This window comes from Acidovorax sp. (genome assembly GCF_034519795.1).
Taxonomy (GTDB): Bacteria; Pseudomonadota; Gammaproteobacteria; order Burkholderiales; family Burkholderiaceae_C; genus Acidovorax.
Window position 1 is genome coordinate 166,439 of the sequence record NZ_JAXHOB010000012.1, and the last position, 57,671, is coordinate 224,109.

Consider the following 57,671-nt stretch of genomic DNA (forward strand, 5'->3'; position numbering starts at 1 on the left):
TGCAAACCGGCCCCCTCAAGTGCATCACGACTTTTTGCATCACCTTTGAAGTCACCAACCCGGATCGAGCCTTGATAACCCAACGCGGCGATGGACGCCAGCATTTGGTCGTGACTCACGGCGCGTTCAGCGCTGATCTGCGCGCGGCTTTCCGGATAAGACACCACTGCGGTATTCACGCTAGGTATCTTTTCCAGGGCGTCCTTAACATGGCTGGCGCAGGATGTGCAGGTCCTGCCAGTCACGGTGATTGCGGTCATTTTTTGTCTCCATTTATTTTCGGGGTGCAGCAGGCGTCGGCTTGGCGTTTTCGCTGGCTAGCGTAGATGGTCAAATCTATAAAAACACCAGCGCAGGCAGCAACGCATAGCCCAGATAGCCGGTGAGAGCGGACAAGCCGACTACCCCGAGCAGAATGACCCGTGCGGGGGTGAAGCAACACAACGCCACGAGAACCGTGCCGACGATGCTGGCCCTCAGCAGGGTTCTTGGGTCTTTCATGATCAGTTCTTGACGGATGACGGATAGCCCGCGTCTTCGGTCGCTTTGGTCAGCTTCTGCAGGCTTGTGTTGGCATCGTCAAAGGTGACGACGGCTGTCAATTTCTCGTAGCTGACCTTGACATCTCGCACGCCATCGACTTTGGTGAGGGCCTTCTTGACGGTGATCGGGCAAGCCGCGCAAGTCATGCCAGGTACCGCCAGCGTGACGGTCTGAGTGGCAGCCCACACAGGAGCGATGATGGTGGCGAGAGCGAGGGAGACAAACAGCTTTTTCATAGTGATCTCTGGTTAGTACAACAAAGGAAGGACATAGGGGAATGCGAGCGCAACCAGCACCATCGCGGCCACGACCCAAAAAATGAGCTTGTAGGTGCCACGCACTTGAGGAATCGCACAGACCTCGTCCGGCTTGCAGGCTTGTGCGGGTCGGTAGATGCGTCTCCCAGCGAAGAACAGCGCCACCAGCGCCGCACCGATGAAGAGCGGCCGATACGGTTCCAGCACCGTCAGGTTACCGATCCACGCGCCGCTGAAGCCCAGCGTGACAAGAACCAACGGCCCCAGGCAGCAGGTTGAGGCAAGAATGGCGGCCAGCCCGCCAGCGAAGAGCGCACCGCGCCCGTTTTGTGGTTCAGACATGTGTTTGCGCTATCGAAAAAGGAAGGAACAGCGTAACCTTACTTCCGTAGTCATGTACGGAGTCAAACGTTGTGCCAACTATTTTTGAAAATCTGACCATTGGCGTTTTTGCCAAGGCGGCCGGGGTCAATGTGGAGACCATCCGGTTCTATCAGCGCAAAGGCTTATTGCCCGAGCCGGACAAGCCCTATGGCAGCATTCGTCGGTATGGCGACGCGGACGTGACGCGAGTGCGGTTTGTGAAATCGGCCCAGCGGCTGGGCTTTAGCCTGGACGAAATTGCCGAACTGCTCAGATTGGACGATGGCACGCACTGCGATGAAGCCAGCAGCCTGGCCGAACGCAAGCTCAAGGATGTTCGCGAAAAACTGAAGGACTTGGTGCGCATGGAGGCCGCGCTTTCCGGATTGGTGTGCGCCTGCCACGCGGCGAAAGGAGACGTGTCTTGCCCGCTGATCGCATCGTTACAACGAGAGATACGAAACCCGGCTGGCGTCGACTGTTAGCCAGCGCTCAAGCGGCCCGTAAGAGTGTTTGTATGTCACTCTTTCCGAGAGGACAAGCCGCGCAGCGAAAGCTTTGATGAACTCAAGGTCGCCTCGCGTCATAAGAAAAGTTGGACAGCCATTCGCTGGGCGAGCATCCGAGCTTGCGGACAAATGCCCGTGCCAAAGCACTGGTGCTGCCGTAACCCACATCTGTAGCGATCCGCTTGAGCTGAAGTCCCTTCTTCAGCAAGCGCTGCGCGCTCATCACGCGCCAGGAAGCAAGGTACTCGGCAGGTGTTTCCCCCGTCACCTCCCTAAATCGAGATGCGAAACGCGCGCGCGACATCCCAGCCTGAGCCGCCATCGACTCTAGGCTCCAGTCGCGCCCTGGAGCTTCGTGGATCGCTTCAAGCACTCGGCGCAATCGCGGGTCGGCCAAACCAGCCAGTGTCCCGCCCTGTGTTTGGCCCTGTGCAATCGCGTAGCGCAACAGCCGGATAATCAGGATTTCGCACAGGCGGTCCATCACTGCTTGTCTTCCGCAGTGGTCGGCGAAAGCCTCTTCGAACATCATGTCCAGCAGCGCATCGACGCCGGGTAGGTGTCTGAGTTCGATCAAGACCACATCTGGCAACGAGTCCGAGATTGGATTGCTTCCACCCCCTCCAAATTGCACGGTGCCGCACACGACATCTGCCCCCGCTTGTTCATCTGCCAGCAGCCTGTGGTTGTCTGGTCTGGGAAGAAAAAGGAGCGTAGGTTCTGAGATGGCGAAATCAACAGTGCGAACTCCGATCACTTGGAGATGGCCACTTCTGATCAGGTGCAGATGTCCTCGCTGCTCATCCTGCGGAAAGTCATGGAGGCCGCAAATGTTGCCGGTGTAGAACACCCCCGCACTTAACGCGAAATGACTCAGGAGATGGGTGACGCTATCCATACGCAATAGGGTATTCGGGGTGTGGATGGTTCATCGCGCATACCGCAATTCATACCCATAGGGCCAAGAACTTTGTCTTTAGCATGGCACTCGGTGGCGAAGGGCTGACCTACGTTGCCCTGAACAGAAAAGCCTCGAAAGGCTTTTGCTTTGGGCATGGCGGCTATTTAGTGGACTTCTCATTTTCCCCCTGCGCGAATGCCCGCATGGCCTGGCGAAGAAATGGAATCTGGTGACTGAAATTCCGGCAACCTGAACACATCATCAGGTGCACATTCAGTCCCATTTTTTCCGGCACCGATAGGCGGCGTTCCTGCGCTTCCGACACCAGTCGGGTGGCCGATTGGCAGTTCAGCATGGTTGCCCCTTGGTTTGATGCCAGTTGTTTTCCAAACACTCCCGCAGCCGAAGCCGGGCCCGATGCATGATGACGTTCAGGTTTGATGTCGAAATACCGACCGAAGCGCAGATTTCGTCTGACTCCAGCTCTATATATTCCCGCATCATGAACACGCGGGCCTGCTGTCCTGGCAGGGCCTCCAGGCAGAGTTCGAAAACCTTCCAGAACTGGCTTTGATGCAAGGCTTCCTGCGGATTTCCCCAGGCTGCGGGCCGTTCATCCGGCTCCCAGAATCCCCTCGCGTTGAAAAGCTCGTGGAGGTCTTCCTGCTCCTCGCGTTCCTGCATCAGTGCGCTGGCTTCGCCAAGCCGCTTCTTTTGCCTCAGCGAATCGGCAATCTTGTTCTTGAGAATCGCAAACACCCAGGTTTTCAACGCCGCATGGCCACGAAAGGCCGCAGCGTTCTTCAGCGCACCGATCAATGCCTCCTGCACGGCATCCTCGGCTACCTGTTCGTCCCCCAGCTGCAAATGCGCAAATTTCAGCATCTGACTGCGCAGGGACTTCAGCAATTCCGGGTCGGTGATTGAGGGTGCTCCAACGGCTGCCTCCACTCCCTCCGCCTTCAATTTGTCAAACGTCATGTCGGTCCTGTTCGCTCAATGCATTCTTGGCAGCGCTGTAGCTGGCGACGCAGTAGGGTACAAGGTAGTTGAGCAACACATGCCCCCAGGAAATCCCGGACCAACTGAGAATCGCCGCGCCCTGGTTGATCAGATTCAGAACGGTGCCCACGACAAGCGATATCCGCAGTGCGTTGCCCGCGATCTTTCGTGAGCACGCCAACGACCAAATGCTTGGCTTCATGTGTACCCCGACGATGTTTCCATCAGCGCCTGAATCGGCAGGTTCGCCACCGCTGCCGAGACGGTAGTCCGTATCAGCTCAAAATCCGCTTCAGGTTCAAGATCTGAGGCCGAGCCCTGGCGGCCGGTGGGCTTGGCCAACAACCCTCTTTCGGAGGCGTTCAGTTCAAACTCCCCCGAGCAGTTGCGACAGTAGATGCGTTGCCCGGCAACAAGCCCGCGCCGCAGCACCAGTGTGGGTCCGCACATAGGGCAAGACTGCAGCGGAATCCCTTCGTCGCTGTGCGCGAGCACATGGTCGAGCCGACCCGCTTCGCCCAAGCCGACGAATCTGGTTGCAAGGGGTTCGTCAAACTGCGCGCCCTTCTCGCGCCTCAAGATATCGAGTGCTTTCTCAATGGGCATGCCGGCTCTGTAGGGGCGATGGCTGGTCATGGCATCAAAGGCATCGCAGATGCCGACGATGCGTGCCGTGACTGGCAAGGCTTCGCCTTTAAGTCCACGGGGGTAACCCCGCCCATCCGGACGCTCGTGATGCAGGTGAACAGCGTCTCGAACCAGACCCGCGAGAGGATGCCCAGCGAGCATCCTGAGTCCGACGTCAGGATGCGTTTTGATGACGGCGTATTCCTCATCGGTCAAACGATCAGCTTTCCGCAAGATCGCGTCTGGAACACCGACTTTGCCCAGGTCATGCAGAAAGCCGCCTAGTTCGATCCGTGCCACTTCATCAGGGGATAGGCCCGCGTCTTGGGCTAACAAGCGCGCGTAGCGCGAGACGCGCCAGAGGTGCCCGCCTGTGTAGGGGTCCCTCGCCTCGACAAACCAGGCCATGGTCATCAGACTGGCCAGCAACTGGGCGCCATGGGTGGTGCCGGCTGTCGGACCGCGCAACCATGTGCTGAGCAGTTTCGATCCGATCATGTGGACTTCTCCATCGCTGTTCCAGTGTGAGCAAAGTCGGACGAGGCAAAGCGACGTATGAAGCGCCGGTCGATCCAATCTTTCCAGCGCCAAACCCAGCGACCTTCTGCAGACCAGGCACCCCACGATGCAATCGCATAGCGCGGCCCGCACGCGAGCAGGTAGAGAGAGCTGGATTTTGGTGCATATGTCCGCAGTGGACCGCCCTCCAGAACCGCGAGCAAGTTGCTGGCAAGTACAGGGCCTGCGCGGACTGCATGCACGCCCGAACGAGACAGGTGCGTGTCTGGCCGCGCGCACACGTCTCCGGCCGCGAAGACGTTGGGGTGGGAGACACTGCGGTGGTGTCGATCCACCAGAATGTATCCCCCTGGATCCAGCGCTAGCTGGGACAACTGCAGCCACACAGGCGCACGCGCCCCGGTAGCGGCAATCACCAAATCAGCATCCATAGCCTGACCGTCCGCCAGCAAAACACCTTTTTCTGTGCCGACAGCCCGCTGGAAATGCACATTCAAACCAGCACGTTGAGCGTAGGCAATAACACGATCTTGCACGCGTCGATGGTGCCCTTGCAAGATTCCGTTTTCGGAAGCTACCAGATCCACTGTGGCGTTGACCCCGGATTGCTGCAACGCATATTGCGCAGCCAGAGCGATTTCTACCCCGGCGGCGCCGCCGCCCACAACCAGCAGGTGAAATGCGCCTTTCGTTTGCGCCTCGGTCAGTTTTTGAGGCCACTGGGAGTAGAACTGATCCAAGGGCTTGACCGGCAGCAGTTTGTCCCCCAGTGCTTCCAGCCAGGAAGTTGCCGTTTCGCTGCCCACATCAATGGACAGCCAGTCATAGTGCACATGTCGGCCATCGGTGAGGCCAACGCAGCGTCGCGCAGCGTCCATGCCCACCACACTGTCCACAATAAGCTGCCCTTTCGCAGCCGCCACCAATGGCCTCACGTCGATCTGACAAGCCGCCTTCGAATGGTGGCCTGAGATCCAGCCAGGCAGCATCCCTGAATAGTTCTGTTGAGGCGCCGGAGTGATCAGCGTCACTTCGACCCCCTGAGGGCGTCTGGCAGCCAGGGCTTCCAGAACCGACAGATGCGCGTGGCCTCCGCCGACCAAAACAAGCCTTTTCATGGAGGAGCCGATCTACTGGGTGAAATGACGTTTGAGAATCCGGGCCGCAATGGCTCGACGAGCAGGAATGGCCAAATCATCCTTGCTGAAATACAGAAAGGTATCAGGACGTCCCCATTGTGAGACGGTACCTTCGTTATCGATGCCCGCGATGCTCGCATTAACGCGGCAGAGCGCAGCCATACGCTCCAGACCAGGCCGCGCCATGTCCAAGGAAAGCATTGATGCGAAAACCACGGGGACGGCCGGTGCGGATTGGCGCAGCTGCTGAAACACCTCTTCTGCGGATTCGGGGATGGAAGATGAGAGTGCCATGGAAATGACGGCGCCGCCCGCTTTGGGCGCGAGAGTAGCCATGTTGGAAATAACCTCCAGCTTGGCAAGCGTGTAGCCGTTTTCTTCCAAAAAAGGCTTCATTTCAGCGACGATGAAGGGATGGGGTCTAGCCAAGAGGATATTTTTCGACATATGGGACTCCGTCATGCGGTGGTGGATGTCGATTAGTCGCTCCACGCTCCGTGGCTCTTACACCGCCGGACCCATCAAGCTGTAATAGATGCGTCCGGTGAAGCGACTAACCAACGTCGTCAGCACTACAACCACCTGGAGTTTCAATATGACACGTGCCCTGATTGGGATCATTGGCGGGAGTGGCCTCTACCACATGGATGCTTTGCAGGATGCCAAGGAACATGATCTGGAGACACCCTACGGCAGGCCCTCCGATGTCTTGGTAACCGGCAAAGTAGATGGCATTTCCGTGGCCTTTTTGGCCAGACACGGTCGGGGCCACCGTCTGATTCCATCCGAGGTTCCCTACAGGGCCAACGTCCATGCCATGCGCCAACTGGGCGTGCGGTACCTGGTTTCTTTCTCCGCAGTGGGGTCGCTGCGCGAGGAGTTGCGCCCGCTCGACATGGTTCTACCGGATCAGTTCATCGACTTGACCAAACGCAGAGACAGCACGTTTTTCGGCGCTGGCGCGGTGGCGCATGTATCCCTGGCGCAGCCCATCTGCGCCAATCTCTCAGACGTATTGGCGCGTTCGGTAGACGGTGCTGGACTGAGCGACAAGGTGCGCCTGCACAAGGGCGGGACATATGTATGCATCGAAGGCCCACAGTTTTCCACCATGGCCGAATCGCACTGGTATCGAAGCATGGGTGCCAGCGTGATCGGCATGACCAATATGCCGGAGGCGAAGTTGGCGCGGGAAGCACAGATGGCTTATGCCACTTTAGCGATGGTGACCGACTATGACTGCTGGCACCCGCGGGAGGCTCATGTCACGGCCGATGCCGCGATTGCCAACCTGATGCGGAACGCAGGCCACGCTCAGGCGATAGCGGCAGAGGCCATCAAGATTCTTGGCCGAGAACTACCGGCTTCTGCGGCCCATGCCGCGCTAGATTCGGCTCTTGTAACGACACGTGAGTCTATGGAGACCGAAGTCAGAGGCCGCCTGGAAACGCTATGGAGTTAGCTATGTGGGTCGGCATTGGTCTACAGTTGCAGAACTGCACCAGGATCCGCTCCTGTCGTCGCCCCCCGTCAGGCATGCTCAGGCCTTCTGGCCCGCATCAACCAAGACGTTCGGCCTCCCGCTCAGGCCTGTCAGACGATTTGACGCAACTGCGTATTCCTCGTCTGGACAATCAGCTTCAACGTTTGCAGCCTTGCTCAGTTGCTGGTTTATTGGCAGCGGGCCGCAATGCAGTGCGCTCGGGCCGAGAACTTCATTGAGGCAAAGTAGTCCACTACACTCATCCTTATGACTCGCGACCGCCGCACCCGCCTGAGAACAGTATTTCTTGCACTGGTCAGCCTGCTATTCATGCAGCTGGCGGTGGCAAGTTACGCCTGCCCGGGTGCGCAGTCTTCGCGGGTTGCCGAGGTCGCGGCCATGGCCGAAGCCGGAATTCCATGCGCCGAGACCATGTCGCTGCGCATGGACGGCGAGCAGCCCCACCTGTGCCAGGCCCATTGCCAGGCCAGCCAGCAAACTGCGGACAAGTACGAGTTGCCCGCGCTGGAATCCGCTGCCCTGGCGGATATCGCTTACACGCCCTTCATCGCGCCGGCCATTCCGGAGGGGGCGCCCGCACAGGCGCCGCTCCTGAAGCGCACAACGGCGCCGCCCTTGGCCGTGCAGCACTGCTGCTTTCGCATTTGACGTCCCAGACCGTCTGAGCGTTGCCCGAGGCACTTCAAGTGCCCCGGCAGCTTGTTCTTCGTTCTCTGGAGATGACATGTCTAGTTTGATTTCGGCCCGCTGGTGGGCCACTGCTGCTGTGGCGGCAGCCTTGGGCCTGCCCGCCTGGGCTGGTGCGACCGATGAACCACTGACTCTGCGCGAAGCGCTGGCGCTGGCTACCGCGCGCTCGCAACAACTGGTGGCCAGCCACGCCTCTACGGCCGCTCTGCGGAACATGGCCGTCGCTGCGGGCCAATTGCCGGACCCCGTGCTCAAGTTCGGTGTGGACAACCTGCCGCTGAACGGGCCGGACCGGCTAAGCCTGTCGCGCGATTTCATGACCATGCGGCGCATCGGCGTGATGCAGGAGTTGCCCGGTGCGCAAAAGCGCCAGTTGCGCATCGAGCGCTTCGAGCGCGAAGCCGAAGTCTCCGTCGCGCAAGGCCAGATGAGCCTGGCCAACCTGCAGCGGGATACCGCCCTGGCGTGGATTGAGAGCTACTACACCCAGCAGACGCGGCAACTGGTCCTTCGCCAAATCGAGGAAATTAGGCTCTAGGTCCAGGCGGCCGAGTCCGGCTTCGGCATTGGGCGAAGCAGCCAGGCCGACGTGTTTGCAGCGCGGTCGGCCCTCGTCCTGTTGGAAGACCGACTGAGCACGGTGGACAGGCAGCAACGAAACGCAGCCCTGGTCCTAGCCCGGTGGGTCGGCCCGGACGCCGAGCGGCCAGCCACAGAGGCACCGGCTTGGCAGTCTAGCCGGCTTGAAGATGGCAGGCTGCAAGAGTACATCCCGCTCCACCCCGATCTGATGGTGCTCAAGGCGCGGGTGGATGCCGCACAGACCGACTCGCGGCTGGCCGAGGCCAACCGGCGATCTGACTGGAGCGTCGAGGTGATGTACAGCCAGCGTGGCTCTGCCTACTCAAACATGCTCTCCGTGGGCGTCTCGATTCCCTTGCAGTGGGACCGAGCGAATCGGCAGGACCGTGAACTCGCGGCCAAGCTGTCCATGGTCGACGAAGCGCGCGCCAAGTACGAGGACATGCTGCGCAGCCACGAGGCCGAGGTGCGCGGCCTGCTCAACGACTGGCAAACCGGCAAAAGCCGCGTCGTTCGCCATCGGGACCAGCTCATCCCCCTGGCCGAACAGCGCACCCAGGCGGCTCTGACGGGGTATCGCACAGGCAAGGTGGATTTGGCTGCAGCCCTGTCTGCACGTCGCGATGAGATCGACGCCCGCATGCAGGCGCTCACCGTCGAGATGGAAACCGCCAAGAGCTGGGCCCAGTTGAACTTCCTGTCCCCCAGCGACAGCCTTGCCACATCACGCCAGGAAAAGCCATGAAGAATTTCCACATCCTCCTGGCCTCCGCCCTGGTGCTGGCCTTCGCCGCCGGTGGCTATGCCGCTTTTGAAGTGGGAATGCGCCGCGGCGCCAGCATGGCCGCCCCCGGCACGAGCGCACCCACGCCAAGCGATGCAACCAAGGAGGCCGCTGCGCCCGCGCCACCAGGTGCTGTGCCCCAGAGCATCGGTGAAGGCGAGGAAGCCACCCGACGCCATATTGCTACAGGCATTCAGGCCGGACAGACAGATCCGGCGAATGGCCGCAGGATCCTTTACTATCACGACCCCATGGTGCCGGGCAACAAGTTCGACAAGCCCGCGAAATCCCCCTTCATGGACATGATGCTGGTGCCCGTCTACGCGGACGGCGATGCGGACCAGGGCAAGGTCACCGTGAGCTCTCGTGTCCAGCAGAACCTGGGCGTGCGAACGGCGGTCGTTTCCGAGGGCCAACTGGCGCCACAGGTGAGTGCCGTCGGCAGCATTGCCTTCAATGAGCGCGACCATGCCACCGTGCAGGCCCGCGCCACCGGCTACGTGGAACGGCTACATGTGCGCGCCACGCTGGACAGGGTCGCCAAGGGCCAGCCCCTGGTCGAGCTCTTCGTGCCCGAATGGGTTGCGGCGCAGGAAGAGTTCCTGTCCCTCCACCGCATGCCGGGCAAGGATCTCGCAGGGCTCGTGGATGGTGCGCGTCAGCGCATGCGGCTGGTCGGCATGAACGACGCGCAGATCGCCCTGGTGGAGCGCACCGGCAAGACGCAAGCGCGCACGACGCTCTTCTCGCCCATTGCCGGAGTGGTGACGGAACTGTCGGCCCGCGAGGGTATGACCGTCATGGCCGGGGCGCCGCTGTTCCGCATCAATGGTCTGTCCACCGTATGGGCCAACGCCGAGGTTCCAGAAAGCCAGGCGGCGCTGGTGCGCCCGGGGGCGATGGCGCGGGCCCAAAGCCCTGCGGTGCCGGGCGTCACGTTCGAAGGCCGAATTCAGACCATCCTGCCTGACGTCAATGCCAGCACGCGCACCCTCAAAGCACGCCTGGAGCTGGCCAACCCCGGCCAGCGGCTGGTGCCCGGCATGTTCGTCTCGATGCAGTTCATGGACGTGCTGGGAGAACGCGCACTGTTGATCCCCACTGAAGCTGTGATACAGACCGGCAAGCGCACGGTGGTGTTAGTGGCCGAAGACAACGGCAGGTTCATCCCGCAGGAGATCCAGCCCGGCATCGAGTTCGGCGGCCAGACCGAGGTCAAGAGCGGCCTGCAGGCCGGCCAGCGTGTCGTGGTGTCCTCACAGTTCCTCATCGACTCCGAGGCCAGCCTCAAGGGGGTCGAAGCCCGCCTGAACGAAGCGCCTGCACCGGGGGCCAGCTCCGCCGCTCCGCGCCATGAAGGCGAGGCCCAGATCGTGGCCGTCGACAAGGACTCCATCCTGCTATCGCACGGACCCATTCCCTCCATCCAGTGGGGACCGATGACTATGGAGTTCAAGCCGCCGCCACCCAACGCGCTGCCGCGCCATCTGGAAAAAGGCGACCACGTCACGATCGAATTCTTCATGGACAAGGACGGGATGCCCCAGCTGACGCGGATATCACCAATGCCGGCGCTGGCCACTGCACCAGGGGCCAAGAAATGATCGCCCGGCTGATCCGTTGGTCCATCGCCAATCGCTTTCTCGTGCTGCTGGCCACGCTGATCCTCGGCGCCTGGGGTGTCCATGCCTTACTCAGGACGCCGCTGGACGCGTTGCCCGATCTATCGGACGTGCAGGTCATCATCCGCACCACCTATCCGGGCCAGGCGCCGCGCATTGTCGAGAACCAGGTCACCTATCCGCTGACCACGACGATGCTGTCGGTACCGGGGGCGAAGACCGTGCGCGGCTATTCGTTCTTTGGGGACTCGTTCGTCTACGTGCTGTTCGAGGACGGCACGGACCCCTATTGGGCACGCTCGCGCGTGCTGGAGTACCTCAACCAAGTGCAGTCCAGGCTACCGACGGCGGCCAAGGCCTCGCTCGGTCCTGATGCCACCGGCGTGGGCTGGATCTACCAATACGCCCTGATCGACCGCAGCGGCACCATGGACTCGGGCCAACTGAGGGCCTTGCAGGACTGGTTCCTGAAGTACGAGCTCAAGACCGTGCCCAACGTTGCGGAAGTCGCCTCCGTCGGCGGCATGGTTCGCCAGTACCAGATCGTGCTGGATCCCGACAAGCTGGCCGCTTACGCGATCCCCCACACGCGTATCACTGAAGCCGTGCAAAGAGCGAACCAGGAAGCGGGCGGCTCGGTGCTGGAACTCGGCGAAGCGGAATACATGGTGCGCGCTACGGGCTATCTGCAGTCGCTGGACGATTTCCGGCAGATACCGCTCATGACCACGCCGGCGGGCGTCTCTGTGCGCCTGGGCGACGTGGCGCGCATCCAGTTGGGCCCGGAGATGCGCCGCGGCATCGGGGAGCTGGATGGGGAAGGCGAAGCCACGGGCGGCATCATCGTCATGCGATCGGGCAAGAACGCGCTGGAAACCATCGAGGCGGTAAAGGCCAAACTTCAATCCCTGCAGGCCAGCTTGCCCAAAGGCGTGGAGATCGTCCCGGTATACGACCGCTCCAGCCTGATCGAGCGCGCCGTGAACAACCTTTCGTTCAAGTTGCTTGAAGAGTTCCTGGTGGTGGCTGCCGTGTGCTGGGTCTTCTTGTTCCACCTGCGCTCAGCCTTCGTGGCCATCATCTCGCTGCCCCTGGGGATCCTGGCCGCCTTCATCGTCATGAACTACCAGGGGGTCAACGCCAACATCATGTCGCTGGGCGGTATCGCCATCGCCATCGGCGCCATGGTCGATGCCGCCGTGGTCATGATCGAAAACGCCCACAAGCACCTGGAAAACTGGGCACACGCGCATCCTGACGAAAAACTCGAAGGCGAGGAGCGCTGGCGCGTGATCGGGGACTCGGCGGCCGAAGTGGGCCCCGCCTTGTTCTTCTCCCTATTGATCATCACGCTCTCCTTCATCCCGGTCTTCACGCTGGAGGCCCAGGAAGGGAAGCTGTTCGCGCCCCTGGCGTTCACCAAGACCTACGCCATGGCGGCCGCGGCGGGCCTGTCGGTGACGCTGATCCCGGTGCTGATGGGCTACCTTATCCGAGGGCGCATACCCGACGAAAAGGCCAACCCGCTCAATCGGCTTTTGATCGCGGTCTACCAGCCCTTGCTCAACGGCGTGCTGCAAGCGCCCAAGCTCACGCTGGGGATTGCTGCCGCGGTCCTTGTCATCAGCCTGTGGCCGCTGCAGCACATCGGTGGCGAGTTCATGCCCAGGCTCGACGAGGGAGACTTGCTGTACATGCCAACGGCCTTGCCGGGCCTGTCGGCAGGCAAGGCCGCACAACTACTGCAGCAAACAGACCGGCTGATCAAGACAGTGCCCGAGGTGGCAAGTGTCTATGGCAAGGCTGGCCGTGCAGAGACCGCGACCGACCCGGCGCCGATGGAGATGTTCGAGACCACGATTCAGTTCAAGCCGCGCGAGCAATGGCGGGCAGGCATGACGCAGGACAAGCTGGTGGAAGAACTTGACCGCATCGTCAAAGTGCCGGGTCTGGCCAACATATGGGTGCCGCCGATCCGCAACCGCATCGACATGCTGGCCACCGGGATCAAGAGCCCGGTGGGGGTCAAGGTCGCCGGAACAGATCTCGCGGACATCGACCGCATCACCACGCAGATCGAGAAAGTGCTCAAGGGCGTGCCTGGCGTCTCCAGCGCCCTGGCCGAACGGCTCACGGGCGGGCGTTATGTGGACGTGAACATTCGCCGCGATGCCGCGGCCCGGTTTGGGCTGAACATTGCCGATGTGCAGTCGGTCATAGCCTCTGCCGTGGGCGGCGAGAACATCGGCGAGACGGTCGAAGGGCTTCAGCGCTTCCCCATCAACGTCCGCTACCCCCGGGAAACGCGCGACTCTTTGCAAAAGCTCCGCAGCCTGCCCATCGTCAGCCCCCAGGGTGCACGCCTGGTGTTGTCCGATGTGGCGGATGTGCGCATTTCCGACGGCCCGCCGATGCTCCGAAGTGAAAACGCTCGGCTCTCTGGCTGGGTCTACGTGGACATCCGAGGCCGGGACCTGCGCTCCGCCGTCCAGGACATGCAAAAGGCCGTGACGCAAGAGGTTCAGTTGCCTCCGGGTTACTCGGTTTCCTGGTCTGGCCAGTTCGAGTTCCTGGAACGCGCCACGGCAAAGCTCAAAGTGGTGCTGCCATTCACGCTGTTGATCATCTTCGTGCTGCTCTACCTGACTTTCCGGAGCATCGGGGAGGCGCTGCTCATTATGGCCACGCTGCCGTTCGCCCTGATCGGGGGAATCTGGCTGCTGTACCTGCTGGGCTACAACCTCTCCGTCGCTGGCGCGGTCGGCTTCATTGCGCTGGCTGGGGTCTCGGCAGAGTTCGGCGTGATCATGCTGCTGTACTTGAAGCATGCCTGGCAGGACCGCATCGACCAACACCGGACCGAACCTGCGGACCTGCTGGATGCCATCCGCGAGGGCGCGGTACTGCGGGTGCGCCCCAAGGCCATGACCGTCGCCGTGATTCTGGCTGGCCTGCTGCCCATCATGTGGGGAGTGGGGACCGGATCGGAGGTGATGCAGCGCATCGCCGCGCCCATGGTCGGCGGAATGATCACCGCCCCCTTGCTGTCCATGTTTGTCATCCCCGCCGCCTACCTGCTCATGCGCCGCACTCGTAAGGTACACCCGGAACGACTACAAACCGTCCGCTCTCTTTGAACCGCTACGCAAGTTGCTGGGCGCCCAGGTCAACGCGTAGCACCTCGATTCGGCTGTCAAGACCGACTGCTCAGTCTTGAAAGGGTTAACCCTTCGCATTGATGGTGCTGCCCTTGCGCACCTGCTCAGCGAGCTGAGCCAGCACATCCCCAGCGACACCTTCGCCCAAGCCGCACGACTTTCTCAATACCCCAGTGCTTTCACGCGCACCGCCCCGAGCGCCACCGCATAGAGCCCCAGCGTGAGCGACTCGATGAATCCGTCCTCTTGCGTCAATGCGAACAAAGTCTCTGCAGAAAGAGACATCCAAAGCAGCTTTCCCGCTATTGAGGCAGCGCCGACTAGCCACCAAGTATTGAAACGAAGCAAACAGTGTCCTCCTTGCATGGGTGTGCCAGCCCACACCGTGGGCGGCAGCTTGGTTGTCAGCGCAGGATGAGTACCGGTGCCTTGCTCAAACGCAAAAGCGTTGTGGTGGTGCTGCCCACCACCAACTGGCGAATGCGGGAGTGGCCATAGGCGCCCATGACCAGCAGGGTGTTGCCCTGCGCTTGCACCAACTCTGGCAGCGTTTTTTCGGGCTCGCCTTGCAGCAATACCGTGGCAGCCACAAAGCCCGCGTCCGTTAGTACCTTGTGGGCCTCTTGCAGCTGGACATGGGACTCGGGCGTGTCTGCTGCTGCCATGGCGATCAGCGCGGGTATGCCCTTGAGCATCGGGCTGCGCGCAACGGTGTCCACCATCTTTCGAGCGGTGGCACTGCCGTCATAGGCCAGCACGAAACGCTGAGGCTCTGCGAAATGCTCGAAGGTGACCACAAGCACGGGGCGTTTGACCGCACGGATCACGCGCTCTAAGTGGTGGTCCAGGTGCAGCTTGGAGGAGCCCGTCGCATGGAAATGCTCGCCCAGGACGAACAGCCGAGCGTCGGGTTCCATGTCCAGCGCGCCATCAACCAGCTCGCCGTGGCGCATGCGGGCGTCCAGTTTCTGCACACCAAACGCGCGCGCGCGCTCCTGGGCTTTGGCCAGCATCTGGCGGCCCGCTTCCTGGGCCAGCTTTCCTCGTTGCGCGTCGATCTCGCTCAATTGGCCCAGCAAGGATTCGTGCGCGCCAAACCCGATGGCTCCACTCAGGTCGGTAGCGGCAGAGCGGTCCGGGTCGCGCTCCAAAACGTGGAGAAACTCCAGCGGGACATCCAGCCGCAAAGCGGACCATGCGGCCCAATCGATCACGGCGGCGGTGGCAGCAAGGCCATCAATGCAGGCGTATACCTTGTTCATGTGTGTTGTCTCCTGGTTTGTTAGTGCATGAGCTTTTCAACAGCGCCGGGCTTGTCGTGAATGGCAAAGCGGTCCACTAGCGTGGCGCTGGCTTCGTTCATTCCCACTACTTCGACCTCAGTGCCCTCCCGGCGGAACTTTAGAACCGCCTTGTCCAGCGCGCTCACCGCGGTAATGTCCCAGAAGTGGGCGCGGCTCACGTCGATGCGCACCTTGGGCACCACTTCCTTGAAGTCGAACGCGGCCAAAAACGCTTCGGACGACGCAAAGAACACTTGGCCCACCACGCCGTACACACGCGTGCGGCCCTCGTCCTCGCTGCTGCGGTCCACGCGCAACACGCGGCCCACTTTGTGCGCGAAGAAGATGCCTGACAGCAGCACGCCCACAAACACGCCTTTGGCCAAGTCATGCGTGGACACGGTGACTACCACGGTAGCGATCATCACGATGGACGAGCTGGGTGGATGCTGGCGCAGATTGCGCACCGAGTCCCAGCTGAATGTGCCAATACTCACCATGATCATCACCGCCACCAGTGCAGCCATGGGGATCTGCTTGACCCACTGGCCCAGGAACACCACCATCAAAAGCAAAAACACACCTGCCAGCAAAGTGGAAAGCCTACCGCGGCCGCCCGACTTCACGTTGATGACGGATTGGCCGATCATGGCGCAGCCTGCCATGCCGCCGATAAAGCCCGTGGCAATGTTGGCTACGCCTTGGCCCATGCATTCGCGGTTCTTGTTGCTGGGGGTGTCGGTCAACTCGTCCACTATGGATGCAGTCATCATCGATTCGAGCAGGCCGACCACAGCCAGGGTCACCGAGTAGGGGAAGATGATCTGCAGCGTTTCCAGGTTCAGCGGGATGTCGGGTATCAGGAACACCGGCAAGCTGCTGGGCAGTTCACCCATGTCACCCACGGTACGAATGTCCATCCCCATTGCGATGGAGATGCCCGTCAGTACCACGATGGTGACCAACGGCGAAGGGATCGCCTTGGTGATGTAGGGGAACCCATAAATGATGGCCAGGCCTGCGGCCGTCATGGCGTACACCTGCCAGCCCACATTGGTTAGCTCGGGCAACTGGGCCAGGAAGATGAGGATGGCCAGCGCGTTCACAAAACCCGTGACCACCGAGCGGGACACAAACCGCATTAGCAGGCCGAGCTTCAATACACCCGCCAGGATTTGCAGGATGCCGGTGAGCACCGTAGCGGCAAGGAGGTACTGGAGGCCGTGTTCTTTGACCAAGGTGACCATGAGCAACGCCATCGCCCCCGTAGCCGCAGAGATCATGCCGGGGCGTCCGCCAGCGAACGCGATGATCACGCAGATGCTGAACGAGGCATACAGCCCCACTTTAGGGTCAACGCCCGCAATGATAGAAAAGGCAATAGCTTCAGGAATCAGCGCCAGCGCGACGACGATGCCAGCCAGAAGGTCTCCGCGGATGTTGGAAAACCATGTTTGACGAATAGAGGAGAGATTCATAGGCATAGGCAAAAAATAGAGAGACGACGCGCAGCGACCATCGGAACCGATCGGTATAGGCGCGAAGCAGTATGCTTGCCGACGCGAAACGTGTAGCCCCGGCCGTGAGACAAGGACGCTTGAAGCGGCTAAGCGAAAAGTAGGGAGCGAAACAAAGGGCCGCAAGGCGCGCCTAGAGGGCGCCTAGGGCTGACGCGAACACAGCGCTATGGCGGTGTCACGGAGCAGAAAAAACCGCGTGGCAATTCCTTGCTTCGGGCAGTGCCCGAGCTGTGCAGGGAGGATCGCAGCAAGTTGTGCATCGCACCATTGTAACGAGGTACGCCCTATTTAACTAATTTGAAGGTCTTCGATCATTCAGGTCCGGATGTGAGAGCGGCTCAGCACATCTCGGAAAAAACCTTTACAAATGCGACGGCCGCGCGCCATTCAGCCCCGACAAATTTTCACGAAGGCGGGGAATCTGTACCAGTAGCTCGATATCAGCGTCCTCCCAATTCATATGAAACGCTGCGAACTTGTTGTCGCGACGGAGTTCCTTGACGGGGGATTCTGTTTGCAATGAAACCGAGATCACCCCCGGCTGGACGCTTACCAATCGATCCAGGCCAGCCCTCTCCTTCGGCTTTCAAGCTACTCTGCGCGGTCCCAGCAGCGAAGATGCCAGAGTGAGTGCCATTCAGATTAGGGGCGATCTTGGTTCCCATGGCTCTCAGCTCAGGTGCATACGCCAGGCCATCTCTATCGCTAAACCGATCTTTGACTATCAGTTCACCGACTTGCCGCCGTATTGTTACCAGTGGCCCAACGAGCACAGGACCTCCCGACCCTGAACCCTCGGCCCCTGCGCAAGGAATGCGCATCAGCGCGGGCGAAACACTGGCTGGTGGAAGGCCTGCCACGCCGGCATCACTCTGAAGGCGCTCCCAGCGCCGGGGCGCGTGTCACTAGTTCTAGGGACATACAAACGCCAGCAAAGCCTATAGATTCGCGGCGCGTACAGCTGACCAGTCCCGTGGTGGGCGCTGATCACCCCCTGTTTCGCCTGAAAGACCACGACCCATGGGCATGCCACTCTCTTCCGCTCCGCTGCACACCCGCACGCCTTCGTTGCTTGCCAGGTGGCTTCTTCGATGGGCGGGGCCACTCCTGTGGACCTGGTGGATGGCGATGTTGCCCGCCCAAGCACAGGCGCCAGTGCCCGCCGCCGTGCTGGGAGAGCCGGTGCAGCAACTGTCTCAGGGCGAACGGCACTCCTGCGCACTTACAGCCGCTGGGAGGGTATTTTGCTGGGGCAGTAACTTTTTCGGCCAATTGGGCGATGGCAGCACAACCAACACAAGTACGCCCCAACCGGTCACGGGCCTGTCCAGCGGAGTGGCGGCCATTGCGGCAGGATTCGAACACACCTGCGCGCTGACCACTGCCGGAGCCATGCTGTGCTGGGGCGCCAACACCTATGGCCAACTGGGCGATGGCAGCACGACCCACAAAACCGCTCCCCAGCCGGTCACAGCCCTGGCCAGCGGAGTGGCGGCCATTGCGGCAGGGTTCCAACACACCTGCGCGGTGACCACCGCCGGGGCCGTGTACTGCTGGGGCTTGAATGACAACGGCCAACTGGGCGATGGCAGCACCACCGACAAATCCACGCCCCAGCCCGTCACCGGCCTGGCCAGCGGGGGGGCGGCCCTTTCGGCAGGGAACTACCATACGTGCGTGCTGACAGTCGCCGGGGCCGTGCAGTGCTGGGGCATAAACGCCTTGGGCCAACTGGGCGATGGCAGTAACGCCGGCAAAACCACTCCCCAGCCCGTCACGGGCCTGGCCAGCGGGGTGGTGGCCATTTCGACGGGCGCGCGAGGCAACCACACTTGCGCGGTGACCACGGCTGGGGCCATGCAGTGCTGGGGTCTTGGCATCCACGGCCAACTTGGCGATGGCACTCTTGTCGGTAAAACCACGCCCCAGCCCGTCACAGGGCTTGCCAGCGGAGTAGCGTCCATTGCGGCAGGCGAACACCACACCTGCGCAGTGACCACGGCCGGAGCTGTGCAGTGCTGGGGCGACAACCCGTTTGGCCAGCTGGGCGATGGCAGCACCACTAACAAAAGCACGCCCCAGCCCGTCACGGGCCTGGCCAGCGGGGTGGCGGCCATTGCTGTAGGGAGCTATCACACATGCGCACTGAGCACGGGCGGTACCGCCCAGTGCTGGGGCCGTGCCATCGAGGGCCAACTGGGCAATGGCAGCACTACCGACAAAACCACGCCCCAGCCCGTCGCAATCCTGGCCAGCGGGGCGGCGGCGGTTGTGCCGGGGTTCGGCCACAGCTGCGCGCTGACCACGGCCGGGGCCGTGCAGTGCTGGGGCTACAACGCTTCCGGCCAGCTGGGCGATGGCAGCACCACCAACAAAAGCACGCCCCAGCCCGTCACAGGCCTCGCCAGCGGCGTGGCCGCCATTGCGGCAGGGTACGACCACACCTGCGCCCTGACCATGGCTGGTGCCGTGAAGTGCTGGGGGGCCAACCCCTTCGGCCAACTCGGCGATGGCGGCACCACCAGCAAGAGCACGCCCCAGCCCGTGCCGGGCCTGGCCAGCGGGGTGGCGTCCATTGCGGCAGGGGATTACCACACCTGCGCGCTGACCACCGCCGGGGCGGTGTATTGCTGGGGCAGGAACACTTATGGCAATTTGGGTGATGGCAGTACCACCAACAAAAGCACGCCCCAGGCCGTCACAGGAATGGCCAGCGGGGTGGCGGCCATGGCGCCAGGGTCCGAGCACACCTGCGCCGTGACCACGGCCGGGGCCGTGCAGTGCTGGGGCCGCAACCAGTTCGGTCAGCTGGGCGATGGCAGCACCACCTACAAGAGCACGCCACAGCCCGTCACGGGCCTGGCCAGCGGTGGGGCGGCCATTGTGGCGGGGTACAGCCACACCTGCGCGCTGACCACGGCCGGGGCCGTGCGGTGCTGGGGGGCCAATCCCTTCGGCCAACTGGGCGATGGCAGCACCACCAACAAGAGCACGCCCCAGCCCGTCACCGGCCTGGCCGGCGGGGTGGCGGCCATTGCGGGACGCAACGGGCACACCTGCGCGCTGACCACGGCCGGAGCCGTGCAGTGCTGGGGCCGCAACAATGAAGGCCAACTGGGCGAAGGCAGCACCACCGACCAGAGCACGCCGCAGCCCGTCACGGGGCTGGCCAGCGGGGTGGCGGCCATTGCGGCAGGAGGCAACCACACCTGCGCGTTGGCCACGGCCGAGGCCGTGCAGTGCTGGGGTAACAACTCCAGCGGCCAACTGGGCAACGGGAGCTGGGCCAGCCGCAGCGTGCCAACGCGCATCGCTGCAGCGCAGGCCATCGACTATCCCGTGGCGGTTGGCTCGCCTGCCCCGGGCGCCCCGACCACGCTGGCGGCTACCGCCAGCAGCGGCCTGGCCGTGGCATTCGACACCTTCACGCCCGACGTCTGCACCGTGACCGGCACCGCGCTGACGGTGCTGCCCGGCAAGGGCGGTTATCTGTGCGGCGTGTTGGCCCGCCAGTCCGGCGGTGCAGGCGCCGATGCCGCCTACTTCGCCGAGGCACCGACGCGTTCTCGTCTGCTGCTGGTGCCGCCAGGTGTCCCCGACGCGCCCACCGCCGTCACCGCTACCGCCGGCAATGCACAGGCCACAGTGGTCTGGACACCCCCCGCCAGCAATGGTGGCAGCGCCATCACCGCCTATACCGTGGCAGCGGTGGCCGACCCGACCAAGACCTGCACGGTCAACACCGGCAGCCCGCTGCCCACGACCTGCACGGTGTTGGGGTTGGCCAATGGCACGGCCTACACCTTCGCGGTCAAGGCGACCAATGGGGTGGGCGACAGCGTGGCATCGGCCGCCAGCGCTGCCGCCACTCCCGCGACGCAGCCCGACGCCCCCACCGCCGTTACCGCCACCGCTGGCGACAGCCAGGCCCTTGTTACCTGGGCGGCCCCTGCCAGCAATGGCGGCAGCGCCATCACCGCCTATACCGTGGCAGCGGTGGCCAACCCGGCCAAGACCTGCACGGTCAACACCGGCAGTCCGCTGCCCACCACCTGCACGGTGATGGGGCTGGCCAACGGCACGGCCTACACCTTCGCGGTCAAGGCGACCAATGGGGCGGGCGACAGCGTGGCATCGGCCGCCAGCGCCCCGGTCACACCCACCGCGCCCGCCGGGGGCGGCGCACCCACCTCGGTGAACGTCAACAGCGCCGGCACCACCACCATCACCGACCCCACCCTGCCCATCGTCGTGGGCCCAGGGGCGGTCGGCGCCACCCTCGTGGTGCCGGGCACGGGCACCACGCCGGTCACGCTGCAGATCAACGTCAACGGCCAGCCGCTGTCGGTGCAGGCGCTGCCGGGAACGCAGCTCAAGACCACCCAGGCCAACGGCCAGACCGTGCTGGTGCTGGTGGTGCAGCATGGCTGGGCGTCCATGACCTCCACCGCGGCGGGTCAGCCCCTGGTGCTGGCGGGCGATGTCCTGCTCAGCTCGGGGATGGCGGGCACCACCATCGAGGCGCAGCCGCTCACGGTGGCGGTGCTCGTGGGCGCCCTTGTTCCACCGGCAGGCAGCTTGCCCCAGGTGGGCCGCCTGGGCCTGCTGGCGGGCGAGAAGCTGCAGGTCAATGAACGGGGTGCGCTGATTGCCGTCACCCTGGGCTCGCTCAAAGGCGATACCACGCAGCCCGGTGACGCCATGGCGTTCGCCAACCTGCCGGCCTCGATCACGGTGGATGACAAGGCATTCGCCCGCCTTGCCGGCCCGCTGGCGCGCCTCTCGGGCGCCAGCCTGGCGCAGGGCCTGGAGACAGCTCCCTCGGGCGTGGTGCTGGTGCGCAATGGCGCGCAGATCTACCAACTCCTGCCCGTGCTGCCCATCGCCATCGACGCCACGCTGCCCGATGGCCTGGCCTTCACACCCCTGGGTCTGCTGCGCTGGGTGCGCGGTGGGGTGGTGGTGCAGTTCGCACCAGCCGTGGCCGATCTGGCGGGCTTGGCCAGCGCGGTGGCAGCGGCATTGCCGGGCGCACAACTGAGGCTGGGCGCCGAGGGCGTGCTGCAACTTACCACCGGTGGGCAGACCTATGTGCTGCGCCCCGATTGGACCGGTTCGGGCACGGCTACGGGCACCGCGACGCTCGGCGTGGATGAGCAAGGCCGCATCGTGTTCCAGATCGGCCAAGGCGCGCGCCAGTTGCTGTTGCCCGCGCTGCTGAATATTGCGCAGGCCAATGCCATCTTCACTGCAGCGCTCCCTGGCGCCAGCTTGGCCGTGCAGCCAAGCGCCAGCGATGGCGCCCTGACCCTCACCCTGGGTGGCCAGGGATGGCGCCTGGTGCCGCAGTGGGTGCTGCCTGCTGGCGATGCAGGCCAGACGGAGCCATGGCGCATAGGCGGCGATGGTTTGCTGTACCTGAAGCTGGAGACGCAGGTGCAGGGGGTCCGTGTTGTCAACTAACATGCTGGAGATGGAGAGCGGTGGCGCTGCACTGTCTCTTTTTCTTTCCAACACACTCCATACCCATCCCATGCAACCAGCAATCGCAAGCAGTGCCGCAATACGCGTTGCGATCGTGGAGGATGACCCCCGGTTCCAGACGGCCGTGGCTTCGGCCATTCGCCAGACCGATGATATGTGCCTGCTCTGGGTGGCCGACACCCTGGCGCAGGCGCTGCACGCCTTGAATGCCGAAGGGCCTGCGGCCGACGTGCTGCTGGTGGACCTGGGCTTGCCCGATGGATCCGGCATCAAGGCAATCGCCCAGGCTGCGCGGCTGTGGCCCACCTGCGCCGTGATGGTCAGCACAGCGTTCGGCGACGAGGCGCATGTGCTGCAATCCATCGAAGCGGGGGCCAGCGGCTACCTGCTCAAGGACAGCATGCCCGAGCGCATCGTGGGCGAGATCCGCAGCCTGCATGAGGGCGGCAGTCCCATCAGCCCGCTGATCGCCCGGCAGGTGCTCATGCGCTTCAAGCAGGGCAGTGCACCGGCATCGCCGTCCACTGCTGGGGAGGCCGATGCCGGTGCCGACTCAGGGGTCAACCTGTCCGCGCGCGAGCGCGAGGTGCTGCAGTACATCACCAAGGGGTTCACGGCCGAGGAGATCGCGCGCGTGCTCGAAGTCTCGCACCACACCGTACTCACCTTCGTGCGGCGAACCTATGCCAAGCTCAAGGTGCGCTCCAAGGCCGAGGCAATCTATGAGGCCCGGGTCCGGGGCCTCATCTGACCGGGCACGTGGCGGCATTCTTCGGTTTCCTTGTGCTCGCGGCAAGCCTGCTGTTGGGCAGTGCAGTGCAAGCGCAGCAAGCGCAGCCTGCGGAGGCCGCCGTGGCGCACCGCATCGTGCAGGCGCAGTTGTTCACCCGCTCTACCCTGGGGTTCACGCCCCCGCCCTATGCACTGGGGGATGGCCTGCCAAGCGGCGAGTGGACGACGGTTGACCTGCCTTATTCCGCCCCCACCAGGATGCTGTCCTCGGCCACGCTGGCGCAGGAGCCTTCGCAGGCTCTGCCCCTGACTACCGAGGTCTGGTACCGCCTGGCAGTGCCCGCCCTGGTGTCCGAGGCCAGTCCCCTGTACCTGTACGTGCCGCGCTGGAAGTCGGATGGACAGATTGCCATCTACGGCGACGGCCGGCTGCTTTACAAGTCGGATGCACGGTTCCTGTGGAACGCAGTGAACCTGCCGCTGTGGATACCCCTGCAGGGCACGGCCGGCGCCCCGGCCGTTCGCGAGATACAGATCCGTGGCCAGCGCCTGAGCGGCACCCGTGCCGCCATGTCCACCGCCTGGGTCGGCACCAGCGAGGCCATCGGCTGGCGCTACCAGCTGCGCTACTGGCTGCAGTCCGACTTTCCGGCCATGAGCAGCGCCGCCTTTCTGGCCGCCGGCATCTTCGCCTTTGGCGTGTGGCTGCGGCGGCGGCGCGAAACGATTTACCTGATGTTTTTCGTGGCGTCTGCGGTGGCCTGCGTCAGAACGCTGCACTACTTCGTGAGCCGCCAGCGCGTGCCCATCAGCGATGAATGGTTCAGCTGGCTTACCGTCAGCTCGCTGTTCTGGCTGGTCCTCATCTCCTACTTCTTCCTGCGCTCCCTGCATGGCCTGCGCCACCGCTGGTTGACCATCACCGCCTGCGCGGTCACCGCGTTGGCAAGTGCCATTACGCTGCCGGTGGTGCCGGCACTGCCCAAGGCGGCCCTCATCTCACCGCTGCTGTATGCGGTGTTGCTGGTGATGGGTACCACCCTGTTCATCGTTGCCTGCCGCGATGCCTGGCATGTGCGTTCCCGGGAGGCCGGCCTGCTAGGGGGCTGGGGCCTGCTCAGCCTGCTGGCCGGTGGCTATGACTGGCTGCTGCAAAGCCACCTGCTCGTCAACGTGGAGGGCATGTACCTGGGCGCCTACAGCAACATCGGCGTGTTCTTCATTGCTTCGTACGTCATCCTGCACCGCTACCTGGCCGCTATTGAGGGCATGGAGCGCGTGAACGTCCACCTGGAGCACCGCCTGCGCGAGCGCGAGGTCGAGCTGGTGCAGAGCCATGCGCGACTGCGCGAGGTAGAGCACCGCGAGACCCTGGCGCAGGAGCGCCAGCGCCTGATGCAGGACATGCACGACGGCCTGGGCTCCTCGCTCACCAGCGCCCTGCACCTGGTGCGCCACGGCAAGGCCGGCAGCGAGGAACTGGCCCAGGTGCTGGCCGAATGCATGGATGACCTGAAACTGGCCATCGACTCCATGGAGCCCGTGGACGCTGATTTGCTGCTGCTGCTGGCCACCCTGCGCTTTAGGCTGGCGCCGCGCCTGGAAGGGCTGGGTATGCAATTGCGTTGGGAGGTGAGCGAGGTGCCGCCCCTGCCATGGCTGGATGCTGCCGCAGCGCTGCACCTCTTGCGCATACTGCAGGAATGCTTCGCCAACGTGGTCAAGCACGCCCAGGCCTCGTTCATCCAGCTCGAATGCGAGGAGTGCAATGGCGGCATCGAGGTGCGCGTGATTGACGACGGTCGGGGCTTCGACGTGCACGCCGCCTTGCAGGCACGCGGGCGCGGGCTCAAGAACCAGCTGCGCCGGGCCGAGGCGCTGGGGGGACGGATGTCTTGGAGCCGCAGCACCGGCGAGCCCTCGGCCGTGACACGCTGCGTGCTCTGGTTGCCGCTGCAGGCGCCCCAGTCGGGCGAGCGCAGTGCACCGTGACTCCGGCTGAAGGGCGCCTCCAGCGCTGGCCTGGCCAGAGCGAAGGGCTCGAAGTGAATGGGCACTGACGCCGCGCGGATAGCACCCGCCGACGGCACGTTCCCATGACATCTGGCTGCTCAAACTGAGCCCGCTTGTAACTAGTTCTAGGGACAGACAGGTTTGCAGCATGTCGATACATTTTGGCGATCTAGGGGGCTGCTGCTCGGCCTGACCGATCCGGACGCCGCCGCGCGTCACTGCCAGAACCCCGGGGCCCGCCTGTGCGGCCTCCACTTGCCAACGTTCCGTTTGAACTGCGAATGACTACTCTCAATCCGTTGCGCTCCGCGCGCCCTGCTGTGCCCGCCCTGCGACTGCCTATTCTGAATGCGCGAGTGGCATGCATGCGCCTCCTGCTTTGGAGCACCCTTTCCATCGGGCTTGCCGGGCCAGCACTGGGGCAGGCCATCAGCACCGTGGCAGGTAATGGGACAATAGGTTCCAGCGGCGACGGAGGGCCCGCCACTGCGGCCCAGATCGGCGGCGTCCACGGCATAGCGGTCGACGTTGCGGGAAATCTGTATATTGCAGACGCTACAAGACACAATATCCGCAAGGTGGACAACACGGGTACCGTCAGCACCGTAGCGGGATCCGGGATTCGGGGCTTCAGTGGCGATGGAGGTCCAGCTACGGCGGCGCAGTTGTATCGGCCTCAAGGTGTCACCGTTGATGCAGTGGGGAACCTGTACTTTACGGACTCTTACAACTTTCGTGTCCGCAAGGTTGACTTGGCGGGGACTATTACTAGTTTGCCCGGCCATGCATTGTTCGGTTTGCTCACTGGGATAGTGCTTGATGCTGCTGGCAACATATACTTCGCAGAGTCTGACAACGTCCGCAAATTTAGCACCGCAGGCTTTTTCACCCACGTGGCCGGATACCATGACGGGAATGTCGATTCTGGATACAACGGCGATGGGATTCCAGCCACCACAGCGTTTTTGGACTCTCCCCGGGGATTGGCGATGGATGCTGCTGGGAACCTGTATATCGCGGATTTCTACAACCACCGCATCCGCAAAGTAGACAGAGCAGGCGTCATCACCACTTTTGCTGGCGACGGAAACCCAGGTTTTGGCGGTGATGGTGGCCCAGCCACGTCGGCACAGTTAGGCGGTCCCTCGGGCGTGGCGATAGATGCTGCGGGTAGCCTGTACATTGCGGATTATGGCAACAACCGCATCCGCAAGGTGGACAGCACAGGCATCATCAGCACCGTGGTTGGCACGGGGCAAGCTGGATTTAGCGGCGATGGCGGTCCAGCCGCTGCGGCGGCATTGAACCATCCACGGGCCGTGGCGGTGGATTCGCAGGACAACCTGTACATTGCTGACTACGACAATCTCCGTATCCGCAAGGTCGTTCCCGTCCCACCCGACGGTCCTATGACAGTGACTGTGGTGCCAGGCGATGCCGAGGTGACGGTCTCGTGGGCAGCCCCCTCCAGCGACGGAGGGCGGCCCATCACCGGCTACCTCGTGACGGCGGTCGAGGACACCACCAAGACCTGCACGCCGACACCCGCTACTGCAACCACCTGCACGGTCGCAGGCCTGACCAACGGCACGGGCTACAGCTTCGAGGTGGTGGCCAGCAACAGCATTGGTGCGGGCACAGCCTCGGCCGCCAGTGCCTCGGTGGTACCCACCGGCCCACCTGTCGCGCCCACTGCGGTCATTGCGGTGGCAGGTGATGAGCAGGCAACGGTGCGCTGGACTGCGCCCTCCAACGACGGGGGCTACGCCATCACCAGTTACACGGTCACCGGCGTACCCGCAGGCACCTGCACGGTGGCCGCGCCGGCCACGACCTGCCTGGTGATCAACCTCAATGCGGGCAATGCCCACACGTTCACGGTGACGGCCACCAACGGCCTCGGCCGTGGCGCGTCTTCCGTGGCGAGCGCACCCGTCACGCCCAGTTCCCCCGGGCCAACCAACCTGCCTGTGACCGTACCCGGCGCCACGACCAACATCACAGACCCCTACCTGCCCATCGTGATCGGCCCCGATGCGGCTGGCGGCACCATTGTGCTGCCCGGTTTTGGGACCACGCCGGTACCGCTGCAGGTCACCATCAACGGCCAGCCTCTGTCGGTCCGGGCTACCCCGGGAACCTACCTGCGCATCGCCAAGGTGCAGGGGCAGGACACGCTGGTGCTGGCAGTGGTCAACGGCTGGGCATCCATGACCAGCGGCGCAGCGGGCCAGCCGATGGCCCTCGCCGGTGCCGTGCTCCTTACCTCCGGTGCTGCGGGCACGCGCATCGAGGCGCAGCCCCTGGCCGTGGCTGTGGTCAGTGGCTCGCTGGTTCCAGCCGCAGGCACTCTGCCTGAACTGGGCGGCAAGGGCTTAATGGCGGGGGAGAAGCTGCTGGTGGATGCCGCGGGCAGGCTGGTGTCCATCACCCTGGGTTCCCTCTTGGGTGATGCGGGCCAGGCGGGCGATGGCATGGTGTTCGTCAACCTGCGGGCATCGATCGCGGTGGATGGCAAGGCTTTCGCCCGCCTCGACGGCGCCGTCGCGCGCCTTGCTGGCGCCAACCTGGCGCAGGGTCTGGAGACCGCGCCTACCGGTGTAGTGCTCATGCGTGCGGATGGCCAGATCGTCCAGCTGCTGCCCATCCAGCCGATCACCATCGACGCGCGATTGCCCGATGGCTTTGGCTTCACTCCACTGGGCCTGCTGCGCTGGGTGCGTGGCGGTGTGGTGGTGCAGTTTGCGCCTGCGGTGGCGGAGCTGGCTGGCCTGGCCACTGCAGTCACCACGGCCCTGCCGGGTGCAACGTTGAAGCTGGGCGCCGAGGGGGTGCTGCAGCTGGGCTTTGGCGGCGCCACCTATGTTCTGCGTCCTGATTGGACCGGGGCAGGTACCGCCACTGGCACCCCGCAGATCGGCGTGGACGAACAGGGCCGCATCGTGTTCCAGATCGGACAAGGCGCGCGCCAGTTGCTGTTGCCCGCGCTGCTCAATGTCACGCAGGCCAACGCCATCTTCACTGCAGCACTACCTGGCGCCAGCTTGGCCGTTCAGCCAAGCGCCAACGATGGCGCCCTGAAACTCACCTTGGGCGGCCAATCATGGCGATTGGTACCGCAGTGGTTGCTGCCGGCGGGCGATACAGGCCAGACGCAACCCTGGCGCATGGGAAGCGATGGCTTGCTGTACCTGAAGCTGGGCACCCCGGTGCAGGCTCTGCACATCACTGATTGACGGGCTGGAGCAAAAGTACGCTCCCAACTGATCGCCTGCCGGTGAGCTGATACACAGGAATCGGTCTGGCTGATCAAGTGCATCGGTGCGCGCATCAGGCTCATGGGGGTTTTCTTGCCGTTGTAGGGCAGGCTACCAGCGCCATCGGATACGCTGCTTGCCTCAACCAAACCTGCCTTTTGTGGGGGCTTTGCGCCATGGCGAGCATTGAACGTACTGCGTACCCTCGATTCCCTCGAACGCTGACACTGAAGGATCTGCAGGGATCCTTCACGCCGCGGCCTGAAGAAATTGAATGGGCTCAGCGACACTCGCGCACTCCAGAACGCCGCCTGGCCATCCTCGTACTGCTCAAATGCTTCGAATTTCTGCGCCACTTCCCCGGGCTCGATGCCATTCCAGCCGAGGTTATCGAGCATGTTTCCGCAACGCTGGGCATCGCCCCGACTGGCAAGATCGAATTCGCTTCGCTCGCCACGCTGTATCGCCACCACAAGGCGATTCGAGAAATGCTCGGTGTGAAGCCCTACACCGACGGACAAACACGAACACTGGCTATCCAGATAGCCCAACAGGTCGCCAGTGTCGTGGAGACCCGCGTTGACATCATCAACATCACCATTGAGGAGTTGGTACGGCTGGGTTACGAGCTGCCAGTGTTCCGCACGCTCGACGAAATCTCTGAACAAGCCCACTCGGCCGCAGAGGCCGCATTGAACGCGCGAATCAATCAGCGCCTGAGTTTGGCCCAACGAACATGGCTTGACCAATTGCTGGAGTCGGAATTGCCGGCAAGGCGAACTTTGTATAACCAGATCAAGAAATCGGCAAAGAAAGCCTCGCGCAAGCATCTCGATTTGCTGTTGGACCAGTTGACATGGCTTGAGTCCCTGCCTGACAGCGATGCGTTGCTCGATGGCGTTCCGGTCACCAAGCTCAACTACATGGCCGGCATGGCATCGGCGCTCGATGCGGGCGACATGAAGGACTTGCTGCCCGCCAAGCGCTACACATTGATCCTGGCATTGATCCGACATATGCGAGTGAGGGCCCGCGACGATGTGGCCGAAATGTTCATTCGCCGCATCGGTGCCATCCACAAGACCGCAAGAGAGGAACTGCAGGTGATCCAGGCGCGCCAGCGCGAACTGAGCGAAGAACTCGTCGCCACGCTGGAGCAGGTTCTGGAGATCCTCGCTGAAAACCTTGATGACGCCAGTACCGGGCAGCGCGTTCGAGATCTGCTTGCCCCGCACGGCAACCTGGATCAACTGACCATGGACTGTGAGGCCATCCGAGTGTGGAGCGGGGGAAACCATCTGCCGCTGGTCTGGAAGGCGTTCAGCAGTTGGCGTGCGGCGATGTTCCGAATGGCGAAGGCGTTGCGCTTTGAGGCAGCCACTCAGGACCGCAGTCTGCTGGACGCCCTGCAGGTCGTTCTGGCCAACGAACATCGCAAGGTGGAGTGGATTGAGGATGACCTGGCGCTTATGTTCGCCTCCGAGCGCTGGCGCAAGCTGGTGCGCCGCTCACACGGACTGGGCCACCCGACTAACCGTCGCTACCTCGAAGTTTGCGTGTTCAGCTATTTGTGTGGGGATCTTCGTTCTGGCGATGTGTGCATTGAAGGCTCAGAGTCATTTGCCGACTACCGCTTGCAACTGCTGCCCTGGAAGGAGTGCGAAGCGCTACTGCCAACCTATTGCGACCGGATTGGGATACCCGCCACTGCGGGTGACTTCGTAGACGGGCTCAAGCAATTGCTCACCGAGACGGCCAAGAAAATCGATGATGAGTTTCCGCAACATGCAGGAGACGTGGTGATCGGAGCCAACGGCGAGCCTACCCTGCGGCGTGTTGTTGCACGGGAAGTGCCGGCTTCGGCCATCGCCCTGCATGCCGCTATCGAAAATCGCACTGCACCTCGCAACCTCCTGGACGTTCTTGCCAACATCGAGCACTGGACGGGATTCACCCGCAACTTTGGGCCGCAGTCCGGCGACGATCCCAAACTTCGCAACGCACGCGAGCGCTACTTGCTCACCGTGTTCGCCATAGGCTGCAACCTTGGACCCAACCAAGCAGCGCGTCACCTGTCCAACGGTGTGACACCACATCAACTGTCCTATGCCAACCAGCGGCACATGAGCCTTGACCAGTTGGACAACGCCTGCCGGGATCTGACCGAACTGTATCTGCGGCTTGAGTTGCCCAAGCTGTGGGGCGAAGGCAAAAAGGTCGCGGCAGATGGCACCCAGCACGACTTCTACGACCAGAACCTGCTGGTAGGCATGCACTTTCGGTACCGGCGCATGGGGGCCGTGGCCTATCGGCATGTCGCCGACAACTACATCGCGGTTTTTCGCCACTTCATACCACCAGGGGTCCTGGAAGCTGTCTACGTTATCGAGGGCCTGATGAAGGCAGGCTTGAGCGTTCATGCCGATACCGTGTACTCAGACACCCATGGCCAGTCGGAAACGGTGTTCGCCTTCACGCACCTTGCGGGTATCCAACTGATGCCGCGCATCCGAAACTGGAAGGATCTGCGTTTCTATCGCCCCGAGAAGGGGATGCGGTTCCGGCATATCGACCGCCTGTTCAGCGACGTCGTAGACTGGAAGCTCATCCGCGACCATTGGCGAGATCTGATGCAGGTATCGATATCGATCCAGGCCGGAAAAATCGCCTCACCGATGCTGTTGCGCAAGCTCAGCCAGGAGGGGCGTTACAACCGACTGTTTGCTGCGGCACGCGAACTTGGCCGAGTGCTGCGAACGGTCTACTTGCTGCGCTGGATCTCCAGCAAGGAGATGCGTCAGGAGGTGAGCGCCACGACCAACAAGATCGAGTCGTACCATGCCTTCACGAAATGGCTGGACTTCGGCGGCGATGTGATCAACGAGAACGATCCAAACGAGCAGCAAAAGCGGGTGCGCTTCATCGACCTGATTGCCTCATCGGTGATCCTGCAGAACACGGTGGACATGATGCGGGTGTTGCAGGAGATGTACGCAGACGGGGAGCCCGTTTCTGCGGCCGATGTTGAGTATCTGAGTCCGTACATGACCTCGGGTATCAAGCGGTTTGGCAACTATCACCTCGACCTGAAGCGGCCCCCGGAGCCCTGGGTCAAGGAATCACAGTTTCGTGAGGCGGCCAGGCGTGCACGAGTTGCTGCAGCTGCAGTGGCAGCGGAGGGGCAGCGAGCCGGCCAAAAGGGAGCAGGAGCATGAGCGATCCAGAAACCACCGTCCTCACGGCCTATGGTCGGCTGGACAGGGCTTCGCTGACACGGCTACAGAGCACCTACGACACCTCAAAACTGCTGCGCGCAGTCGAACAGCTCGACAGAGTTGTGGGCAACGCACGAGGCCAAGACGGCCTTCGGGACGTACTGCTGCGGCTTCACGGAATGGCGCACGTAGTGGTTAACGGGGCCGGTTTGTCAGGCTCTGCGGAAGAGAGCTTGCCCGAACTGGCTTTTGAGGCAACGTCAGAGATTCGTCAAACAATCGCTACGTTGCAAGGCTGGGTGAAGCTGATTGAACCGCTGGAAACACTACAGGCAACCAACTGAGTTTCGATTTGGAGTAAAGGAGCCATTTCACATAACTAAAAGGCTTATGAGTCAAAACTGGCTTTATCCTGGCTTGCCCTCAATTCCACCGATGTTCGTTGGCACCCGACGCAGCGAGCTCGCCCAACCGTGAGCCAATGAGCCCATCAAATTCTGGGAGATGAGATGCTTCTTGTGTATGTGGACACCGGCGGAATGCTCAAGGAAGTGGCCGCCTTGGAGGCTGCTGGCCTTCTGAAAACCCATTACTTTCCTTTCGAGCAGCGAAATCGCCGGGTCAAAACTTTCGTCCCCGGCTCGGGCGCTACCTGGAAGCAGAGCAATCTGAGTTCGAAAGAGGCTCCTGGAACCTGGAACGACTACAAATCGTCCGCTCTCTTCGAACCGCTACGCAAGTTGTTGGGCGCCCAGGTCGACGCACAGCACCTCGATTCGGCGGCCAAGGCCGGTTGCACGGTCTTTCTCACGAGCGACAAGACAGACATTTGGTCCAAGCGCGACGCGATACAGGCGCTCGCCAACATCCGGGTGCTCCACATGCCTTCTGAGCTGGTGACACTTGGGCAACTGGCGCAAGCGGGGGTAGACGTTGGGCCGCCAACGGAATAATTTGCGCCCCGAACGACTTCTCCGCCGAGCCCTCAATAGCCTACTTAATTAGTCGGGTATTTCCTTTTTTGCACGGAATAAATGAAATGGCGAAATGCACGGGCGTGCTAAGTCGTTGATTTATATAGAGCAGCTTTCCGATTTTGCAGACGGAAATGCAAAAGCACGAAATAGGGTTATTTTTCGGCGCGTTTTGCGGGAGTGCGTTTCGAGGTCATTTCTCCCTTCAAAAGCACGCTGGCATACCGGGCAACACTGAAGCTCATGGTGCCCCGGAAGTTGATGTGCCCGAAGTGGACCGGCCCGATTCGGCGCAGGATGCTGTCGTCAATGCGTTGCCCGCTGGACTTCAGACGATCTACGGTTTCCTGCAGTTTCATCGTGTTCCAGCCGATCACGACGTTCGTCAAGAGCGCATGCGATCCCGAAATCGACTTGAGTTCATCGCGGCGGCGGCCTCTTTCGGCGGTGATTCGACCGTAGTAGATGGCCCGCTGAAGGAGGTGCACCGACTCACCGCGGTTGAGCAAAGTGTGGATTTCCCGCCGGAAGACGTCGTTGGTGAAATAGTCGCACAGGAACACCGATCGCAGCAGGCGGCCGTACTGGTCCAGGCAGCGGCGAACGTCATCCCCGGCCGCTGCGCTCCCGTGGCGGGCCAGCGCCCAAGCGACGCTCACGCGGCCAGACTTGATCGAGGCAATAAGGCGCATGGTCTGGTCCCAGCCTTCCCGGATGGCTTTTTCGGTGATGGCTGGTATGGCGATTTGCTCGAGGGCCTCGGACACCTTGATCAAGCGGGGTGTCCAGATCTTGCGGTCTGGTAGGCCGGCCAACTGGGGGCACAAGTCGAACTTCAGCAGCTTGGCCACGCTCATGCCTGAGTAGGTGTAGCCGTGGGTGTCCACCGCCAAAAGGTCGACTTTGATGCGGTCCTCGCTGTTGGAGTTGTAGGCTTCGATTCCATGCACTGCCGGCGCGTCCTGGCGCGTCAACAGCACGATGGGCTGGTCGAAGATGACCGGGTAGCTGCCCAGGATGTGGGTGTAGATGCCTGCCGCCGCAGTCTTGCGACGGGGATCCGTGCGGGCAATGGAGAGGTGACGCGTTGCATCGAGCGCCATCATGTCGGACGAGGCTTTCTTCCCGTCACTCCACAGCTTGACGATCGGAAACCGCTGCTGGAACGCCACCACGCTGTCGTTGGCTGCGCGCAGCCGGCCAGGCGCCTCGAGCATGCGCATGGCGGCTGAGACGCGGCTGACGGGCACGCCGGGAATCATTGCGGCAGCAGCCTTGGCGTCGATCTCGGTGCCATGCGCGAGCAAGCCCGCATACAGCGCAATGAGTTCTTCGGCGTCTTCCGGCTGGCGGCCCAGCAACATGGTGCTGATTTGGGTCCTACTGTCGATCTCCAAAATGACGTCCGGCAGCTGGGTTGCGCCAATCAAGTCGCTGAGGCGTTGGTTCGTGTGTCGAAGTTCCGGGTCTTCCTCCGCGGCGCGAATCGCCGGTATACGCACGCACCCGTCTTCATCGATCTCAAGCAGGCCTTTTTCAAGTCCGACCTCCACATCGGCAAGGCCGGCACGCAGCAACTCGTACTGGAGGTCAAGCGCTTTGCGCGGATCCAATTCCAGACCATAGGCTTCGCAGAGAGCTACCTTGTCGCGCTCCCACTCGTCCTGCGGAATCAGCAAACTCGCCTTGTTCTGGTAGGTAGCGCTGTGGTTCACATACAGGCTTCCTCCCCGCAGCCCCTTGCTGATGCGCATTAGTGCGCAACCTTCGAAAGCCCTGAGTGCCGCCTTGCGATCAGGAACATCGAGAAAGGGGCGCCATTTCGGTTCGACCAGGGAGGTATCAAAGTCGACTGGAAGCTCCTTGGCGCCTGCTGCTCGCAGCGCCTGCAATGCCAACACCAGGCGGCTGTCGGCGTGCTCGGGATCGCCCTTTAGGTCCAGGCAGCCCATGCCGTCCAGGATCGTGCGAACCTGAGTGCTCTGCTCGGTCAAGGTTTCCCGGACAACCTCAGCCTGGCTGACCAGCGGACGGCCCAGCATATCGTCAGCCAGCGCCATGATGGCTGCCAGCCGTTCATGCGCCTCACGCCCGCTGTCCGCAGCAATGCTCCGCATCGATTCGATGGAATGGCGGTACTCGATTGCACGCTGTGCCTGTTTGGCTTGGACACGCTTTTTAGCCCTGTGGACGAAATCGCTGGTGTGCCGATTGTTCCGAAAAATCGCCTCATCGCTGAGCTCACCGAGCAGGTGCTTGAGGAAGCACACGATCTCGATTGAGCGGGTGTCCTCGATGCGGCGGGCGGTCTCGGAGGGCGGCCGATTGACCACCGCTTGGGCGAACGCATGGAAGCGGCCGATCGAGAGCCCTTGCAGGTCCCACAGGTGCACGCCCAGCGTCTTGAGCGCATCAATGCGTGAGTTCACTTCTTTGAGGCCCTTCACCCCGTGTTTGCCGGCCGATTGCTTCAGCCACTCAAGCAAAGAGATGCCAGGAGTCGGACTCTCTTCGTGCATCACCTTGAGCACCGCGCGCAGGCGTACAGGAGTCACCGCTGCTCGAATCGTTGCGAGTGCCAGGTTCTCGACTACCTGAAACGCAGATCGGGCCAGGTCGAGCACCACACGCTGGCCTGGCAGGACGATCCTGTTGTCGAAGAGCCATTCCTGGGCGGAGGCGAGGAGTTCATCGACGGACGAGGCGTCGATCGCCTGCTGCGACAGGGCCGCTTTGAGGCGTTCTTCGGCGTTAGGGTCGTAGGTAGAGAAGAGGAGCTTTTCGCGAACCCAAGCCCTATGGTTGCTGATGGTCCGGTCGGCATTCGAGTACAGCGACTTCAGGGAAGCAATCGCCGTCGAGTGGATGCCCAGTTGCTCACACAGCATATTCAACATCGCAGTAGGCATCTTGAGCCCGGCGTCGGCGTTCCTGCCAGTCAGTGCGAGGAATGACAGCTGCACGGCCAGTCCCAGGTGATAGCGTTTCGCGTAGCCACTGTTCCTGATCTCCCTGACCAGCTCGTCTGGCAGCCGACAGTGCAGTTCCACGTCGCCTGCATTCAAGCCGGACGGCAGTTTTTCGTAGCCTACGAATCTGTATCGGTAGCTCGACATCAGCGTTCTCCTTCGCTCCAGAGAACACTATAAAGCGCAGCTAAGTTGTTGTCGCCAGTGGCTTATTCGGAGATGGATTCCGAAATTGCACGGAAACCGAGATCACCCCTATGGCACGGGCGACCGCCTGCTGCAGGCGGTTGCCAACCGGCTGCGCGGGCATTTTCCCGCGCCGGTGCTGCTGGCCCGTGTGGGTGGGGACGAATTTGCCCTGCTGAGCCTGGTGGACGAGGGAGAGCAGTCTGCGGAGCGCTTTGGCAAGGCGGTGTTGGGTCTGTTCGCCACCCCCTTCTCGGCGGGGGCCGACGAGGTCATGGTGCATGCCTCGGTGGGCCTGGTGGCGGGGCATCTGCGGGGTGAAGACCTGGCGGAGTGGCTGCGCAACGGCAGCATCGCCCTGGGCGAAGCCAAGCGCCACGGCCAGAGCCAGTGGATGGTGTTCGAGCCCGGCATGGCGGACCAGTCGATGGAGCGCACGCGGCTGGCGTCCGAACTGCGGCAGGCCCTGGACAAGGACCAGTTCCTGGTGCACTACCAGCCGGTGATCGACCTGGCGACGGGCCGCGTGACGGGCGCCGAGGCACTGCTGCGCTGGCGCAGCCCTGCGCGCGGCATGGTGCCGCCCGGCGTGTTCATCGCCATGGCCGAGGAAAGCGACCTGATCCTGGCCCTGGGCGACTGGGTCATGCTCCGGGCCACCCGGGACATCGCCCAGCAATTGCCGCAGCTGCCCGGCGACTTCGGCCTGCATGTCAATGTCTCGGCCCGCCAGCTGATCCAGTCGGATTTCGTCGAACAGGTGCAGCGCACGCTACAGGCCAGTGGACTGCCCGCGCGCCACCTGACGCTGGAGCTTACCGAGTCGGTGCTGATCGAGGGCGATGCCGTGACCCACCAGCAGCTCTCGCGCCTGCGCGCACTGGGGCTGAAGATCGCCATCGACGACTTCGGCACCGGCTACTCCTCGCTGGCGTACCTGAGCCGGCTGCCCTTCGACTGCCTCAAGATCGACCAGACCTTCGTGCGCGACTTGGCCGAATCTTCCCAGAATGCCGCCATCGTCACGGCCGTGCTGCATATGGCCAAGGGCTTTGGCGTGACGGTCGTGGCCGAGGGCGTCGAGACCGAGGCCCAGGCGCGGCGCCTGCTGCAGATGGGCTGCGGCAGTGCCCAGGGCTACTGGTTCGGGCGCCCGGCGCCGCTGGAGCAGATGAACCTGGCCCAGCGCAGCCTGGATGGGTCGGGCCAGGGCTTGAAATAGGCCGGAGGCCGGGAAAAGCCGCCCTTGCGCCAGCGGTTGGGAGCGGGTTGGCCGTTTCAGGACCCTGCGTCAATCAGCTCGGCAATGCGGTTGTGGCCCAGTCTTCTGGCTTGCTGGGCCGCGCTCAGGCCTTCATGGTCCACCAGGGCGGGGTTGGCGCCCAGCGCCAGCAGCTTCTGCACCGTGGCGCTCTGGCCGTTGGCGGCGGCGAGCATCAGCGCCGTCCTGCCCAGCGTGTCGCGGGCGTCGATGGCTGCGCCTTGGGCGATGAGGCTTTCGACCTGGGGCGTACGGCCTGTGCGGGCTGCTTCCCACAAACCGTCCGGCAGCGCGGCACTGCTGCGCTCGCTGTGGGCGCGCGGGGCGGGCGCAGCCAGGCGCTTGTCCGCCGCGTCGTCTCGCCGCAGGCCGCTGCCCGCTGCGGCCTGTGCCGCAGGCCGCGCCGATTCTGGCTGGGATGAGCGAGCGGCTTCAGCGGCCGCCGCAGGGGCAGGCGCCGGGGGCGGTGGCGCCATCGACTTGGCGGCTGCTGCGTCCCGGGCGGCCAGGCGCTCGCGCATTTCCGTGCGTGGCGGCGCAGAAGGCGGTGCAGGCGTGGCTGCCGGTGCGGCGGCGGTCCCCGTACCGGAAGGGGGGGCGCCAGGCAAGGGAGGGGAGGCAGGGAAGCCCGACACGGCACCGACCTGACCCGGCGCCGGTGGAGCCTCGGCTTCCTGGAGGGCGGGTGCTGGAGCCGTCCTGGCCAGCGGCCGGGTGGGCGCAGCGGGCTTGGGAGGGGCGGCCTGAGGGGCTTGTGGCGTGGCTGCAGGTGCGGGCGGCGCTGCGGCGGGTGCCTGCACGCTGGCCGAGGGGGCGGTGGCACGGCGCTGGCCGTAGGCGATTTCCTGCTCTTCGGGTGTCCCGCGCTGGAACTGCAGCAACAGCAGGCCGGTCAGGCCCAGCACGGCCACGGTGGCCAGGGCCGATACCTTCCAGCGCGACTGGTTGGCTGACGCCTGTGGGGGCGCAGGGGAGGCGGGCAGGGGGGCCGCGGCCGCTGCCAGCATCTGCGCATGGGCACGCACGGCGCCGCGGACATGCGCACCGGGGCGGGCATCGTCCTGTTCGCTGGCTTCGCGGTACCGCTGGGTCAGCTCGTCGTCCCGCGCGCTCATGGTGCAAACTCCTGTAGCTGTTGGCGAAGGCTGGTGCGCGCATAGCGCAGGCGGCTCTTGGCGGTTTCGAAATGGACGCCGGTCGCTTCTGCGATCTCCTGCACGCTGAGGTCGCCTTCGGCCTGCAGCAAAAACGCTTCCCGTTGCTCGAACGGCAACTGCTCGACCGCGGCGATCAGGGCCGCCGCCTGCTCACGTGACTGCAGCTGCCGCACCGGGCCGAATCCGGAGTCGGCCGCCAGCGTGTCGGCCAGGCCGGGCCCGCCATCACCCCCATCGTCGTTCGCATCCAGGCTGGCGTGGTTCCTGGCGGTGCGCAGGTGGTCCACCAGCCGGTTGTGGGCCAGGGTGAACAGCCAGGTCCGGAATTTCGCCTTGACTTCATAGCTGCCCGCGTTGCGCGCCACGGCAAACCAGACATCCTGCAGCAGGTCGTCCGCCACCGCCGGGACCTTCACGCTGCGCAACACGAAGCGCCATACCGCCAGCTCGTGCCTGCTATACAGCGTGTCGAAGGCGCCCAGGTCACCGGCGGCATAGCGCAGCATCAGCGTCTCGTCGGCATCGTCAGGGGACAGGGCGTTCTGCACCCGCGCATTATGCGGGGACCTCATCCACCGGCGAGGCCTGCGAAGCTTCGCCGGAGTCCATCACCTGGGGTCGGGTACATAGGACACGTTGTCCGATTGCGGGAAGGCGCGCGGGACTGGCGGGCGCACCGGTTGCTCGCGGATCACGCCGTAGGCCACCAGGTTCTCGCGGCTGTCGTAGCGGATGCTGATGACTTCGTTGGGGCGCTCCTGCAGGCGCGTGAAGCTGGTGTGCGAGACCACGGAAGTCTCGCGCTGGCCATGCGCCGTGCCCAGCTTGGCCGATGGCGCTGGTGCCCTCGCCAGGCTGCCCGCGACCTGCGCGCGTGCCGAGGACTCGGCCTCCGGCGCCGGGGCGGCGGCTGCAGCAGCAGGTGCCGCCGGCTCCTCGCGCAGGCGCCCCAGGCCGGCGCTGTCATTGCTGCTGTCGCGGCGCTGGCTGTAGGGCTCGGGGATGACCACGGGTGCAGGCACGGGCTGCTGCTCGCGGAACAGCGCCACGCCGATCACGCCCACATGGGCTGGCCGGCCCGTACGGCCGGCATAGGAGTTGGCCACGCTGGAGAACTCGAAGGCCGCGACCTCGCTGCTGCTCTTGCGCCAGCCCGTGATCTGGTAGCGCTCGTAGGCCGAAAACACATAGCCGCGCTGGTCCCAGGCGGCGGTTTCGCCACTGAGCACATTCACGCCATCCACCGATGGCACGGCCAGCACGCGCTCGCCAGTGCGGTTGCGTACGGTGACGGCGTAGCGCGCCCCGGGCCGGCCGGCCACCCAGTATTCGCCCTTGGCGTAATGCACCGGCAGCGTGGCACCGGTGTCGCGGTCCACAATGGTGACGTCGGCCAGGCGGCCAACGGCCTGGGCCGGCAGGCTGGTCAGCGACAATGCTGCGGTCAGCGCCGTCAACAAGGCAGGGAGAATGGGTTTCATGGCAGCTCCATCAAAGTGTTGTGGGTACTGGGTGAAACGAACGGCGGGGGCCAACGGGGTTAAATCGCACCAAATATTCATCGACTAGATACGATGTATATTATGTTAAACAAAACAAGTGCCAATGGCGCATGACCGCCTGGCGCGGCTACCAGGACGCGCCCGAATATGATGCGGCCATGTTGACCTGTCACCTTCCAGGAGCGCTGCTCGTAGCGGCCGCCCTTGTCTCGACCACGGCGGCTGCGCAGTCGCCCCGGGAATCCTTCAGTGTGGACGAGGCCAAAAGTGCCATCCTCGACGACCTGCCCGACCCCAAGGGCGCGAAGTTCCGCCAGCTGTTCCTTTCGGAGCATGGCGACTCCAAGGTCACGCTGTGCGGAGAGATCAACGCGAAAGATCGCGCGGGCAAGTACACCGGGTTCAGGCGTTTTATGGTCGATGACCTCAACGAGACCTTGAGGGACCCCATGGACACCGCCGCAGGCGCATGGCGCCAATCGATCTTCGATCGCGTCTACAGGCAGGCGTGTTCCAACAAGTTCAAGGACGTCAAATAGACCTGAGCAGGTTCTAATTCCTGCTCCTGCGCACCCTCGTTTTCGGTGCGGGCGCTGGCAGCGTCGTGGGGAGCCGGTCGCGCAGTTCGTTGAGCACGGCGAGCATGTCGCTGCTGCGCTCATCAAATTTCGCCTGCAGGCCTTTCACCTCGTCGCGGGCGGATTGCAGTTCCAAGGACAGGCCTGCTTTTTCGATCTGCAGGGTGCCCACGTGCGTGTCGAGCTGCCGGGCCCTGTCCAGGGCATCGGCCAGGGCCTTGGCTGCCTTCTTGCCGTCGCCTTCCAGTTGCAGCGCCAGCCGCCTGGACTCCTGGCGGGCCCGGTCGACCTCGGCGTTGAGCCTGCGTTCCTGGGCCTGGGCGCGCTCTTCGAGCCGCGAGCGCTCGGCCTGGTGTTCTGCGTCCTTGGCCTCTTGGCGCCGCCGCTGTGCATCCGCCGCTTGCCGCAGTTGAGTACCCTCGGAACGCGCGGTATCCAGTAACTGCTGGCAGGCCAGCAATTGCTGTTGCAGTTCCTGGGCCTGGCGCGCCAGCTCGGCGATCTGCGCATCCCGTGCCTGCATGGCCACGGCATAGGCCTCATTGCGGTCATCCAGGCGTTGCTGTTCCCGGGCCAACTCTTCCTGCGCAAGGCGCAGTGATTCGCCCTGGGCGTCCAACGCGGTGCGGGCCTGTGCAAACTGCTCGGCCGCCCTTTCGTCAGCCTGCTGCAGCGCCCTTCCCCACAGGGTCTTCGCCGCCCGGATGACGGGCCCCGGCAACGGAATCTCTGCATCTGAAGGCCCTTCGGCCGGGTCGGCCGGCGCCTGCAGCCGTCCGGCCAGCGAGCCAAACCACCCATCGAGCATGGGCCCCACCGTATTCGGCGAGCCACGGCCCAGTTGCAGGCGCACCCGCTCGATGGTCGGGCGCTCGCCCAGGGCGAGAACGGCGTCCGCCGCAGCCCACACCTCCTCCATCTGCACGCCGCGCGGGCCCCTTGTACTTTTCATTGGCATCGCCCGACTCCGTTCTTGAAATTACCCACGATAATAGATGCTTATCGTGAGTAAATTGCCATATTGATAGTAAACAATACATCATATGTACGATAAATGCAAAAATTAGCTTAAAGGAACGTGAATGCGCTTGCCAGCCCTCAAAACGCATGCCGCGCTCGAACCTGGCGTGCTCTCGGATGTGACCGCGCTTGCGGTCGATCAGCTGATGCGCGAAGGCGAGTCTGCCAACACCCTGGCCAGCTACCGGTCCGCCCTGCGCTATTGGGCGGCCTGGTTCCATGTGCGCTATGGCCAGCCGATCGCGCTGCCGCTTCCGCCGAGTGCGGTTCTCCAGTTCATCGTCGACCACGCCCAACGCACGACCGCAGACGGCCTGGCACACGAGTTGCCGCAGGCCATCGATGCGGCCCTCGTCGAATCGGGTTTCAAGGGCAAGCCGGGGCCCATGGCGCTCAGCACCCTGGTGCACCGCGTGTCGGTGCTGTCCAAGGCCCACCAGGTGCGGGACATGAAGAACCCCTGCCAGGACGCCCAGGTGCGTGAACTGCTGTCGAAGACCCGCCGCGCCTATGCCAAGCGGGGAGACATGCCCCAGAAAAAGAATGCACTGACCAAGGATCCGCTGATGGCGATCCTGGCGACCTGCGATGCATCCACCCTCAAGGGGCTGCGTGATCGCGCCCTGCTGCTGTTCGCCTTTGCCAGCGGCGGTCGGCGGCGCTCGGAGGTCGCGTCGGCGCAGATCAGGCACCTGCGGCGCAGCGGGCCCGCCTCGTTCGTGTACACCCTGGCCCACTCCAAGACCAACCAGACCGGTTCGGACCGGCCGGAGAACCACAAACCGATTCAGGGCATGGCGGGCGAAGCAATGCAGGCGTGGCTGGCGGCCGCGGGCATCACCGAAGGGGCCATTTTCAGGCGCGTGCGAAAAGGCGGCATGCTGGGTGAGGCGCTGTCGGCCGCCGCCGTGCGCGACATCGTGCAGGAGCGTGCCCGGGCGGCCGGGCTGCCCGAGGTGTTTTCAGCGCATTCGCTGCGCTCCGGGTTCGTGACCGAGGCCGCCACCCAGAAAGTCCCCATGGCCGACACGATGGCCATGACGGGTCACCGCAGCGTGGCAAGCCTGCTGGGGTATTTCCGGGTGTCGGACGCCAGCCAGGCGGCCAGGCTGCTGGAAGAAGACCCCCAGGGTTGATGCCGGCGACGACCCGCACCTGCGCATGCTCGCCGGCCGCGGGCGGTTGGCTCGGCCGGTGCTGCGGGTTGGACGTCTATGCGGTCCGGCATCGGCAGGCAGCCCGGGGTGTGGCGCGCATCATGCGCCATCCGGGCCGCCGTCGATGAGCTGCAGCAGCAGCGCAGCCCGGAAATCCGCGCTGAAGTGCCAGTGGCCCTCTGCCTGCACCAGCTCGCCTGCGTCGGCGCGCGCCTGGAACCAGTCCTCCACGAACGCCGGTGCCCAGCCGCCGGTACCGAAATGCGCACCGCCCACCATCGCGATGACGCCGGGGTAGGACTGCAGGAACCCTTCTTTCGACCGCACCGGCCGGCTGTGGCTGAGCAGCAGGAACTGCGCGGCGTACAGCAGGTGCGAGTTCGCGTCCGCATGCAGTGCGAAATAGCCCTTGTCCTGCACGATGGCCTCGGCCAGGCGGCGGATGGCCGCCGGCATGCGCGGGTCGGGCCACTGCTCGCACAGCCGGTGCAGCCGCGTGATGAAAGGGGCGTTGCGCACGTGCTCCAGGGCCTCGCGCTTCACGTCCTCGGGGTCGTCCCCGTACTCGGACTCGTGCACGAGGCCGCGCACGAAGGTTTCGAAATCCGGTGCGAGCGGCGTGATGCGGTAGTCGCTTTCCTGGTCGACATGCACCACTGCGGGCTCGCCGGACGGCCCGCAGGCGCGGTAGTCGAGCGCGATCATGTCGTGGCCCGCCGAGGGGCAGTCGCCGAAGTAGACGCCGATCTCCGGGTAGTCCCACTCTTCGATCTTGAAACGGCTGCCAAGGCCGCCGCACAGGCTCCACTGCCGTGCAAAGCCAATGCCCTTGAAGGCGCTGATCGCCACATGGTCCTCGGCCCAGGAGGTCGGCGTTGGGGTGGGAAAGCAGCCCCGGGCGGGAATGCCGCCGTTTTGCGACTGCATGAGCGCGATGTAGCTGGCCGGCAGGCGGTAGCCCAACTCCGCCTCGACGGCGGCAATGGTTTCTGGCGTGGGCGCTGGCTCCATATACTCCTTGCGCGCATAGGCGCTGTCTTCCCAGAAACCGGACAGGTCGAAGCCAGAAAATGGCGTTGCCTTGGTGGTATTCATGCGCCCTCCCCCTCTTCCCCTTGCGCGGCCCGCGCCTTGTCGAGCAGAAATTCGATGCACAGGCGCACCGCCCGCGTCTGGTGGCGGTTGGGCATGTACAAAAGGTGCATGCGGGTGCCGAAGATGCTCAGGCGGTAGTCGTCCAGCGTGCTCAGCACCTCGCCGGATTCGATGGCGTCCTTCACCACGTAGTCGGGCACCAGGCCCACGCCCAGGCCCGCGAGAATGCCCTGGCGCAGAAACGGAAAATGCTCCGAGATCAGCGTGGGCTCCAGCAGCAGCTCCTGGCGCTCTTCGCCCTGGTAGGCACTCAGGCGCAGCTGGCGACCCGTCACGCCAGCGGTGATCAGCGGCGCGCTGCGCAGCTCCAGCAGCGTCTGCGGCAGGCCGTGCTCCTGGGCAAATGCGCGCGAGGCGCAGGCGATGTAGCGCACTGTGCCCAGGCTGCGTGCCACCAGGGACAGCGGCGGCTCCTGGATCACGCGGATGGCGATGTCCACCTCGTCGCGCAGGTTGTCGGCGCGGTTTTCGAACAGCACGTCGAGCACGATGCCCGGGTACAGGCGCTTGAACTCGATCAGCCAGTCGCTCATCACGATCTGCCCGTAGCCGCTGGGCACGCTGATGCCCACGCGCCCCTGCAGGCCCTGCCCCAGGGTGGCAATGGTCTCGCGCGCCGCCAGCATCTCGTTCTGGATGCTGCGGCCGTGCTCGTACAGGCGCAGCCCCACCTCGGTCGGTTCCACCCGGCGGGTGGTGCGCCGCACCAGTTGCACGCCCACGGACTTTTCGAGCTGGGTCAGGTGGTAGCTGACATTGGCGCGGGACACCTTGAGCTTGCGCGCGGCCTGGCTCAGGTTGCCGCAGTCAATGATTTCGACCAGCAAGGCCAGAGAATGGGAATCCATGGGGGCGATTGTTTCAAATGTTTTGACAGTCTGTCAATTCCAGCGGGGATTGTTATAAATCATTGTCACCGCAAGAATCCCGGTTTTCCAAGAAACCATAGAGGAGACATGCGCGTGACCCTTCAAGCCCCTGCTTCTGTCGTTCGGTGGACCTCGCAAGAGGCGGTGCTGCTGGTCAGCGTGGACAACCCGCCGGTGAATGCCCTGGGGGCGGCGGTGCGCCAGGGCTTGCTGGCTGCGATCGCAGCGGCCGAGGCCGATGCCGCCATCCGGGCGGTGCTGATCGTCGGCGAAGGCCGCGCCTTCATCGCCGGGGCCGACATCCGCGAGTTCGGCAAACCGCCCGTGCCACCGGCCCTGCCCGAGGTCTGCCAGCGCATCGAAGCCTGCACCAAGCCGGTGGTGGCCGCCATCCATGGCGCGGCGCTGGGCGGGGGGCTGGAAGTGGCCCTGTCGGCCCACTACCGCCTGGCGCTGCCAGGCGCACAACTGGGCTTGCCCGAAGTATTGCTGGGCCTGCTGCCCGGCTCCGGCGGCACGCAGCGCGCGCCGCGCCTCATGGGCGTGAAGGCCGCTACCGAACTCATGCTCAGCGGCAAGCATCTGGGTGCCCAGGCGGCCCTGGCCGCTGGCCTGGTGGACGTGGTGGCCGAGGGCGACGACCCTGTCGCCGCCGGGCTGGTCTATGTGAACGAGCTGCTGGCACGCCAGGCGCCTGTGCGCCCCATCAGCGCCCAGCCCGGCCGCCTGGCCGACAAGGCCGCCGCCCAGGCCGAACTCGATGTGCTCAAGGCCGAAACCGCCAAGGCTGCGCGCGGCCTGTTCTCGCCGCTGAAGATCATCGACTGCGTGCAGGCCGCGCTGGACCTGCCTTTTGACCAGGGCATGCAGTTCGAGCGCGCCCAATTCATGGCTTGCCTGGAAAGCCCGCAGCGCGCCGGCCTGATCCACGCCTTCTTTGCCGAGCGCGAAGTCGCCAAGGTGCCCGAGGCCAAGGCCGCCGCGCCGCGCCCCATCACCTCCATCGCAGTGATCGGCGGCGGCACCATGGGCGCCGGCATCACCGTCTCGGCGCTGGACGCCGGCCTGCCCGTGACCATGATCGAGCGCGACGCGGAGTCTATTGCGCGCGGCCGGGCCCATGTGGAAAAGGTCTACGACGCCCTGGTGGCCAAGGGCCGCATGAGCGCCGAGGCCAAGGTCGCCACCCTGGCGCGCTACTCCGGCAGCACGCGCTACGAGGACATTGCCAGCGCCGACCTGGTGATCGAGGCGGTTTTCGAGGACATCGAGGTCAAGAAGGCCGTGTTCCGCGAGCTCGACCGCGTCTGCAAGCCCGGCGCCGTGCTGGCCACCAACACCTCCTACCTCGACATCGACGCCATTGCGGCGGCCACCGCCCGCCCGGGCGACGTGATCGGCCTGCACTTCTTCAGCCCCGCCAACATCATGAAGCTGCTGGAGATCGTGGTACCCGCCCAGGTCAGCGCCGACGTGGTGTCCACTGCCTTCGAGCTGGCCAAGCGGCTCAAGAAGGTGCCGGTGCGTGCCGGCGTGTGCGATGGCTTCATCGGCAATCGCATCCTGGCCGTGTACAAGCAGGCGGCCGACTACCTCATGGAAGACGGCGCCAGTCCGTACGAGATCGACGCGGCCGTGCGCGCCTTCGGTTACCCCATGGGACCCTTCCAGGTGACCGACCTGGCCGGTGGCGACATCGGCTGGGCCACGCGCAAGCGCCGCGCCGCCACGCGCGACCCCAAGGCACGCTATGTGGAGATCGCCGACTGCATCTGCGAGCGCGGCTGGTTCGGCCAGAAGACCGGCCGGGGCTTTTACCTCTACCCCAACGGCGCCCGCGTGGGCCAGAGCGACCCCGAAGTGCTGGCCATCATCGATGCCGAGCGCGCCAGGAAGTGCGTGGTGCCGCGCCCGTTCAGCGCTGACGAGATCATGCGCCGCTACATGGCCGCCATGGTGAACGAAGGCGCCAAGGTGGTGGCCGAGGGCATCGCCCTGCGCCCGCTGGATGTGGACGTGACCTTCCTGTCCGGCTATGGCTTTCCGCGCTTTCGCGGCGGCCCCATGAAGTGGGCGGACATGCAGGGCCTCGACAAAGTGCTCGCCGACATCCGCGAATTCGCCAAGGACGACCCCTTGTTCTGGAGGCCTGCTGCCTTGCTGGAACAGCTCGTGGCCGAGGGCCGCAATTTCGACAGCCTGAACCAACCCGCCTGAACCAGGAGACACCCACCATGCGCGAAGCCGTCATCGTTTCCACCGCCCGCACCCCGCTGGCCAAGTCGCACCGCGGCGAATTCAATGCCACGCCGGCCGCCCAGCTGGCCGCGTTCTCCGTCACGGCAGCCGTCGAGCGTTCGGGCGTGGACCCCGAGATGTTCGAAGACTTCATCCTGGGCTGCGGCAACCCCGATGGCTTCCAGGGCCGCAACCTGGGCCGCCAGACCGTGCTGCGCGCCGGGCTGCCGCTGTCGGTGGCGGGCACCACGGTCACCCGCTTTTGCGCCTCGGGCCTGCAGTCCATCGCCATCGCGGCCGGGCGCATCGTGGCCGAAGGCGTGCCGGCGATGCTTGCCGGTGGGGTGGAAACCATCTCGGGCATGCGCCCCGGCAACAACCTGCCCACCGACATGGACCCCTGGCTGGTGGAGCACAAGCCGGCCCTGTACATGGCCATGATCGACACCGCCGACGTGGTGGCCCAGCGCTACGGCATCTCGCGCGAGGACCAGGACGCCTTCTCGCTGCAAAGCCAGCAGCGCACGGCGGCCGCGCAGGCTGCTGGCCTGTTCGACGGTGAAATCATCCCCTGCGCCACGCGCATGGCCGAAAAGAACAAGGACACCGGCGAGGTCACGCACCGCGAGGTGGTCGCCACGCGCGACACGTGCAACCGCCCCGGCACCACGCTCGAAGGCCTGCTGGCGCTCGAGCCCGTCAAGGGAGCCGGCCAGTTCGTCACGGCCGGCAACGCCTCGCAATTGTCGGACGGCTCGTCGGCCTGCGTGCTGATGGAGGCCAAGGAAGCGGAGCGTTTGGGCCTGCAGCCGCTGGGCGCCTTTCGCGGCATGGCCGTGGCCGGCTGCGAGCCCGATGAAATGGGCATCGGCCCGGTGTTCGCCGTGCCCAAGCTGCTGGCGCGCCATGGCCTGAACGTCGAGGACATCGGCCTGTGGGAGCTCAATGAGGCCTTCGCATCGCAGGCCCTTTACTGCCAGCGGCGTCTGGGCATCCCCATGGAGCGGCTGAACGTCAACGGTGGCGCCATCTCCATCGGCCACCCCTTCGGCATGACGGGTGCGCGCCTGGCCGGCCACATCCTGCTCGAAGGCCGGCGCCGCAAGGCCAAATGGGGCGTGGTGACCATGTGCATCGCCGGTGGCATGGGCGCCGCCGGGCTGTTCGAGATTTTCTGAAGCAAGGCACGATATGGATCTCCAATTCACCCCTGAAGAGCAGGCCTTCCGCGCAGAAGTGCAGGCCTTTCTGAAAGACCAACTGCCTGCGGCCCTGGCGCACAAGGTCAAGGCCGGGCAGCGCCTGACCAAGGCCGACCAGGAGGAGTGGCATGCCATCCTCAACGCGCGCGGCTGGCTGGCCAACCATTGGCCCGCGCAGTACGGAGGCCCCGGCTGGGGCGCGGTGCAGAAGTTCATCTTCGACACCGAGTGCGCTGTCGCGGGCGGGCCGCGCATCGTGCCCTTCGGGCTCAACATGCTGGGCCCGGTGTTGATCAAATACGGCAACGAGGCGCAAAAGCAGTACTGGCTGCCGCGCATCCTGAGCGGTGCCGACTGGTGGTGCCAGGGCTACTCCGAGCCGGGCGCGGGCTCGGACCTGGCCTCGGTCAAGACCACGGCCGTGCGCGGATCGGATGGCGAGGGCGAGCACTACATCGTCAATGGCCAGAAGACCTGGACCACCCAGGGCCAGCACGCCAACATGATCTTCTGCCTGGTGCGCACCGACCGCGAGGCCAAGGCCCAGGCGGCCATCAGCTTTCTGCTGGTGGACATGAACACCCCGGGCGTGCAGGTGCGCCCCATCCGCACGCTCGATGGCGACAGCGAGGTCAACGAGGTGTTCTTCACCGACGTGCGCGTGCCGGCCGAGAACCTGGTGGGCGAGGAGAACAAGGGCTGGACCTACGCCAAGTACCTGCTGACCTACGAGCGCACCGGCATCGCCGGCGTGGGCTTCTCGGTGGCCGCGCTTGAAAAGCTCAAGGTCATCGCCGCCAAGGTGCAGCGCAATGGCCGCCCGCTGGCCCAGGACCCGCAGTTCGCCACCCGCATGGCCAAAGTCGAGATCGACCTCGAGAACATGAAGACCACCAACCTGCGCGTGATCGCCGCCGTGGCCGGCGGCGGCGTGCCGGGGGCCGAAAGCTCCATGCTCAAGATCCGCGGCACCGAGATCCGCCAGGAGATCCTGTCGCTGATACGCCGCGCCATGGGCCCCGATGCCCTGCCCTACATCGAGGAGGCGCAGTACCAGGACCTGGCCGACGCATCCGCAGGCCCCGCCGAGGCGGCCACGGTGGCGGCGAACTACTTCAACTACCGCAAGCTGTCGATCTTCGGCGGCTCCAATGAAATCCAAAAGAACATCATCTCCAAGATGATCCTGGGCCTGTGAGGCTGATGCGATGAACTTTGAACACACCGAAGACCGCCGCATGCTGGCGGACACGCTGGACCGCTTTGTGGCCGGGCAGTGCCCCATGGAGACCCGCAACGCCATTGCCTATGGCGCGACCGGCATGTCGGGCGCCCTGTGGAGCCAGTTTGCCGAACTGGGCGCCATCGGCGCCCTCTTCCACGAGGCCGATGGCGGCTTTGGCGGTGCCGGCTTCGATATCGCCGTGGTCTTCGAGGCCCTGGGCCGTGGCTTGGTGGTCGAGCCCTTTCTGGGTGCCCTGGTGGTTGGCCGCGCCCTGGGCGCTGCCGGCACGGTCGCGCAGAAGGAGCGCATCGCCAGCCTGATCGACGGCAGCACCGTGGCCGCGCTGGCGCATGATGAGCCGGGCAGCCACTACGAGCTGGCACGCGTGGCCACGCAGGCGGTGCGCAACAAGCAGGGCTGGGCACTCTCGGGCGCCAAGGCCGTGGTGCTGCAGGGTGGAGAGGCGCAACTGCTGCTGGTGTCGGCCCGCACTGCGGGCGCGGTGGACAGCGAGGACGGCATTTCGCTGTTCCTCGTGCCCGCCGATGCGCCGGGCGTGGCGCGCCGCAGCTACGGCCGCATCGACGGCGGGGGCGCCGCAGACTTCAGCTTCGACCAAGTGCAATTGGGCGCCGACGCCCTGCTGGGCGCCGAGGGCCAGGGCTTTGCCACGCTGGAGCTGGCCGTGGGCTGGGGCGTACTGGCACTGTGCGCCGAAGCACTGGGCGCCATGGAAGTGGCCAAGAAGGATACGCTCGAGTACCTGCAGACGCGCAAGCAGTTCGGCGTGCCGATCGGCAGCTTCCAGGCGCTGCAGCACCGCATGGCCGACCTGCTGCTGGAAGTGGAGCAAGCGCGCTCTGCCGTCATCAACGCCGCTGCGGCCATGGACGGCGAGCGCGTGGCGCGCGAACGGGCGCTGTCGGCCGCCAAGTTCACCATCGGCCGCATCGGCACCCTGGTGTCCGAAGAGAGCATCCAGATGCACGGCGGCATCGGCATGACCTGGGAGCTGCCGCTGTCGCACTATGCCAAGCGGCTGGTGATGATCGACCACCAGCTTGGCGACGAAGACCACCACCTGGCGCGCTACATGGCCCTGGGCCAGCACAGCTGATACCGGGCCTGAATTTTCCGGGACACCCCCAAGGAGACTGAACCATGACCACCCAAGAACCGTCCCAGGAAATCGACCTGCCCCTCGAAGGCGTGCGCGTGCTGGACCTGTCGCGCGTCTTCGCCGGGCCGCTGTGCGGCCAGGTGCTGGCCGACTTCGGCGCCGAGGTCATCAAGGTCGAGCACCCGGGCCGCGGCGACGACACGCGCGACTGGGGCATGCGCATCGGCAAGACCGAGACCACCTACTACAACAGCATGAACCGCAACAAGCGGTCCATCACGCTGGACCTGCAAAGCCCCGAGGGCCTGCAGATCGTGCACGACCTGCTGCCGCAGTGTGACGTGGTGATCCACAACTTCAAGACCGGCGGCGCCGAGAAGCTGGGCCTGGGCTACGAACAGCTCAAGGCCATCCGGCCCGACCTCATCTACTGCGCCGTGGCCGGCTACGACGCAAGCGGCCCCGAGGCCAAACGCCCCGGCTACGACCTGGTGATCCAGGGCGAGGCCGGCCTCATGGCGCTGAACGGCGAAGCCGAGCAGCCGCCCCTGAAGTTCGGCGTGGCGGTGGTGGACCTGGTGACCGGCATGCATGCCGCCCAGGCCGTGCTGGCGGCCCTGTTCCGCCGCGAGCGCACGGGCAAGGGCCGGCTCATCGAGATGGCGCTGTACGACTGCGGCATCATGGTCACGGGCTACTACGGGCTCGACGCGCTGCAGCTGGGCCGCGATCCGGCGCGCTACGGCAATGCCCATCCCTCGATCGTTCCTTATGGCATGTTCGAGGCGGCGGACGGCCCGCTGATCATCGCGGTGGGCAACAACGCGCAGTTCGACAAGTTCTGCCGCCAGGTCATCGAGCGGCCGGACATCGTCGAAGACCCGCGCTTTGCCACCAATGTGGAGCGCGCCAGGAACCGCCCGGCACTGGTGCCGCTGCTCAACGCCATGATCCGCTCGCTCGGCCGCGACGTGCTGCTCGAACGCATGACGGCGGCCGGCATCCCCTGCGGCCGGGTTGCGGGCCTGCACGAGGCCCTGACCAGCGAGCGCACGCGCGCGAGCGGCCTGGTGCAGGACATGCCCCACCCCGTGACCGGCACCACGCCCGTGTTCGCACCGCCCTACCGCCTGGACGGGCAGCGCCTGCCCGTGCGCAACGCCCCGCCCACGCTGGGCGAAGGCACGCGCGAGGTGCTGCAACGCCTGCTCTCCCTGGGTGACGAGCAACTGCAGCAGTTGCAGCAGCGCGGCGTGCTGACCCTGCCCGAGGCTCCGCCGACAGCCTGAACCTTTGCCTACTGATATCACAGACCCCGGAGACGACACCATGACAACGCATTTCAACCGCCGCACCGCCCTGCAAAGCCTGGCCGCACTGGGCAGCACGGGCCTGCTGGGCACCAGCCTGGCCCAGAGCGCCAAGGACGCCTGGCCCGCCAGCCTCATCAAGCTGATCGTGCCCTTCCCGGCGGGCGGCCCGACCGACACGGCCTCGCGCATCGTCGGGCAGAAGCTGGCCGAGCGCCTCAAGCAGGCCGTGGTGGTGGAAAACCGCCCCGGCGCCTCGGGCTCCATCGCCGCGCTGCAGGTGATGAAGGCCGAACCCGACGGCTACACGCTGATGATGCTGGCCACCCCCACGCTGCTGGCGCCCCACCTGTACAAGAAGGCAGGCTACGACACGGTGAAGGACTTCGCCCCGGTGGCCACGGTGTACGACCTGCCCATCGTCGTGGTGGTCAACCCCACGCAACTGCCGGACGTGACCGACCTGCGCAAGCTCATCGCCAACGCCAAGGCGCAGAAGACCCCGCTCAACTACACCAGCTCCGGCGCGGGCAGCTTCGGCCACCTGAGCATGGAGCTGCTCAAGCAGATGGGCGGCTTCGACATGCAGCACGTGCCCTACAAGGGCGGTGTGCCGGCCATCACCGACACCATCGGCGGCCAGGTGCCGGTAATGTATGCCGACCTGGTGGCCGCCCTGCCCCACATCAAGGCCGGCAAGCTGCGCGCCATCGCCGTGGGGTCGCCCCAGCGCGTGGCCATGCTGCCCGATGTGCCGACCATCGCCGAGCAGGGTTTCAAGGGCTATGACGCGGTGTCCTGGGGCGGGCTGCTGGCCCCCGCGAGCACACCCAAGGCCGTGGTGGATCGCATCGCCGGCGAAGTCCGGCAGATCCTGGCCGACAAGGAAATCCAGGAGAAGCTGTTGAACGCGGGGGCCATCGCCCGCTTCCAGGACCCGGCGCAGATGGGCCAGCACCTGCAGCAGGACTATGCCAAGTGGGGCCAGTTGATCCGCGACAAGTCCATCGCCTCGGAGTGACGCCGCCATGAAGACACGCATCACCGAACTCTTCGGCATCGAACACCCCATCATCCAGGGCGGCATGCACCATGTGGGCCTGGCCGAGCTGGCATCGGCAGTTTCGAACGCGGGCGGCCTGGGCATGGTCACGGGGCTGACCCAGCGCACGCCCGAGCTGCTGGCCCGCGAGATCGCGCGCTGCCGCGCCATGACCGACAAGCCCTTCGGCGTGAACCTCACCTTTTTGCCCTCGGTCAACCCGCCCGACTACCCGGGCTACGTGAAGGCCATCATCGACGGTGGTGTGAAGGTGGTCGAAACCGCGGGCAACAACCCGCAGAAATGGCTGCCGGCACTCAAGGAGGCCGGCATCAAGGTCATCCACAAGTGCACTTCGGTGCGCCATGCGCTCAAGGCCCAGGCCATCGGCTGCGATGCGATCAGCGTCGACGGTTTCGAGTGCGGCGGCCACCCGGGCGAAGACGATGTGCCCAACTTCATCCTGCTGCCACGGGCCGCCGAAGAGCTGAGCATCCCCTTCGTTGCATCGGGCGGCATGGCAGATGGCCGCTCGCTCGTGGCCGCGCTGGCGCTGGGCGCCGAGGGCATGAACATGGGCACGCGCTTCATTGCCACACAGGAGGCGCCAGTGCACGAGAACGTCAAGCGCGCCATCGTCGCGGCCAGCGAGCTCGACACGCGCCTGGTCATGCGCCCGCTGCGCAACACCGAACGGGTGCTGAGCAACGCGGCCGTGGAGCGCCTGCTGCTCAAGGAGCGCGAGCTGGGCTCCGCCATCACCTTTGAGGACATCCTGCCCGAAGTGGCCGGTGTCTACCCGCGCATCATGCAAAGCGGCGAGATGGATGCGGGCGCCTGGTCCTGTGGCATGGTCGCCGGGCTGATCCACGACGTGCCCACGGTACAGCAACTCATCGACCGGACCATGGCCGAGGCCCATGCCCTGATCCACGAACGCCTGGCGGGCCTGGCCCGCTGAGCGCTTCTCCATCATCCTTCGAAAGAATCCCATGAAAGCAATCGTCGCCGTCAAGCGCGTGGTGGACTACAACGTCAAAGTCCGAGTCAAGTCGGACCAAACGGGTGTGGACATCGCCAACGTGAAGATGAGCATGAACCCCTTTGACGAAATCGCCGTCGAAGAGGCCGTGCGCCTGAAAGAAAAAGGCCTGGTGACCGAAGTCATCGCCGTCTCCTGCGGCGTGTCCCAGTGCCAGGAAACCCTGCGCACCGCCATGGCCATTGGCGCCGACCGCGCCATCCTGGTGGAAACCGACGTCGAACTGCAACCCCTGGCCGTGGCCAAGATCCTCAAAGCCCTGGTCGACAAAGAGCAGCCAGGCCTCGTGATCCTGGGCAAGCAGGCCATCGACGACGACGCCAACCAGACCGGCCAGATGCTCGCCGCCCTGGCCGACCTGCCCCAGGCCACCTTCGCCAGCAAGATCGAACTCTCCGCCGACAAGGTCAGCGTGACCCGCGAAGTCGACGGCGGCCTGGAAACCCTGGCCCTGACCCTGCCCGCCGTCATCACCACCGACCTGCGCCTGAACGAGCCGCGCTACGTCACCTTGCCCAACATCATGAAGGCCAAGAAAAAGCAGCTCGATACCCTCAAGCCCGAAGACCTGGGAGTGGATGTCACTCCGCGCCTGAAGACCCTCAAGGTCACCGAACCCGCCAAGCGCGGCGCCGGCGTCAAGGTGGCCGATGTCGCCGCCCTGGTCGAGAAACTCAAGAACGAAGCGAAGGTGATCTGAATGTCGGTACTCGTTATTGCTGAACACGACAACGCAAGCGTCAAGGGCGCAACGCTCAACACCGTGACCGCCGCAGCGGCCTGCGGTGGCGACGTCCACGTGCTGATCGCCGGCCACAATGCCGGTGGTGCTGCAGCCGCTGCCGGCCAGATCGCCGGAGTGGCCAAGGTCATCCACGCCGATGCCCCTGGCCTGGAACACGGTCTGGCCGAGAACGTGGCCGCGCAAGTCCTCGCGATCGCATCCAACTACAGCCACATCCTGTTCCCCGCCACCGCCAGCGGCAAGAACGTGGCGCCCCGCGTGGCCGCCAAGCTCGATGTTGCGCAGATCAGCGACATCACCAAGGTGGTCTCCCCCGACACCTTCGAGCGCCCCATCTACGCCGGCAACGCCATTGCCACCGTGCAGAGCAGCGACGCCACCAGGGTCATCACCGTGCGCACCACGGGCTTCGACCCGGCAGCCGCCACCGGTGGCAGCGCAGCAACAGAAACCGCAGCAGCGACCACCGATACCGGCAAGAGCGTCTTCATGGGCAGCGAGATCGCCAAGAGCGACCGCCCCGAACTCACCGCCGCCAAGATCATCGTCTCCGGTGGCCGGGCCCTGGGCAGCAAGGAAAAGTTCGACGAAGTGATGACCCCGCTGGCCGACAAGCTCGGTGCTGCCCTGGGAGCCAGCCGCGCTGCGGTGGATGCGGGTTACGCACCGAACGACTGGCAAGTGGGCCAGACGGGCAAGATCGTGGCGCCGCAGCTGTACATCGCGGCGGGTATCTCGGGGGCCATCCAGCATCTGGCGGGAATGAAGGACTCCAAGGTGATCGTGGCGATCAACAAGGATGCCGAGGCGCCGATCTTCAGCGTGGCGGACTATGGGCTGGAGGCGGACTTGTTTACCGCTGTGCCGGAGCTGGTCAAGGCGCTGTAAAGCGCAACCGGAACGACATTTCACCATTTCAGGAGACAAGCATGCACAACAACCAACCCCTCAACCGCCGCCGACTGCTGGCAGCCGCCACGGCCGGCATCGCCGCCACTGCGGCACCCGCCTGGGCCAACACAGCGTGGCCCAGCAAGCCGATCCGCATCGTCGTGCCCTACACCGCGGGCGGCTTCACCGACCAGATGGCGCGCCTGCTGCAGGTCGGGCTGCAGCAGGCGCTAGGGCAACCCGTCGTGATCGACAACAAGCCGGGGGCCAACAGCATCATCGGCGTGGATGCCGTCGCCAAGGCCGCCCCCGACGGACATACCTTCGCCGTGGTGATCGCCGCCTATGCGGCCAACACCACGCTGTACCCCAAGCTGCCCTACGACCCGAAGAAGGACCTGGTGGGCGTATCCCTCATGGGGATTTCGCCGCTGGTGGCCGCCGTCGCCACGAATGCCCCGTTCAAGACCACGGCAGAGCTCGTGGCCTACGGGCGCGCCAACCCGGGCAAGCTGAGCTTCGCCTCGTCGGGGGCCGGTTCGGCTGCGCACCTGACTTCCGAGCTCATGCGCCTGGTCACCAAGGTGGACATGGTGCATGTGCCCTACAAAGGGGCATCCCCGGCGCTGGCCGACCTCATGGGCGGGCAGATCCCGCTGTTCCTCGATCCCCCCCCCAACCTGATCCAGCCCGCCAAGGCCGGCAAGATCCGCCTGATCGGCGTGGCCAGCGACAAGCGCGTGCCGGCGCTGCCGGACGTCCCGACCTTCGCCGAGCAAGGCTATCCCGGCATCGTCGGCAGCACCTGGGCCGCCATGCTGGCACCGGCGGGTGTGCCGCGCGAGATCGTGCAGCGCATGTCTGCCGAGGTCGCGCGCATCATCCGCAGCCCCGAGGTGGCGCGCCGCCTGGAGCAGAGCATGGGTACGTTTGCCGAGGGCTCCACCCCGCAGGAGTGCGATGCCTTCATCGCCAGCGAAACCACGAAGTGGGCCAAGGTCATCCGCGATGCCGGGGTGGTCGTGGACTGATTCAATCGGATAACGATTGCTCCCGGCGCCTATGCGCCGTATCTGCATCTTCCTACAAGGCTGGAACCGGTCAATCCGTACGATGCGTCATCCCTGCCACTGCGGCTGCCCGCAGCCAGGCCCTTTTGGCCAAGAGGTGCCGCCATGATGACCGTTCCGCAAAACCTTTTCAGCACCGCCCAGGCTTTGCCGGGCGCGCTTGCGTCGATGGGTTCTGCCCCGGTGATCCGGCAGTTGCGGCACCTGGTGGACAACGGCTTGGCCGATCTGCCCCAGCCTGGCACGGGCCGCACACTGGAGCGCTGGCAGGCGCTGAGCCTGGTGGCCAGCCACGATCTGTCCCTGGCCAGGCTGTACGAAAGCCACACCGACGCACTGGCCATCCTGCGCGAGCTCGGCAGCGAGCAGCGGATCCCTGGGGCGGTCTGGGCCATGTGGGCAGCCGAGTCGCCGGGGCGCCGGCTGGAAGCTGTGGACCGGGGCGCTGCGGGGGTCGTGCTGTCAGGCTCCAAGGCCTCCTGTGTTGGCGCCTTGGGTGCCAGCCACGCCTTGATCACCGCCTGGCTTCCAGGGCAGCAACCGCAACTCATGGCGGTGGAGCTGGACCATCCCAGCGTGGGCATCCATACCAACGATTGGCATGCCGTGGGCATGGCCGATACCGGCAGTGCAGACGTGACTTTCCAAAATACCCCCGCGACATTGCTCGGCTCCCCAGGCGATTTCATGCGGCGCTGCGGCTACTGGCATGGCGGGGCTGGCGTCGCCGCGTGCTGGCATGGGGGCGTTCGGTCCGTGGCCCATGTGCTGTTTGCTGCAGTGCAGCAGTGCCCACCCACCCACCCGCTGCATGCCATGCGCGCTGCCGCCCTGGGCAGGGTGGATGTGGTTCTGAGCAGTACCGCCGCCGTACTGCGCGACTGCGCGGCCTGGATCGATGCCCATCCTGGCGATGCGGCCATGGTGGTGGCGCTGCGCGCGCGCAGGGCCGTGGAGAGCGGTGCCCGGCGCGTGCTCGAGGAAACCGGGCGCGTGCTGGAAGGCACGGCCTTCAACCGCAATGCATTTTTTGCACGCCTGGCCGCGGACCTGCCGGCTTTCATGCGCCACAGCCAGGGGGACCGTGACGAGATGACCCTGGCGGGAGCGCTGCTTGCCCAGGAGGTGCCACCCCCCTGGGCCCTGTGACCCGTGCGGTGCGCGGCTTTGCGCCACCGTCCTACACCCCCTTCCCACGCTCCCGCTTACCATGGGCTTGTCGATACCGCAGTCGACACATCCCCCACTTGCCCC

Annotated in this window: 48 protein-coding genes and 2 pseudogenes (1 of these 50 cut by a window edge); 29 read left to right on the top strand and 21 right to left on the bottom strand. The window is 64.5% G+C overall.

The window, feature by feature from the left end; genetic code table 11:
• From merA to merT, 4 genes and pseudogenes are all read right to left on the bottom strand, one after another.
• Positions 1-260, bottom strand: the beginning of a protein-coding gene (gene merA / locus U5N23_RS14375; RefSeq protein WP_322593464.1) for a mercury(II) reductase. Its footprint begins 1,387 nt before the window's first position; 260 of the gene's 1,647 nt are visible here — the first part of the coding sequence; its start codon is at positions 258-260; the stop codon falls past the left edge of the window.
• A pseudogene (gene merF / locus U5N23_RS14380) lies at positions 257-501 on the bottom strand (mercury resistance system transport protein MerF). Before merF ends, merA begins: the two are co-directional and overlap by 4 nt.
• 2 nt (positions 502-503) lie before the next feature.
• Positions 504-779 carry a mercury resistance system periplasmic binding protein MerP gene (merP, locus tag U5N23_RS14385; protein WP_322593466.1) on the bottom strand — a complete coding sequence of 92 codons (276 nt, stop codon included), beginning with the start codon at positions 777-779 and terminating at the stop codon, positions 504-506.
• Positions 780-791: 12 nt separating this feature from the next.
• On the bottom strand, positions 792-1,142 hold the full coding sequence (gene merT / locus U5N23_RS14390) for a mercuric ion transporter MerT (protein ID WP_322593467.1): 351 nt from the start codon (positions 1,140-1,142) through the stop codon (positions 792-794).
• 71 nt (positions 1,143-1,213) lie between these two features.
• On the opposite strand from merT, the gene merR reads away from it, so the two are divergent.
• A complete protein-coding gene (gene merR, locus U5N23_RS14395; RefSeq protein ID WP_322593468.1) occupies positions 1,214-1,648 on the top strand; it encodes an Hg(II)-responsive transcriptional regulator in 435 nt (144 codons plus the stop codon).
• A gap of 82 nt (positions 1,649-1,730) precedes the next feature.
• Here merR and U5N23_RS14400 read toward each other — a convergent pair whose 3' ends face one another.
• From U5N23_RS14400 to U5N23_RS14430, 7 genes are all read right to left on the bottom strand, one after another.
• Entirely contained in the window at positions 1,731-2,570 is an 840-nt protein-coding gene (locus U5N23_RS14400; protein ID WP_322593469.1) for an AraC family transcriptional regulator, read from the bottom strand.
• A 163-nt stretch (positions 2,571-2,733) separates the two neighbouring features.
• Positions 2,734-2,928, bottom strand: coding sequence for a zf-HC2 domain-containing protein (locus U5N23_RS14405; protein WP_322593470.1), 195 nt, complete (start codon positions 2,926-2,928; stop codon positions 2,734-2,736).
• Positions 2,922-3,554 carry an RNA polymerase factor sigma-70 gene (locus U5N23_RS14410; protein ID WP_322593471.1) on the bottom strand — a complete coding sequence of 211 codons (633 nt, stop codon included), beginning with the start codon at positions 3,552-3,554 and terminating at the stop codon, positions 2,922-2,924. The genes U5N23_RS14405 and U5N23_RS14410 overlap by 7 nt, the downstream gene beginning before the upstream one ends.
• Positions 3,544-3,777: a nitrate/nitrite transporter NrtS gene (gene nrtS, locus U5N23_RS14415; protein ID WP_322593472.1), complete on the bottom strand. Its 234-nt coding sequence runs from the start codon at positions 3,775-3,777 to the stop codon at positions 3,544-3,546. Before nrtS ends, U5N23_RS14410 begins: the two co-directional genes overlap by 11 nt.
• Entirely contained in the window at positions 3,774-4,700 is a 927-nt protein-coding gene (locus U5N23_RS14420; protein WP_322593473.1) for an HD-GYP domain-containing protein, read from the bottom strand. Before U5N23_RS14420 ends, nrtS begins: the two co-directional genes overlap by 4 nt.
• Positions 4,697-5,839 (bottom strand): FAD-dependent oxidoreductase, encoded by a 1,143-nt coding sequence (locus U5N23_RS14425; RefSeq protein ID WP_322593474.1) that lies wholly within the window; start codon positions 5,837-5,839, stop codon positions 4,697-4,699. Before U5N23_RS14425 ends, U5N23_RS14420 begins: the two co-directional genes overlap by 4 nt.
• A 12-nt stretch (positions 5,840-5,851) precedes the next feature.
• Positions 5,852-6,307 (bottom strand): hypothetical protein, encoded by a 456-nt coding sequence (locus tag U5N23_RS14430; protein ID WP_322593475.1) that lies wholly within the window; start codon positions 6,305-6,307, stop codon positions 5,852-5,854.
• A gap of 148 nt (positions 6,308-6,455) precedes the next feature.
• Here U5N23_RS14430 and mtnP point away from each other — a divergent pair, with 148 nt between their 5' ends.
• The 6 genes from mtnP (at position 6,456) to U5N23_RS14460 (ending at position 14,179) form a co-directional block, all read left to right on the top strand.
• The gene (gene mtnP, locus U5N23_RS14435; RefSeq protein ID WP_322593476.1) at positions 6,456-7,322 is read left to right on the top strand and encodes an S-methyl-5'-thioadenosine phosphorylase; all 867 of its coding nucleotides are present in this window, start codon (positions 6,456-6,458) and stop codon (positions 7,320-7,322) included.
• 420 nt (positions 7,323-7,742) lie between these two features.
• Positions 7,743-8,012: a hypothetical protein gene (locus U5N23_RS14440; protein WP_322593477.1), complete on the top strand. Its 270-nt coding sequence runs from the start codon at positions 7,743-7,745 to the stop codon at positions 8,010-8,012.
• 76 nt (positions 8,013-8,088) lie between these two features.
• Positions 8,089-8,592: a TolC family protein gene (locus U5N23_RS14445; protein WP_322593478.1), complete on the top strand. Its 504-nt coding sequence runs from the start codon at positions 8,089-8,091 to the stop codon at positions 8,590-8,592.
• A gap of 252 nt (positions 8,593-8,844) precedes the next feature.
• A complete protein-coding gene (locus U5N23_RS14450) occupies positions 8,845-9,381 on the top strand; it encodes a TolC family protein (RefSeq protein WP_322593479.1) in 537 nt (178 codons plus the stop codon).
• A complete protein-coding gene (locus U5N23_RS14455) occupies positions 9,378-11,024 on the top strand; it encodes an efflux RND transporter periplasmic adaptor subunit (RefSeq protein ID WP_322593480.1) in 1,647 nt (548 codons plus the stop codon). Before U5N23_RS14450 ends, U5N23_RS14455 begins: the two co-directional genes overlap by 4 nt.
• Positions 11,021-14,179, top strand: coding sequence for an efflux RND transporter permease subunit (locus tag U5N23_RS14460; protein WP_322593481.1), 3,159 nt, complete (start codon positions 11,021-11,023; stop codon positions 14,177-14,179). Before U5N23_RS14455 ends, U5N23_RS14460 begins: the two co-directional genes overlap by 4 nt.
• 183 nt (positions 14,180-14,362) lie before the next feature.
• On the opposite strand, the gene U5N23_RS14465 is transcribed toward U5N23_RS14460, so the two are convergent.
• From U5N23_RS14465 to U5N23_RS14475, 3 genes are all read right to left on the bottom strand, one after another.
• Positions 14,363-14,485: a hypothetical protein gene (locus U5N23_RS14465; RefSeq protein ID WP_322593482.1), complete on the bottom strand. Its 123-nt coding sequence runs from the start codon at positions 14,483-14,485 to the stop codon at positions 14,363-14,365.
• A gap of 119 nt (positions 14,486-14,604) precedes the next feature.
• Positions 14,605-15,462, bottom strand: coding sequence for a universal stress protein (locus U5N23_RS14470; protein WP_322593483.1), 858 nt, complete (start codon positions 15,460-15,462; stop codon positions 14,605-14,607).
• 20 nt (positions 15,463-15,482) lie between these two features.
• On the bottom strand, positions 15,483-16,961 hold the full coding sequence (locus U5N23_RS14475) for a SulP family inorganic anion transporter (RefSeq protein ID WP_322593484.1): 1,479 nt from the start codon (positions 16,959-16,961) through the stop codon (positions 15,483-15,485).
• A 1,170-nt stretch (positions 16,962-18,131) separates the two neighbouring features.
• Between U5N23_RS14475 and U5N23_RS14480 the strand changes: the two genes are divergently transcribed.
• From U5N23_RS14480 to U5N23_RS14510, 8 genes and pseudogenes are all read left to right on the top strand, one after another.
• On the top strand, positions 18,132-22,466 hold the full coding sequence (locus U5N23_RS14480; RefSeq protein WP_322593485.1) for a fibronectin type III domain-containing protein: 4,335 nt from the start codon (positions 18,132-18,134) through the stop codon (positions 22,464-22,466).
• A 70-nt stretch (positions 22,467-22,536) separates the two neighbouring features.
• Positions 22,537-23,238, top strand: coding sequence for a response regulator transcription factor (locus tag U5N23_RS14485; RefSeq protein WP_322593486.1), 702 nt, complete (start codon positions 22,537-22,539; stop codon positions 23,236-23,238).
• A 65-nt stretch (positions 23,239-23,303) separates the two neighbouring features.
• Positions 23,304-25,211, top strand: a complete 1,908-nt coding sequence (locus U5N23_RS14490) for an ATP-binding protein (RefSeq protein ID WP_322593487.1) — start codon at positions 23,304-23,306, stop codon at positions 25,209-25,211.
• Positions 25,212-25,597: 386 nt separating this feature from the next.
• Positions 25,598-26,602 (top strand): annotated as a pseudogene (locus tag U5N23_RS33135) (hypothetical protein); the annotation flags it as partial.
• A 39-nt stretch (positions 26,603-26,641) separates the two neighbouring features.
• Entirely contained in the window at positions 26,642-28,468 is a 1,827-nt protein-coding gene (locus U5N23_RS14495) for a fibronectin type III domain-containing protein (protein ID WP_322593488.1), read from the top strand.
• Between the two features lie 197 nt (positions 28,469-28,665).
• Positions 28,666-31,704 (top strand): Tn3 family transposase, encoded by a 3,039-nt coding sequence (locus U5N23_RS14500; protein ID WP_322593489.1) that lies wholly within the window; start codon positions 28,666-28,668, stop codon positions 31,702-31,704.
• Positions 31,701-32,048: a Tn3 family transposase post-transcriptional regulator TnpC gene (gene tnpC, locus U5N23_RS14505; protein WP_322593490.1), complete on the top strand. Its 348-nt coding sequence runs from the start codon at positions 31,701-31,703 to the stop codon at positions 32,046-32,048. Before U5N23_RS14500 ends, tnpC begins: the two co-directional genes overlap by 4 nt.
• Before the next feature lie 165 nt (positions 32,049-32,213).
• Positions 32,214-32,657 (top strand): hypothetical protein, encoded by a 444-nt coding sequence (locus tag U5N23_RS14510; RefSeq protein WP_057267363.1) that lies wholly within the window; start codon positions 32,214-32,216, stop codon positions 32,655-32,657.
• A 176-nt stretch (positions 32,658-32,833) separates the two neighbouring features.
• Here U5N23_RS14510 and U5N23_RS14515 read toward each other — a convergent pair whose 3' ends face one another.
• Positions 32,834-35,794, bottom strand: coding sequence for a Tn3 family transposase (locus U5N23_RS14515; protein WP_322593491.1), 2,961 nt, complete (start codon positions 35,792-35,794; stop codon positions 32,834-32,836).
• Between the two features lie 85 nt (positions 35,795-35,879).
• Between U5N23_RS14515 and U5N23_RS14520 the strand changes: the two genes are divergently transcribed.
• On the top strand, positions 35,880-37,055 hold the full coding sequence (locus U5N23_RS14520) for a bifunctional diguanylate cyclase/phosphodiesterase (RefSeq protein ID WP_322593492.1): 1,176 nt from the start codon (positions 35,880-35,882) through the stop codon (positions 37,053-37,055).
• Positions 37,056-37,111: 56 nt separating this feature from the next.
• Here the strand turns inward: U5N23_RS14520 and U5N23_RS14525 are convergent, their stop codons facing one another.
• Genes U5N23_RS14525 through U5N23_RS14535 form a run of 3 tightly spaced genes read right to left on the bottom strand, consistent with a single transcriptional unit; the run spans position 37,112 to position 39,732 of the window.
• The gene (locus U5N23_RS14525) at positions 37,112-38,209 is read right to left on the bottom strand and encodes an ankyrin repeat domain-containing protein (RefSeq protein WP_322593493.1); all 1,098 of its coding nucleotides are present in this window, start codon (positions 38,207-38,209) and stop codon (positions 37,112-37,114) included.
• Complete coding sequence (locus tag U5N23_RS14530; RefSeq protein WP_322593494.1) at positions 38,206-38,823, bottom strand: sigma-70 family RNA polymerase sigma factor; 618 nt, start codon at positions 38,821-38,823, stop codon at positions 38,206-38,208. Before U5N23_RS14530 ends, U5N23_RS14525 begins: the two co-directional genes overlap by 4 nt.
• A gap of 36 nt (positions 38,824-38,859) precedes the next feature.
• A complete protein-coding gene (locus U5N23_RS14535; RefSeq protein WP_322593495.1) occupies positions 38,860-39,732 on the bottom strand; it encodes a hypothetical protein in 873 nt (290 codons plus the stop codon).
• A gap of 131 nt (positions 39,733-39,863) precedes the next feature.
• Here U5N23_RS14535 and U5N23_RS14540 point away from each other — a divergent pair, with 131 nt between their 5' ends.
• A complete protein-coding gene (locus tag U5N23_RS14540) occupies positions 39,864-40,292 on the top strand; it encodes a hypothetical protein (RefSeq protein WP_322593496.1) in 429 nt (142 codons plus the stop codon).
• Between the two features lie 13 nt (positions 40,293-40,305).
• On the opposite strand, the gene U5N23_RS14545 is transcribed toward U5N23_RS14540, so the two are convergent.
• Positions 40,306-41,250, bottom strand: a complete 945-nt coding sequence (locus tag U5N23_RS14545; RefSeq protein ID WP_322593881.1) for a DNA-binding protein — start codon at positions 41,248-41,250, stop codon at positions 40,306-40,308.
• A 163-nt stretch (positions 41,251-41,413) separates the two neighbouring features.
• On the opposite strand from U5N23_RS14545, the gene U5N23_RS14550 reads away from it, so the two are divergent.
• Positions 41,414-42,487: a site-specific integrase gene (locus U5N23_RS14550; protein ID WP_322593497.1), complete on the top strand. Its 1,074-nt coding sequence runs from the start codon at positions 41,414-41,416 to the stop codon at positions 42,485-42,487.
• Between the two features lie 120 nt (positions 42,488-42,607).
• On the opposite strand, the gene U5N23_RS14555 is transcribed toward U5N23_RS14550, so the two are convergent.
• Both U5N23_RS14555 and U5N23_RS14560 read right to left on the bottom strand, forming a co-directional pair.
• On the bottom strand, positions 42,608-43,603 hold the full coding sequence (locus tag U5N23_RS14555) for an SMI1/KNR4 family protein (protein ID WP_322593498.1): 996 nt from the start codon (positions 43,601-43,603) through the stop codon (positions 42,608-42,610).
• Entirely contained in the window at positions 43,600-44,511 is a 912-nt protein-coding gene (locus tag U5N23_RS14560) for a LysR family transcriptional regulator (RefSeq protein WP_322593499.1), read from the bottom strand. The genes U5N23_RS14555 and U5N23_RS14560 overlap by 4 nt, the downstream gene beginning before the upstream one ends.
• Positions 44,512-44,625: 114 nt before the next feature.
• Here U5N23_RS14560 and U5N23_RS14565 point away from each other — a divergent pair, with 114 nt between their 5' ends.
• The 11 genes from U5N23_RS14565 (at position 44,626) to U5N23_RS14615 (ending at position 57,566) form a co-directional block, all read left to right on the top strand.
• A complete protein-coding gene (locus U5N23_RS14565) occupies positions 44,626-46,749 on the top strand; it encodes a 3-hydroxyacyl-CoA dehydrogenase NAD-binding domain-containing protein (protein WP_416208611.1) in 2,124 nt (707 codons plus the stop codon).
• A 17-nt stretch (positions 46,750-46,766) separates the two neighbouring features.
• The gene (locus U5N23_RS14570; protein WP_322593501.1) at positions 46,767-47,948 is read left to right on the top strand and encodes an acetyl-CoA C-acyltransferase; all 1,182 of its coding nucleotides are present in this window, start codon (positions 46,767-46,769) and stop codon (positions 47,946-47,948) included.
• A 13-nt stretch (positions 47,949-47,961) separates the two neighbouring features.
• Positions 47,962-49,170, top strand: a complete 1,209-nt coding sequence (locus U5N23_RS14575) for an acyl-CoA dehydrogenase family protein (RefSeq protein WP_322593502.1) — start codon at positions 47,962-47,964, stop codon at positions 49,168-49,170.
• 10 nt (positions 49,171-49,180) lie between these two features.
• Positions 49,181-50,314 (top strand): acyl-CoA dehydrogenase family protein, encoded by a 1,134-nt coding sequence (locus tag U5N23_RS14580; protein WP_322593503.1) that lies wholly within the window; start codon positions 49,181-49,183, stop codon positions 50,312-50,314.
• A 44-nt stretch (positions 50,315-50,358) separates the two neighbouring features.
• Positions 50,359-51,606 carry a CoA transferase gene (locus U5N23_RS14585; RefSeq protein WP_322593504.1) on the top strand — a complete coding sequence of 416 codons (1,248 nt, stop codon included), beginning with the start codon at positions 50,359-50,361 and terminating at the stop codon, positions 51,604-51,606.
• Positions 51,607-51,646: 40 nt separating this feature from the next.
• Positions 51,647-52,648, top strand: a complete 1,002-nt coding sequence (locus U5N23_RS14590) for a tripartite tricarboxylate transporter substrate binding protein (RefSeq protein ID WP_322593505.1) — start codon at positions 51,647-51,649, stop codon at positions 52,646-52,648.
• A 7-nt stretch (positions 52,649-52,655) separates the two neighbouring features.
• A complete protein-coding gene (locus tag U5N23_RS14595; protein ID WP_322593506.1) occupies positions 52,656-53,630 on the top strand; it encodes a nitronate monooxygenase family protein in 975 nt (324 codons plus the stop codon).
• A 31-nt stretch (positions 53,631-53,661) separates the two neighbouring features.
• On the top strand, positions 53,662-54,411 hold the full coding sequence (locus U5N23_RS14600) for an electron transfer flavoprotein subunit beta/FixA family protein (protein WP_322593507.1): 750 nt from the start codon (positions 53,662-53,664) through the stop codon (positions 54,409-54,411).
• Positions 54,412-55,344: an electron transfer flavoprotein subunit alpha/FixB family protein gene (locus tag U5N23_RS14605; RefSeq protein WP_322593508.1), complete on the top strand. Its 933-nt coding sequence runs from the start codon at positions 54,412-54,414 to the stop codon at positions 55,342-55,344.
• Positions 55,345-55,385: 41 nt separating this feature from the next.
• Complete coding sequence (locus U5N23_RS14610; RefSeq protein ID WP_322593509.1) at positions 55,386-56,378, top strand: tripartite tricarboxylate transporter substrate binding protein; 993 nt, start codon at positions 55,386-55,388, stop codon at positions 56,376-56,378.
• Between the two features lie 147 nt (positions 56,379-56,525).
• Entirely contained in the window at positions 56,526-57,566 is a 1,041-nt protein-coding gene (locus tag U5N23_RS14615; RefSeq protein ID WP_322593510.1) for an acyl-CoA dehydrogenase, read from the top strand.
• Positions 57,567-57,671: the final 105 nt, after the last annotated feature.

What these genes read in the sequence shown, in the direction of transcription:
- U5N23_RS14530 (WP_322593494.1), bottom strand. Translation starts at nt 38,823, where the DNA reads ATGAGGTCCCCGCATAATGCGCGGGTGCAGAACGCCCTGTCCCCTGAC.
- U5N23_RS14495 (WP_322593488.1), top strand. Translation starts at nt 26,642, where the DNA reads ATGACAGTGACTGTGGTGCCAGGCGATGCCGAGGTGACGGTCTCGTGG.
- U5N23_RS14400 (WP_322593469.1), bottom strand. Translation starts at nt 2,570, where the DNA reads ATGGATAGCGTCACCCATCTCCTGAGTCATTTCGCGTTAAGTGCGGGG.
- U5N23_RS14560 (WP_322593499.1), bottom strand. Translation starts at nt 44,511, where the DNA reads ATGGATTCCCATTCTCTGGCCTTGCTGGTCGAAATCATTGACTGCGGC.
- merP (WP_322593466.1), bottom strand. Translation starts at nt 779, where the DNA reads ATGAAAAAGCTGTTTGTCTCCCTCGCTCTCGCCACCATCATCGCTCCT.
- U5N23_RS14615 (WP_322593510.1), top strand. Translation starts at nt 56,526, where the DNA reads ATGACCGTTCCGCAAAACCTTTTCAGCACCGCCCAGGCTTTGCCGGGC.
- U5N23_RS14605 (WP_322593508.1), top strand. Translation starts at nt 54,412, where the DNA reads ATGTCGGTACTCGTTATTGCTGAACACGACAACGCAAGCGTCAAGGGC.
- U5N23_RS14515 (WP_322593491.1), bottom strand. Translation starts at nt 35,794, where the DNA reads ATGTCGAGCTACCGATACAGATTCGTAGGCTACGAAAAACTGCCGTCC.
- nrtS (WP_322593472.1), bottom strand. Translation starts at nt 3,777, where the DNA reads ATGAAGCCAAGCATTTGGTCGTTGGCGTGCTCACGAAAGATCGCGGGC.
- U5N23_RS14535 (WP_322593495.1), bottom strand. Translation starts at nt 39,732, where the DNA reads ATGAAACCCATTCTCCCTGCCTTGTTGACGGCGCTGACCGCAGCATTG.
- mtnP (WP_322593476.1), top strand. Translation starts at nt 6,456, where the DNA reads ATGACACGTGCCCTGATTGGGATCATTGGCGGGAGTGGCCTCTACCAC.
- U5N23_RS14545 (WP_322593881.1), bottom strand. Translation starts at nt 41,250, where the DNA reads ATGGAGGAGGTGTGGGCTGCGGCGGACGCCGTTCTCGCCCTGGGCGAG.
- U5N23_RS14540 (WP_322593496.1), top strand. Translation starts at nt 39,864, where the DNA reads ATGACCGCCTGGCGCGGCTACCAGGACGCGCCCGAATATGATGCGGCC.
- merT (WP_322593467.1), bottom strand. Translation starts at nt 1,142, where the DNA reads ATGTCTGAACCACAAAACGGGCGCGGTGCGCTCTTCGCTGGCGGGCTG.
- U5N23_RS14465 (WP_322593482.1), bottom strand. Translation starts at nt 14,485, where the DNA reads ATGTCTCTTTCTGCAGAGACTTTGTTCGCATTGACGCAAGAGGACGGA.
- U5N23_RS14450 (WP_322593479.1), top strand. Translation starts at nt 8,845, where the DNA reads ATGGTGCTCAAGGCGCGGGTGGATGCCGCACAGACCGACTCGCGGCTG.
- U5N23_RS14405 (WP_322593470.1), bottom strand. Translation starts at nt 2,928, where the DNA reads ATGCTGAACTGCCAATCGGCCACCCGACTGGTGTCGGAAGCGCAGGAA.
- U5N23_RS14455 (WP_322593480.1), top strand. Translation starts at nt 9,378, where the DNA reads ATGAAGAATTTCCACATCCTCCTGGCCTCCGCCCTGGTGCTGGCCTTC.
- U5N23_RS14510 (WP_057267363.1), top strand. Translation starts at nt 32,214, where the DNA reads ATGCTTCTTGTGTATGTGGACACCGGCGGAATGCTCAAGGAAGTGGCC.
- U5N23_RS14550 (WP_322593497.1), top strand. Translation starts at nt 41,414, where the DNA reads ATGCGCTTGCCAGCCCTCAAAACGCATGCCGCGCTCGAACCTGGCGTG.
- U5N23_RS14600 (WP_322593507.1), top strand. Translation starts at nt 53,662, where the DNA reads ATGAAAGCAATCGTCGCCGTCAAGCGCGTGGTGGACTACAACGTCAAA.
- U5N23_RS14485 (WP_322593486.1), top strand. Translation starts at nt 22,537, where the DNA reads ATGCAACCAGCAATCGCAAGCAGTGCCGCAATACGCGTTGCGATCGTG.
- U5N23_RS14420 (WP_322593473.1), bottom strand. Translation starts at nt 4,700, where the DNA reads ATGATCGGATCGAAACTGCTCAGCACATGGTTGCGCGGTCCGACAGCC.
- U5N23_RS14570 (WP_322593501.1), top strand. Translation starts at nt 46,767, where the DNA reads ATGCGCGAAGCCGTCATCGTTTCCACCGCCCGCACCCCGCTGGCCAAG.
- U5N23_RS14440 (WP_322593477.1), top strand. Translation starts at nt 7,743, where the DNA reads ATGGCCGAAGCCGGAATTCCATGCGCCGAGACCATGTCGCTGCGCATG.
- U5N23_RS14500 (WP_322593489.1), top strand. Translation starts at nt 28,666, where the DNA reads ATGGCGAGCATTGAACGTACTGCGTACCCTCGATTCCCTCGAACGCTG.
- U5N23_RS14470 (WP_322593483.1), bottom strand. Translation starts at nt 15,462, where the DNA reads ATGAACAAGGTATACGCCTGCATTGATGGCCTTGCTGCCACCGCCGCC.
- U5N23_RS14410 (WP_322593471.1), bottom strand. Translation starts at nt 3,554, where the DNA reads ATGACGTTTGACAAATTGAAGGCGGAGGGAGTGGAGGCAGCCGTTGGA.
- U5N23_RS14575 (WP_322593502.1), top strand. Translation starts at nt 47,962, where the DNA reads ATGGATCTCCAATTCACCCCTGAAGAGCAGGCCTTCCGCGCAGAAGTG.
- tnpC (WP_322593490.1), top strand. Translation starts at nt 31,701, where the DNA reads ATGAGCGATCCAGAAACCACCGTCCTCACGGCCTATGGTCGGCTGGAC.
- U5N23_RS14555 (WP_322593498.1), bottom strand. Translation starts at nt 43,603, where the DNA reads ATGAATACCACCAAGGCAACGCCATTTTCTGGCTTCGACCTGTCCGGT.
- U5N23_RS14610 (WP_322593509.1), top strand. Translation starts at nt 55,386, where the DNA reads ATGCACAACAACCAACCCCTCAACCGCCGCCGACTGCTGGCAGCCGCC.
- U5N23_RS14525 (WP_322593493.1), bottom strand. Translation starts at nt 38,209, where the DNA reads ATGAGCGCGCGGGACGACGAGCTGACCCAGCGGTACCGCGAAGCCAGC.
- U5N23_RS14445 (WP_322593478.1), top strand. Translation starts at nt 8,089, where the DNA reads ATGTCTAGTTTGATTTCGGCCCGCTGGTGGGCCACTGCTGCTGTGGCG.
- U5N23_RS14460 (WP_322593481.1), top strand. Translation starts at nt 11,021, where the DNA reads ATGATCGCCCGGCTGATCCGTTGGTCCATCGCCAATCGCTTTCTCGTG.
- U5N23_RS14480 (WP_322593485.1), top strand. Translation starts at nt 18,132, where the DNA reads ATGTTGCCCGCCCAAGCACAGGCGCCAGTGCCCGCCGCCGTGCTGGGA.
- U5N23_RS14585 (WP_322593504.1), top strand. Translation starts at nt 50,359, where the DNA reads ATGACCACCCAAGAACCGTCCCAGGAAATCGACCTGCCCCTCGAAGGC.
- U5N23_RS14580 (WP_322593503.1), top strand. Translation starts at nt 49,181, where the DNA reads ATGAACTTTGAACACACCGAAGACCGCCGCATGCTGGCGGACACGCTG.
- U5N23_RS14595 (WP_322593506.1), top strand. Translation starts at nt 52,656, where the DNA reads ATGAAGACACGCATCACCGAACTCTTCGGCATCGAACACCCCATCATC.
- U5N23_RS14475 (WP_322593484.1), bottom strand. Translation starts at nt 16,961, where the DNA reads ATGAATCTCTCCTCTATTCGTCAAACATGGTTTTCCAACATCCGCGGA.
- U5N23_RS14430 (WP_322593475.1), bottom strand. Translation starts at nt 6,307, where the DNA reads ATGTCGAAAAATATCCTCTTGGCTAGACCCCATCCCTTCATCGTCGCT.
- U5N23_RS14590 (WP_322593505.1), top strand. Translation starts at nt 51,647, where the DNA reads ATGACAACGCATTTCAACCGCCGCACCGCCCTGCAAAGCCTGGCCGCA.
- U5N23_RS14425 (WP_322593474.1), bottom strand. Translation starts at nt 5,839, where the DNA reads ATGAAAAGGCTTGTTTTGGTCGGCGGAGGCCACGCGCATCTGTCGGTT.